We start from the raw sequence: 55,043 nt of genomic DNA, 5'->3' as shown, positions 1-55,043 counted from the left end.
TTTCGAGGTCGCTCGGCACATAGAAATAGGCGATCGCCTGGCTGAAGGCGAACATCACGAGGAAGGCTGCAAGCACCAGGAAGCCGACACCGCCGCCGATGATCGCCAGTCTTTTTTGTTTGCGCGTCATTGCGTTACTCCGTCGGTGGCAATCCCGAGCTCACGCGCCAGCGCCAGCAGCTGCTTGCCGCCGTCGCCATCGGCCGGGAAGGTTTTCAGGCCTTCCCTTAGCGCGGCCAGTGCCTTGTCTCGTTGATTAAGGACAACATGGGAGCGGATCAGACGCGCCCAGCCTTCGAGATTATCCGGATTTTCCTTCAGCCGGCTTTCGAGGCTGCCGACCATGCCCCGGATCATTTCCTGGCGATCGCCGGCGCTCATGCTTTCGGCGGCGGCCACGTCATCGGCACTTGGATTGCCGGGCGCTGCAGCGCTGGTGGCGCCGGCGCCCCCCAGTTCTGCCACGTGCTGCTTGACGAGCGGCAGCCAGGGCGCGTCGGCGGGTGATGTCGCGACCAGTCGGTTGAAGGCAGTCAGCGCTTCCGCGCTCTTGCCTTCCTGCTTGAGGCCGAGGGCAAGATAGAATTCCGAGCGCGGGTCATTGGGATCGAGCGTCAGCGCCTGCTTCAGCGCGTCCTGCGCCTTGCTCGTCACGACGCCGTCGGACTGCACGACCATCGCCTCGGCATAGCCGCCGAGACGTGCCGGCGTCGGGCCAAGCAGGCGGATCGCCCGGTCATAGGCATCGACCGCATCTTCGACACGGCCGTTGCGCATGTAGATCGGCGCAAGCAGGTCCCAGCCGGCGCCATCATTCGGGTTTACCGCCAGATGATTCTCAGCCTTGGCAATCAGGATGTTGATGTCGCCATTGGGATCGGCCAGGCGTGCGGCCAGCGGCTGCGCCGGCATGCCCGGGCTGCCCGTCAGCAAGTAAAGACAGAGGCCGACGGCCGGAAGACAGAGAAGCACGAAGGCCTGGGCCAGGCGGCTGACACCGCGGCGCGGCGCGGCAGCCGCAATCGCCTCACTGTCGCTCTCGCCAGCAGCCAGCAGCCGGCGCGCAACTTCGGCGCGCGCAAGCTCGGCGTCGTCGCCGCCGATCAGGCCGCTATCCTGGTCCCGCTTCAACTCTTCGAGCTGGTCGCGATAGACCTCGACATCATGGCTGTGGGGAGACGACGGGGCTTCCCCCGCCCGCAGCAGCGGAAGGATGAGCACGACAGCGACAGCCGCCGTCAGAGTGGCGACGAGGATCCAGAACAACATGGAAGCTCAATACTATGGCCCCCATGCCATTCCAACTCGAAAACCCCTTATGACGGAGATTTGAGGCGTTTCGCCGCAACGGCGGCTCGATCCGCCTGAGCACATCCGGGAGAGCCCGGCCGGCTACGCCTTAGGTCAGCGGTGTCCAGCTGCCGTCCGGGTTGCGGCAGGCAGCACCCCGCGCCGTCTTCGGCTGTCCCTTGACGGTAACCGTGTGGCTATACTGGCGGCAGTTCTGCGACCCGACCTGATAGGGAGCGGCTGCAACGACCGAACCGTTGACGCCGCGCCCGTCCCAGGTCACCGGCTGCCCACCGGGGGCCGCTTCAAGTGCGCGGTACTCCGCTTCCAGAGCACGCTGACGGTCGGATGTCCCGATGTCGAGATCGGTGAGACGCGCGATCACCCCACCCTGGAGTGCCGCGATGTAATTGGTCGAGGTCGCACCACGCGTTGCCGTCGAGCCGAGGCCGGCGGCCGCGCCCTTGCTGCCCGTCGTGCCGCATCCGGCAAGCGCGACGGCCGAGGCGATCACAACGATCCTGCCGCCGACGACAATAGCCCGTGTCATTTCTGCCTGGTTCCTCATGATCCGCGACACTCAATCATCCTATCCGAAGCCGCATTCTTAAGCTCGTTCCATTCGAGCACGATGACGACTAGTCCTTGATTTTCTTTTGGCATTCCCCGCGTGCCGAGGCAACGGCGAGCCCTGCGGGTGTGACATTTTCAAGCACGGGTGTGACCCCTAAATCACGATGGATTCGCAAGCGAGCGACGCCGGACCCGCGCATTTCCTCATCACCCTCTAAACGGCCGCCGGCAAAACCAGTTCCGCACGCAACCCTCCCTCGTCCCGTCGCGACAGGGTGATGGTGCCCTGATACTCCCGGACGATCTCGCTGACGATCGAAAGACCGAGCCCGGTTCCGGGCTTGCTTTCGTCGAGCCGCTTGCCGCGCTTCATCGCCACTGCGATCTGGTCGGGATTGAGCCCCGGCCCGTCGTCGTCGATGTCGAGAACGATCCACTGCCGGCCGGGCTCCTTGGCATGAACCTCGCTCGGTGCCGGCCTGACATTCAGCCACACCTCGCCACGGGCGTGGCGGGCGGCATTTTCGAGCAGGTTGCCAACGGTCTCCTCGACGTCCTGCAGCTCCATGGCAAGAACCAGTCCCGGCGGGTTGATCGACAGATGGACCTGCTTTTCCGGATTGAGCTTGCGCATGACGCGCACGAGGCGTTCGAGCGCCGGCTGCGCTTCGGTCCGCGCCAGCACGGACTCGCGCTGCGCCGCAATCCGGGCGCGGCTCAGATAGGATTGAACCTGGGTCTGCATTGCATCGACCTGAGTGCGCACCAACTCGCCATGCGATGCCTCGAGCACCCGGGCCTCGTTGAGCAGGACCGCGATCGGTGTCTTCAGCGAATGGGCAAGATTGCCGACCTGCATGCGGGCGCGCTCGACGATGCGGCGGTTGCTGTCTATCAGGGCATTGACCTCGTTGGCGAGCGGCTGGATCTCACGCGGGAAAGCGCCGTCCAACCGTTCGCTTTCGCCGGCACGGATCTTTTCCATCGAGCGCCGGACCTCATCGAGCGGCCTCAGGCCGAAGAGAATGGTGAGCGCGTTCACGCCGAGCCCGCCCAGACCGAAGATGGAGAGCGCGATCGTCAGGTTGCGAGTGAAGCGGTTGATATCGGCCTCGAGCACGTCGCGGTTGCCCGCCACGCGAAAGCGCGCCGTATGGCCCTGGATGTCGAGAACGACCTCGGTCTCGGAGACCTCGACCTCGTTCCCGAAGGGATCCTTGGTGGTGTAGAAGCGGACATAGCCGGTATCGAACGGCACCTCGTCGACGCTGGCGATCGGTAGCTTGCCGTTGCCGAGCGAGGTCGAGATCAGGGGCGGCGTATCGAACTCACCGATCGGATCGACGATCCAGTACCAGCCGGTCTGCGGCTGCGAAAACCGGAGGTCGCCAAGTTGCGGGCTGCCCGACAGCACCGTCCTCTCGTTGACGGAGATCGAGTTGACGACGTTGAAGAGCTGGGCGCGCAGCAGGTCTTTGAAACCGCGCTCGGAGCCCTGGCGATAAAGCTCGGAAATCACCACGCCGATCACGACGAGAGCCACCACCGCCCAGACGGTGGAGACCACCAGAACGCGTGCGGTGAGCGATCTAATTGCCATTGCCCGGCGCTTGCATTCGGTATCCGAGACCGCGCACCGTTTCGATCAGATCGTTGCCGATCTTCTTGCGCAGCCGGCCGATGAACACTTCGATCGTATTGGAATCGCGATCGAAATCCTGATCGTACATATGCTCGACCAATTCTGTGCGCGAAACGACCTGGCCCATGTGGTGCATGAGATAGGAGAGCAGCCGGAACTCGTGCGACGTCAGCTTCAATGCGACGCCATCGACCGTTGCCTTGGAACCCTTGGTGTCGAGGCGGACCGGGCCGCAGACGATCTCCGAGCTCGCATGGCCGGCGGCGCGCCGGATCAGGGCGCGGATGCGGGCAAGAACTTCTTCGACGTGGAAGGGCTTGGCAACATAGTCGTCGGCGCCGGCATCGATGCCGGCCACCTTGTCGCTCCAGCGATCACGCGCAGTCAGGATCAGAACCGGCATGGTCTTGCCGTCGCCGCGCCATTTCTCAAGGACCGTGATGCCGTCCATTTCCGGCAGGCCGATGTCGAGGATCACGGCATCATAGGGCTCGGCGTCGCCGAGATAGTGCCCCTCCTCGCCATCATAGGCCTGGTCAACGACGTAGCCGGCCTCCTTCAGCACCTCGGCGAGCTGCCGGTTCAGGTTGGCGTCGTCCTCGACAATCAGAATGCGCATCCGTCTTTACTTCCTCTCGCGGCCATCCTGCTGCATGCTTCGCCAAATCTGGCTGATTTAAGGATAAGAACATGCAGCCATTCAAAGTGCTACAGCGACCTTCGTACGCCTGATACGGCACGCGGCGCTGCAGGGATAGCCTACATCGGCACCTTGACGGTGACCTTCTTCGGCCTACCGCCATTGCCAGGAACAAGCACGGTGATCACGCACTGGCCATCGGACGTCGGCTGTGCCGACAGCAACTCGCCACCAGTGTCGGCAACGACCTGCGCTGCAGCCGCGCTGCAATCGCCGGACACACGAACGACAATATCCGACGGCACGCTGATCGCAGGCGGGCTGAAGCCGGCGAGGCCTGCAGCAAGCGCGGCTATGATCACTGGTGAAGACATGAACGCACTTTCGACTTGGGAAGCATCATGGCAGAAGCAATAACCGAACGAGGCTGAATGGCAAATGAATGTCGGCCATTTGGACCGGCAGGCACTACCGAGAAACGCATTACCTTCCCCGAAATCCGACCTTAGATTGCGGCGATTCTTCCCTGGTGGAAACCCGCATTGCTCATTCCCTTGCCAAGCCATAGCCGCTTCCTGCGACAGTTTTAGCGACGCAATCACGCGAGGAACACGGCCCGGAACCCAAGGCCACCAGACGACGCCAGCCAACGGTCAGCTTTCGTTAAGCATGTTTCGCTAGCATCTCTTCGCCGGCATGCGCTAACGCGAAAGAACCCGTTCCCGATCAAGCGCGGCATGGCTGCGCACGCATTTTCTCGATTCTTTTGAATCCTTTGGCGGCTGTCGCTCGCAGCGTGAATCAAACATCTCAGAAACTGATTCAGGTCCGTCGGCGCCGCTCCCGAACAAGGCTCAGCCATCGTGTCCTTCGAACCAGTCGACGCAATCCGTCATGACGGCACCGATCACGTCGCAGCACCGTTTCTCTCTTAATAGGGAGCCGCGAAACGGCTGGCCCTTTGCCGCAATCTATGCGCGCAAATTACTTCAAAAATACCTGCAACTTAAACCTGTTGACGTCCGGGCGCGATGCGTGCTGTGTATAAACGAAAAATTAATCGATTTAAAGATTTTTCAATCGTTTAAATGATTTAAGCCACTGATTTACAAAGCCTTTGCGATGTGAAATTGTCCGCCACACCTTACACCATGAAACCGTCACAGAACCCGGGAGGATCGCATGCAGACGCTCGCAAACAACCAGCCCGCATCTCAGCAGTCCAAAGTACCGCAATCGTTGCTCGACCGTTTCGAGAGCGAATGGCGTGAGATGCGCGCCGCGAGCGAGGCAACGCCGAAGCCGGTCGCACCGGCCGAATGAGGCACGCCTGAGTGGCGCGCCTAGGCGTCACCGGCCCTTCACCTCCATATCCATAGATTGTCGTCGGACAGCGCCTGTTTAAGGCGTCTTTCGACATTCCGTAGCGAACCGGCGGTGAGCCTACCACCGCCGGTCGCGGCGTTTCCGGCCCTATGCCGCGGGTGATCGACCACTGACCGTAAAGGCCATAAAGGCAGCCCGATCAGGCTCCGCCAGCGCCCTTCTCGAGCCCGCGCTTCAAGGACACCCCTTGTAATTTTTGTAGTGATTTTCAGCCTTTTTGCCATTCGGCAAAAGCATGTTAATCTTTCTTCATGCTGACGGAAGAGATCGAAAGACTCGCGCTGAGCCTGCCTGGAACGGAGGAAAATGCGCATTTCGGAACGCGAGATTTCCGCGTTGGGAAGCGTATTTTCATGAGCCTGCCGGAAGCCGGGCGCGCTGTTTTCAAGTTCACACCGGATCAGCAGCGCATGCTTCTGGAGATGGAACCCGGCGTCTGCGCCGCGGTGCCCGGCGGCTGGGGCGACCGTGGCTGGACCTCGCTCTATTTCGTCCAGGCCGACGAGGATCTCGTGCGGCAGTCGATGGAGACGGCGTGGCGCAACGTTGCGCCGAAGAGCCTCGTCAAGAAGAACGGCGGCAGCCATTAGAGGCGTCGCGGTCGACACACTGCCAAAACGATTCCGCCGCCTCGACTAACCCCTTGTCACTCCACGTTTTCCTGCCCCACTTCCAGCGGCCAGGTGACGAGATAATCCTCATAGTCGTCGACGTCGATGCCGTCTTCCGCAACGGTGCGGCCGCGGACGGAAATGCCCGCGGCGTGAACCGTTTCCGGATCGGCCGAAATCAACGGATGCCACCAGTAGAGATCGCGCCCTTCAGCCACCAACCGGTAGCCGCAGGTCGGCGGCAGCCAGGTGATCTCGCGCACGGCCTTCGGCGTCAACTGGATGCAGTCGGGCACCGTCGCCTGGCGGTTGGGATAGTCCTTGCAGCGACAGCTCTCGCCATCGAGAAGCGTGCAGCGGATCGAGGTCCAGGCGATCTCGCCGGTGTCCCAATCCTCGAGCTTGTTGAGACAACAGAGGCCGCAGCCGTCACAGAGGCTTTCCCACTCGGTATCGGTCATGTCTTCAAGGCTTTTCGCCTTCCAGAAAGGCATTTCGCCCATCGTCATCACACTTTCGTCAAATCGCTCGCGATACAGAAATTTCGCAGAAAATTGCCGGTTTTTTAAGGCCGGCGGCGCGATATGCAAGTAGATTGGAATTTGACGCCGTGCAAATATTACATGGCGCCGGCATGATGCCGTAGAGCCTTCAGGTGGTTGAGACCGTGCGGGAACCGAGGAAAGACGATAATCGGCCGAAGAAACGGCACATCTTTCTCAGGATCGACTCCTGGATCGATTCCTCAGTCTGGAATGCCGGTTTCAAGCTGGGGCAATGGTGGGAAGACACTACCATCTTCTTCCGCCGCTTCCGCGTGACGGGCTGGAAAAAAGCCGTCTTCGAGGTGCTCGGCGAAGGCATGAACTGGGGCACTGTCGGTTCGGTGCTGATGCTGGCGCTCGCCCTTCCGGCCTTCGAAGAAACCAAGGGCAACTGGCGTGCCCAGAGCGATTTCGCCGTCACCTTCCTCGATCGTTACGGCAACGAGATCGGCCATCGTGGCATCATCCACGAAGATTCCGTACCGATCGACGAGCTGCCCGATCATCTGATCAAGGCGGTGCTGGCGACCGAAGACCGGCGCTTCTTCGACCATTGGGGCATCGACTTCCTCGGCCTTGCCCGCGCCATGACCGAAAATGCACGCGCCGGTGGAGTCGTCCAGGGCGGTTCGACACTGACGCAGCAGCTCGCCAAGAACCTCTTTCTGTCGAACGAGCGGACGATCGAGCGCAAGATCAAGGAAGCTTTCCTCGCCGTCTGGCTCGAATGCAACCTGTCGAAGAAGGAAATCCTCCGGCTCTATCTCGACCGCGCCTATATGGGCGGCGGCACCTTCGGTGCGGCAGCCGCGGCGCAGTTCTATTTCGGCAAGTCGATCACCGACGTGAGCCTTGCCGAGTCGGCGATGCTTGCCGGCCTCTTCAAGGCGCCAGCCCGCTACGCCCCGCACGTCAACCTGCCGGCCGCACGCGGACGCGCCAACGAGGTTCTGACCAACCTCGTCCAGGGCGGCCTGATGACCGAAGGCCAGGTGATCGCCGCACGCCTCAACCCGGCGACGGTCATCGACCGCGCCCAGGTGAAGGCGCCCGACTTCTTCCTCGACTGGGCTTTCGACGAAGTCCAGCGCATCGCCCGCCCCTTCGCGCAGCACTCGCTGATCGTGCGCACCACGATCGATATGGGCCTGCAGAATGCCGCTGAAGATTCAGTGGAATCGAGCCTGCGCCAATATGGCGAGAGCTTCCGCGTGAAGCAGGGTGCGCTGGTGATGGTCGAAAACGGCGGCGCCGTGCGGGCCATGGTCGGCGGCCGCGATTATGGCGAGAGCCAGTTCAACCGTGCGACACGAGCTCTGCGTCAACCGGGCTCTTCCTTCAAGGTCTATACCTACGCGGCAGCGATGGAAAAGGGCATGACGCCGGAAACGGTTGTCGTCGACGCGCCGATCACCTGGCGCGGATGGTCGCCACAGAATTATGGCCGCAGCTATGCCGGCCGCATCACCATCCTGACGGCCATCGCCAAGTCGATCAACACCATTCCCGTGCGCCTCGCCAAGGACAAGCTCGGCACTGACTTGATCGCCCAGACGGCCAAGGACATGGGCATCGAGACGCCGATCCGCACCGACAAGACCATGCCGCTCGGCACCTCGGAAGTAACCGTGCTCGACCAGGCGACGGCGTACGCGGTCTTCCCGGCCGGTGGCATGCAGTCACGCCGGCACGGGATCAGCCAGGTCCTCAACTATGACGGCGACATTCTCTACGATTTCGGACGCGACGAGCCGCCGGCGCGGCGCATCCTCTCCGAAACCGCCAATACGTCGATGAACTCCATGCTGACGCAGATCCCGGTCATCGGTACGGCGCGCAAGGCTGCGCTCGATAACGGCATCGTCGTCGGCGGCAAAACCGGCACAACACAGGCCTATCGCGACGCCTGGTTCGTGGGCTTCACCGGCGACTATACGACCGCGGTCTGGTTCGGCAACGACGACTACACCTCGACCAACAACATGACCGGCGGCTCGTTGCCGGCGATGACCTTCAAGCGGCTGATGGACTACGCCGAACAGGGCATCGAACACCGGACGATCCCGGGGATCACCGCGCCGACGGCGCCGGCGAAGCAGCCGCCGCAGGTGGCAACCGCGAAGCCGGACGAAAACGCATTGCCGCCGCTGGTGCGGCCACGCTCGCTTTCGACCGATGTCACCCGGCTGCTGCGCAGCATCGGCGAGACCTTCGAAAAGGCCCCCGCACTGAAGGCGCCCGAGAAGGCCGGCGGCAAGCTTGCCTCTCTCGGCGCGGATGAAGAACCACGGTCCGCACAGGCGCAGCCCGATGCCGCCAGCAACTGACGTTTCGGGCATGTCCACTCTTCTTCCGCTTCGCGGTTGCGGTGTCGGGTTCGGGACCGGCGATGCGGTCGCCGTTGCGCCGGGCGCGGATTTCGGCGACATAGGGTGTCAACGCGGCGGTGCTGAGCCGCAGGACCATATCCGGTAGAGTCGCCCTTGTTTCGAATCCCCTTCCTCGTCGCGCTTACCCTTGCCATCACCTTCGGCGGCGGCATCGCCTCGGCGGTATGGGCGTTGAAAGCGACCGTCGGCTTCGGCTCGATCGCGATCGGCCCCTGGGTCGCCTTTCCCGAGGCGCAGACGGCCAATGCCGACCCGTATGCCAAGGCACATCGGGCGCGCGCCGGCGAGTTGCTCTATGGCGGCGCCGAAGGGCTGATGTTCAGTGCTCAGGTCGATAGCAAGGGCGAGAAGCTTCAGGCGGCCTGCTCCTATGATGTTGCGGGGCTGACGCCGCAGGCCCGCTTCTGGACGCTTTACGCCGCAAATGCCGAAGGCCTGCCACTGAGGCCGGGTTCCGACCTCCCCTCGGCGCTCAATTCCTGGAGCGTTCTGCGCGGCGAAAACAGTAACTTCAGCATCCATGTGTCGCCGAATGCGAGGCCCGACAACTGGCTGGCCGTGCGCCACTCGGGCACGTTCCGGCTGGTGCTGACGCTGCTCGATACGCCGACGGCCGGCTCGTCCGGCCTGATCGATCTCGCCATGCCGGTTATCACCAAGACGGGTTGCGGCGATGCGTAGCGTGCTCTTCGCCACAGTTCTCGGCCTGGTCGGCGCCGCCCTGCTGCACATCGTCATCGTCCTGGCGCTGCCGCAGTTCACCGGCCGCGATGCCTATACCCGCATCCTCGGGCTTTTGGAGATGGACAGTTTCTTTGCGCTGACCAGCACACCAGGGCCGACTGGCCTTGCCAATGACGATCCTTATCTGAGAACCGCGGTCTGCAGCTTCTCGATCTCGGATGGACCGGCGCGTTTCCTCGCCAGCGGCAACGTGCCGTTCTGGTCGCTCGCCGTCTTCGACGGCAATTCGAACGAGGTCTTCAGCATGAACGACCACACGGCGGTCAACGGCAAACTGGACCTTGTCGTCGCAACGCCAATCCAGTTGGTCGAGTTGCGAAAATCTCCGCCACAGGCGCTTGCACAATCGATCATGGTCGAGATGAAGGAACAGGATGGCTTTGCCGTGCTGAGAGCGATGGCGCCGGTCGACAGCTTCGAAGAGCAGGTCCGGAACTTCCTTGCGGAATCGACCTGCGAACCGTTCCGTCGCTAGAGCATCCGCTGTGGTCGTCGAGCAACAGGGGCAAGCTAGGAAAATCCACGCCGAGATGTGCGGCGATGATTCGATGCCGCGTCGGGCGCAGCAGTGCATGGGGATGAGCCCGCAGAACCGGGCAAGGACAGTGTCTTGAACGCGACCGTTTGTGTCGCCTAATACGCAGGAGTGCCGCGGCTCACTGCTTCTTGATGCGGCGTCCGTCCGGCGCTGTCGGCTGCGGGTCGCGATCGAGGCGCTCGTAGCGGATGCCGGTGAACAGCAGCACTTTCGCTCCACCCGAAATGGCCGGAGGCCGGTGCGGCGGTATACGAACCTTGCGGTCCTGAATTCTGATAACGTCTGCCATGCTCGTCTCCACAAATCTTGAGACGGATGAACTACCGTACAGATTTCACCCTGCCCTTCTCGGGCCAGCGCATTTTCCCAGATCTTTCCTGGACAGGCGCGCCTTTCTCGTTTGCTCCTTCTTCCGGTCGCCCGGATGTTGCTGTTCTGGTTCACGACGCGACCCGATGATACCGGGTCCGCTTCGATTGAGCCACAGGTTGGTTAACAGATTACTAATAAACGATCTGCAACCCCAACCTGCGTTCAGTATGTCTGTCGAACGGTCCCGGCGATGTATCCAAGGTAACAACGGCAATCCGGGCGAAGACCCGCCTCACCCGCTAGCGCCGGGACATCAAACCGAACAGGAAGGACACGCCCGCAACGGCAACCAGGGTCGACAGAGGCTCTTCGCGCACACGCTCGCGCACGCGCTCAGCCAGAAGATCCGCCTCGCCCTGCACAACCGCTTTCGTGCTCGTTCCGATCGCCGTGACCGCTTCCGTCAGGCGGGCGATTTCCGCGCGCAGCTCGGCGATCTGTGCGTCAACCTCGGCGCGGGCGTCCGATTCGGCTTCACTCACGGCAACTTTTTCCACCGCTTGCAGTTTCTTTTCGACCATTACAACGCTCCCTTGTCTGCGCGGGCTCAACGCGCCGGCTGGCGTTTGGTTCCGCCAAAAACCGTTGAAAGCAGGTTCGCGAAACGCAAAACGGGCGACCAGGGCCGCCCGTTTTTTCCCATCAGACAAGGCGCGCCGACGCGCCGTGTGCGGATCAGTTCTCGCAGTAGGGATCGTCGATCTGGCAGCGAACCATCGGAGCCGGACGGGCGCGCTCATAGACGGTGCCGTCGTCCTGCCGCACGCGCACGCCGTCGTCGCGGCGTTCCCAATCACGCCGATCCTCGCGTTCTGTCCGCTGACGGCGCCATTCGTCGTCGCGCCACTTGTCCTCGTCGCGCTGCCGGCGCTCCCAGTCGCGCTGATTACTGCGCCGCTCACGCTCCCAGTCACGGCGCTCGCGCTCGCGCTGCCGCTCCCAATCGCGGCGATCACGCCGGTCATCGACCCAATCCGGTCCGCGGCGCCAGCGATCGCGTTCACGATAGAAATCGCGGCCGCGGTAGTTGCGGTCCCAATAGTTGTCGAACTGGAAGACAACCGTCGGAATGCCGAGCGGGCGATAATAACGCGGTTCGACATAGACGCGGTTGCGTCGATAGTCGGCCTGGACATAACGGCCGGCAACCCAGCCACGGCCGCCGTAGAACGACACGTCGCACCACGGCAGATCCGCAAGGCAGCCATGGATTTCGACTGATTCGCCCACCGGGATCATCGACACCGCCGGGTAGCGCGTGCTCGGACCGGAGCGCATGTTGACGTTGGCGGTAGCAAAACCCTCGGCAGCCTGCGCAATCGCCGGAGCCACAAGGAGCGCGCAGACCGCCGCTGCGCGCAGAATAAATTTCTTCACAGTTCCATATCTCCCATGGAGAGGCCCCTCTTCACACGGCCCCAAACGTCGGCGGGCGTCCGGGCCCTTCACCGTCGCCGCGATAACTCATGACAGCATGTGGATTTTTTATGGCTACGGCCGCGGATGTCCCCGAGATTTGCGGTGCCGGCGCGGCGATCCGTAGGCGCTCCGCCCGCCCTGGGTGTGCCGCAAGCCTGAATAAAGCTCCAACATCCATAGTTAACAGTACGCTAACGCTTTTCTTCTAATTTTTGCGACGTGTGCCGTTCCGGATCGCCGGCAATGGCGATCATGTTTTGCGTGCAGGGAATTATCGTGACGGATCGCTTTCGTGAGTTGGAAAGGCCACAGACTGGCCGCTTGAAGGACGTCGTCCTGATGGCGACCGTCACCGGTTTCGAAAGCCTGCGTTTTCCCCGCAAGTCCGACATGAAGCAATTTGCCGAGCTGTTCGAGCCGCTCTTCCTTGGTTCCAGCAACGAAGCCCGCCGGCAGGCTGCAGCCGCCCTTTCGCAATGCCAGCAAATTCCAGAGACAGTCGCAGCGCTGATCGGCGGTATGCCGATCGCCATCGCGGCAATTTTCCTGACCCGTTCCAAGGCGATCGCGGACCGTACGCTGATAACGATCATCCGTGAGCGCGGGCCGGAACATGCCGCCGCCATTGGCCGCCGCCCGAACCTCTCTCCGCTCGTCGTCGATGCGCTCGTCGAACATCACAACCCGCCGGGACTGGCAGCGCGCAGCAGCGCCGTGAAAGCGGCAGCAGCAGAGCAAGCGAGCCAGGAAGACGAAGCCGCTTCATTGCGTACAGCGCGCGAAGAGGCGCTTCGCCGCGAGATCAAGGCGCTCGCTGGCGCCCGTCCGCAAAATATTCCACAGACGCCGTCGTCCGCGACGATGACAGACGTACATGCCGCTCTGCTCGTGCGTTTTGCGAGGAGCGGCGAGATTATCCTGTTCTCGCGTGTCCTCGGTCAGGCGCTCGGCACCAGGGATGCGCAGGTCGAGCGCATCCTGCTCGATATTTCCGGACAACTGCTGGCAACGAGCCTGGTCGCACTCGACGTCGATGTGGCCGATGCCGGCTTCGTGCTTCAGGCCCTCTATCCACATCTTCGCGAGCCCTTTGGCGAAACCAGCCATGCCGCCGCCTTGATTGGCGCCATGGACCGCACCGCCTGTCGCGCGCAGCTCGATGCCTGGCTCGAGGCGGAAGCCGAAAACGCGGCGCCCGCGGCAAGGCACGAAGCCTATTTTGCCGAAAATACTGCAAACGACACGCGCCACGTTGGCCCGCGCAAAGTTGCAGCAACGTCCGTCAACGGCCAGCCGCAGCGACTATTTGGCCGCCGCCGCGGCTGACACATGCTGCCGTTCATGCGGGCATGTCTCGCAACTTCGGCGATCGAGCCGACCTCCCCGCCCTAGAAAAGCTGCTTCATCGCGTCGATGATCCAGCTCCACTCACGACCGGTCGGAGCCTGCGGCGCCTGTCCCCGCAACACCGCCATCAATTCCTGGTAACGCGCCGAACGGGCGTGGTGCTTGCGGTACTGTTCGAGCTGCCAATCCAGGAAAACCTGATCCGGAGCCCGCTTCATCGCCCTTGCCGACTGCGCCAGCCAATCGGCAGCGATCTCTCTGCCGACGGCTGATTGTGGAGCAAGGTTGTTTTCGATCGCCGCCCTCACCCGCGCAAAGGTGGCTTCGGCGGCTTGAGCGTAGGCGGCGGGATCGAACTCTTCGGTCCACAGATCCGACATGTGGGCGCGCATCTCGGCGGCATAGGCCTTGTCCGACAGCATCTCCATCAGTTCCGCCCAGGCGTCGACCTGTTCGGCTGTCGGGTCGTCCGGCAGGTCCGGCGTACCGGCATCCATCATTTTCGTCTTCCACGGCGCATCCATCGGCGCGCCGCCGGCGACGTCATCATAGAAACGCTCGAGCGCGGCACGAAATTCCGTCTTTGAAATCCTGGTCACAGTCCACAATCTCCTGAGATCCGTTGGGGAGGGTTCATGGATCCTCAAAGCCATTCTCAAGGCCGTGGCGATCCGGCGTTTTGACCGGATTTCCGTTTCGAGCGTTCGAAGCCGCAAAGCCAGAACGTCGGTAAACGAGGTTCGGTTGGCCAGGATCTTGCTGATGTCCGCGAGGCTCACGCCCGCTTCACGCAGGGCAAGAACAAGGTCCAGCCGCGCCAGGTCGGCCCCGGAATACATACGGTAACCGCTCTCCGTCCGTGTGGACGGTGGCAGCAACCCCTTGTCCGAGTAAAACCGAAGCCGCCGGACCGGTACGCCGCTCAGCTTCGAAACTTCGCCTATCGAAAAGATTTGATCGCCCATAAACGCGTCCTACGGCCTCCACCAAGTGGAGAGTCAAGCAGGTCGGCGCATTCGGCAAGACGGCGTCAGGGCTGGCCTTTTCCATCTTCGGCAACGACCTCGAACAGATCGCCGCGGTCGTCCAGCTCGATCTCCACGATCCAGCAATCCGGATCGAAGCGGATCTCGCTTACAAGCGCCGCGTCGACCTGCTCGGCGTCGCTGTCGCTGAGCCGCACTTCGAACTTGCGGCCGAGATCAATCTCGTCGGCGAAGAAATTCTGCGGCGCCGGGGCAAAGAGCGTCTCGGTGCCCAAACGCGTCCGCTGGCGAATGAAGATCGCGCCGGCGTCCTCTGCTCCCTTGCGCAGCACCGCGGCATAGCCGCCAAGCGAAAACGCACGACGCAGCAGGGACGAGACGAAGATGTGGGACTTCAGGCGCATGGGAGGCTGATACACGCGCGGAGCGAAGGAGGCAAACCGCAGCTGAGCGACGACAGGCGCGGGGCGTGCATTAAATGCGTCAGAGCGCGCCGATTTCCTTGAGCTTCTTCAGCACCTGGGGATTGGGTTCGCCGGTCTGTGGCAGGCGGTAGTGCTTTTCGAAGTGGCGAATGGCTGCCCGCGTCTGTTCTCCGGCAACACCGTCGACCGCCACGTCCGCATAGGCGAGGTTGCTGAGACCCTTCTGGATGTTCAGCACCAGTTCGCTCGATACCGGAATTTCCGCGCGCGGAACGAAGGTGCTTTCCTTCTCGGCCGAGCGGATGGCCGCAGCGACCGGATCGATTTCCACGCCCCCGCCCTTCGTTTCGAAAAGCGGCCGCCCAGCCGGAACCGCGGCGGCCTTTTCAGCCGGTGCAGACTTCAAGGCCTGCAGCAGCTCGACGCTCGCCGCGCCGGTTCCCGTGCGACCCGCCCGCTCCTCGAACCTCAGGATCGCGGCTGCCGTGCGCGGACCGCTCCGTCCGTCCGGCGCGCCGTCATAAAGGCCGATCCGGCCCAATTCCTTCTGGATCTCGGAGACAAGCTTCGACTGCGCCGGATCCGGCACGCTCGCGACCCGTTCGGGCGACGGCTTTTCCGACGCCGCGTCCGCAGAGGCAGACGCGATCACATCCTCGACGTTTTCAGCCTTTGCCTCACCCTCGCGCTCGATAACGAAGGTGGTCACCTTTCGCGGCTCGATCTCCTCGCCCTTGGCGATGGCGATTCGCTGCGCCGTTTCGGCGCTGACTAGCGGGACGCGGGTGCGCAACAGCGGCGACGGGTGCGTGCCGTGCTGATACCACATGGCATTGGCCGCAACGAAGGAGAACACGACGAGGAAGGCGGCCGAGCCACCGGACACCAACGGATGGCGCGCCATCAGACGACCGGCAAGCCCAGCACCCCGTCCGGCAAGGACCAGCCCGCGCACGGCCAGGCCGGGCGTTTGCCGCGCAGCCTTTTTCCGGTCAGGCTGTTTTCGCTTGCGCGGTGCCATATCCCCGTTCCTCGTTCAAGCTTTTCCCCTCGAACCGCCCCCCTTCGGCGGCCGGGGCGACATCACAATCCTTCAGGCGCGGTGGAAATTCCACCGTCACCGGCGTACGCGCTTCTTCCTGCTCCGCGCAGGCGATACCGGAGCCATCACGCGGCAGCGTGACGACGATGACGGTACCCTCGCCTTCGCGGCTACGGATGGAAAGCTCTCCGCCGTGCAACGCAACCAGACCCTTGACCAGCGAGAGGCCAAGGCCGGTGCCTTCGTAGCGACGAGTATAATCGTTCTGGATCTGGACAAAAGGTTGACCAAGCAGCGCCAGCTTGTCGGCCGCAATCCCGATGCCGGTATCGCTGACGGAAAGCTTCAGCATCGCGCCGTCGGCCTCCGCATCGATCGTGACGACGCCGCCCTGATCGGTGAACTTGATGGCATTGCCGACCAGATTGATGAGGATCTGCTGGAAGGCGCGCTGGTCTGCGTTGATCTCGCCGATGCCGCGGGTGATGCGGCTTGCAAGCTTCACGCCCTTTTCCGTGGCCTGGTGCGACAACATCGCCTCGCAGGCGGAAACGGCTTCGGCCACACCGAAGGGCTCGGGCATCAACTCGTAGCGACCGGCTTCGATCTTGCTCATGTCGAGCATGGTGTTGACGACGGAAAGCAGGTGCTCGCCGGACTTATGGATCAGGCCCACATATTCGCGCTGGCGATCGTTCTCGAGCTTGCCGAAATACTCGCCGGCAAGCACGTCGGAAAAGCCGAGAATGGCATTGAGCGGCGTGCGCAGTTCATGGCTGACGGCGGCAAGGAAGCGCGTCTTGGCATCGTTTGCCGATACCGCCTCGGCTGTTCTGGCCGCAGCTTCGGCGCGCAGGCCCGCTTCTTGCGAGACATCACGCGACTGAGCGAGGATCGCGACCAGCCGGCCATTGTCGTCGCGCAGCGGCGCCAGCTCACAGGACATATAGACAAACTGTTCGCCTTCGATCGGCAGCGTGCGCCGCTCGATGCGGATGTCGACCGTCGCCCGGTCGCCGCCCTGGCGAAGAATGTCGATCGCGCTCAGGAAGGTGATGCGATCGGATATGTGGATCTGCTCGATGAAACCCCGGCCCGCTGGATCGCGCATCAGGGTCAGATGCTCGACCGCGTCGCGGCCGTGCACGGAAAGCACGTTGCCGCGCAGATCATGCACAGTCACCAGACCCGCAAAGAGGTCATAGGCGGCAGACAGATCCGGAACGACCGGCTCCAATGGCGGTGCCACATCTTCCGGCGCGCGGCCGCGAACAATCGCGCCGGCAGCCGCAAGCAGCGAGGCCGAGGCCCAAAGAGCGGTGCCCAAAGGAAGAGCCGAAGACACGGGCATGGCGAGCGACAGGGCAAGCGGCACCACCGGCAGGGCCGTCAGGGAAACCGCTGCCAGCGTGCGCAAACGCTTCGCATGGCGGAGATCGGCCGGCGAAGACGCCTCACGACGGGGAAGCCACAGGGCCGCGACCTCGTCCACACGGGACGTCCATCTGCCAGCCATGTTACGCAATACGCTCACGCTTTACCCTGCTACATTTGTTGTTCTTGCGAGGCCGACGCTCTCTGTTTTCACGACCCTTTGGATCGAGACTCAAGCCGCCTCGTGACATGTCGGAATCTCGCATCCCCGGCTTAATGAAAGAATAAACGCGGCCGTGCCGGAACCGTGCGAAACGGTCGAAAAATCCCGTTTTGAGCCAAATCGGGCGACCTTCATTTCTTGTGGTTAATGGGGCGTAAGCAACGGATTTCTGTGCATTTTCTGCACTGTGTTAACGATTGTGGCGCGGCTTTTGGCGTGCGATTGCCGCTGCGTTCGGGGTTGCCGCGCCCGGCTCTGCCACGAACCTTAACGGCGAACGCTAAAATGCGACACAAATGCCCTGCAAATCGCCGGACACCGGCATTTCATTAAAATTTGAAGCAAATGCCGCTCGATTTCGAAAAGCCGTCTTGTGATTCCCGCCGTAATGTCGATCTCAACAAGGGGCCGGGCACCAAGAGAACGCCGGCAGGCTCCAAGGATTAGAAGGTGGCGTGAACGGGTATCAGGGGATACCACGGCGCTGCGGGATGTCGAAGGTGCAAAAGCCAGCTACAAGACTGGTGGGCCGCGGCAGCCGAACGAAGGATGGGCAGAACATGTGGTTTCTCATCAAGGCGACATTCTGGTTTTCGCTGGTACTGGTGTTGCTGCCGTTCCTCGACCCTTCGAGCGCGCAGAAACTCGAACACGCCCCGAAAGTAGAACTCGGCGACACCTTCTCTGCTGCCAATGAGGCGTTCCAATACATCAGCGCCATCTGCATCCAGAAGCCGGATGTCTGCCAGAAGGGTGCCGAAACCTTCGTTGCCCTCGGCCACCGAGCCCGCGAAGGCGCCCGCATCGCCTACGAATTCCTCGACACACAGTTTGCCGAAACCGATGCCACGACGCCGGATGCCAAGGTGACGACCGGTACGGTCACGCCGGCTGCCGACGTGGCAGCTCCGGCGACCGAGGTCAGCACCCTCGACGCCGAACCGGTCTTCAAGCGCACCCCGGTTCCGGAAAAGCGCCTCGACCCCAAGGCTGCCGTTATCCAGTGACCGCGCCGCATCCTGCACATTCCTGACTTACTGCCTGACTTGCCGTCCCGTTGCGGCCGCCGCGAGGATCCCATCCCCTCGCGGCGTTTTCTTTTTTGCACCCGCAACCGCTGATTTTCTCGCCGCACAGCCACACGCAAGCCCTGCCTGCTTAGGTCCGCCGCACCGACGGCTGGAGGCAGACAATGCAGATTTATGGGCTTTTCTCGAACGCCAGCGTGACACGCCCGGCGGCGTCCGGCGCCGCCCCCGGCGCAGTTGGCGAAAGCAAGAGCCCTGCCTCGACCGCCCTGCTTCTTGGCCGCGATGACGAAAGTGCTGCGAACCGCGCCGCTGCCGCTAAAAAGAAGCTCGACGAAGTCAAGGAGCAGCTCCGCATGCTCCGGTTCTTCGCATCGGACCCGGAAACGCTTGCAAGGCTCGCCAAGCAGCTTGCACAACAGCTCGGCACGGCCGCCCAACAGCTGGCCGGCGCCGGCGGCGGGGGAGCGGCAAGCGGCGTCGCATCCGCCTCGGCCGCAGCCGTGCTTGCCGATGCCGGCACCGTGCAGGCAGATGCGTCCAGCGCGCAAACCGATGCCCCCGTGGCCGGCGGTGAGGCTGAGCCCTCTTCGGAACGGACAAGCTTTGCCGAGCGTGCCTATCGCGAATTCGGCGGGGATGACGGCGGCTCCGATCCCCTGGCGGAGGTGGCAGCCGAACTCAAATCCGTTGCCGAACAAGTGAAGCAACTGCTGCGCAAGGCGGAGCAGGAATTACGCGCCAAGGGATCCGGCCGCGATGCGGATGAGGCCCGGACCGCCGGCCAGTCGCTTTCGGCCGCCACCGGCAATATCGAGGGCGCTGGCGGCAACGTGACCTTTTCAATCAGTATCCCGACAAGCATCTCGGTCTGACCAAGAGATAGGTGCTCCGCATCCGTCGTATATTTGCCGGTTCTCAATGGCTCTGCCATCGCCTATATGAAGGCTGAAAGCTCGAGCGCGTGAAAGCGGCGGGCAAGAACAGTAATGAAAGTGTTCGCGGCAAGGACCGGCGAGCCTATAATCTCCCGACGAATGGACCGGACCATGACGACGCTCGACCAGATCATCGACGATTTCGCCTTTCTTGAAGAATGGGAGGATCGCTATCGCTATGTGATCGAGCTCGGCAAAGCGCTGCCGGAAATGCCCGAGGCCAAGCGCACGCAGGAAAACAAGGTTCAGGGTTGTGCCAGCCAAGTCTGGCTCGTCACCAATGCGGCCGGCAATCCCGAGGATCCCGTCCTTAATTTCGAGGGCGAGTCCGACGCCCATATCGTGCGCGGGCTCGTCGCCATCGTGCTTGCCATCTACTCCGGCAAACATGCCTCCGACATCGCCCGGATCGATGCGATCGACACCTTCGGCAAGATCGGCCTGATCGAGCATCTGTCGACCCAGCGCGCCAACGGTCTGCGCTCGATGATCCGCCGCATCAAGAACGAGGCGGAGCTTCGCCTGGCGGCTTGAACAGCGCGGGGCCGGACGCACGACCTTCTCCATTGCCATCGAAACACAAAGGCCGGACACTCTGGTCCGGCCTTTGTGAACATGCCCATATCCGTCATGCGCGGGGCAATTGGGCCCGCGGGACGACCAGTCTTACTTGCCGCGACGCTTGCGGCGCTGGCCGAGACCCATTTCCTTGGCGAGGCGCGAACGTGCTTCCGCATAGGCGGGCGCGACCATCGGGTAATCGGTCGGCAGGTCCCACTTCTCGCGGTATTCTTCCGGCGACAGATTGTGGTGGGTCATCAGGTGGCGCTTCAGCGACTTGAAGGTGCCGCCGCATTCGAGGCAGGTGATCTGGTCGTCCTGAACGGACTTGCGGACCGATACGGCCGGCTTCGGCTTTTCGACGGGGATGACGACCGGCGCGGGAGCCGCCGTGTTGTTCAGCGCCGAATGCACATCTGCGATCAGCGTGGAAAGCTCGGCGACCGGAACCACATGATTGCTGACGTAAGCGGCAACGATTTCCGCCGTCAGCTCAACCAGAAGTTCATGGCTCGCGCCAAGCGCTGTTTCAGTCATTTCTTTCTCCTATCGGACTTAAGCACAACCCGAAACGGCGTTTCGGGGGAGGAACGCTTGCAAGAGCCGTCAGGAAGCCTTGGCTGCCTTGGGATGGACCATCAACGCGGCAAGGAGAAACACCGGCCGCGATATCAAGAGCTGGAATTTGATTACAAAACCTGCTGCCGAGTCACCGGTGACGACCGAACTCTCAAAGCAACAATCAGCATTCACAACTCAAGCTGGAATTTCAGATCAAAGTATTTTCCACGACGACACTTTACATTTACTCGATTAACATCGATGCGCGAAAAATCCAAACATAAATTTAGCGACACTTAGCAAGTTTATCTCCAAATTGCTAAAATGGCCACACTCGATCGTAATGTTCTGAAATACAGTTTCAGAACTGTCGTCGATCAGTCGCGACGCGGCTCTTCCTTTTGCGGAAGCTGATCTATGACAGACAGCTTTGTCAGCCTGTAACCTACCTGATGTGCGGCTTTTGCCAGGAGATGAGCCGAGATCGGCGCAGTCAGAACGAAGAAAAAGAAGCCTGCGAGCGCGCGAATCAAGATGGCTGGATCGAGAGAATGCACGCCTGCGGCCAGAAGCAACAGGCCCGATCCGATCGTGCCGGCCTTGGAGGCCGCATGCATGCGCGTATAGAGATCGGGGAAACGGATGATGCCGATCGCCGCCAGCAGCGAAAAGATCGCGCCGACAACCAACAGAACGGCGACCAGCAGGGTGACGGCAATCTCGAGGACCGGGCTCATCGGCGCGCCCCCTTGCGCTTGCGCTGCGTCGATTTGCCTCTCGTCGCCGACGCGCGTTTGACCTGCACTCCGCCCCCTTCGACAGCCGCCCTCTCCGGCGACAGGCCGCGCGCGAGGACGAAGCGGGCAAAGGCGACCGTTGCCAGGAAACCGACAAGGCCGAGCGCGATGGCTATGTCGATGTAAAGGTTGAAGCCGGTGCGGATGGCAACGACAGCGATGAGGCCGATGGCGATCGCCACCAGCATATCGAGGCCGAGCACCCGATCCGGCAATGTCGGGCCGCGGATGATGCGCCAGACCGTTATCAGAAGCGCTGCGGACAGGACGACAAACGCAAAGCCGGTGGCAAGGGCGAGAATCTGCGCCGACAGGGTCATTCGAAAGCCTCCTTGATCCGGCGCTCGAAGCCATTGGCGATATCGCGCCTGAGGCCACCCGGATCGGCGCAGTCGAGCGCATGAACATAGAGCGTGCGGCGGTCGTCGGAGACGTCGACCGACAGCGTTCCCGGCGTCAGCGTGATGAGATTGGCCAGCAGCGCGATTTCGAAGTCGCTCTTGACCGTCAGCGGATAGGCGAAGATGCCGGGCTTCAACACCATCTTCGGCTGAATGACCAGCAAGGCGACCTTGGTCGCCGAAATTGCCAGTTCCTTGAAGAACAGCGCCGTCAGCAGGAAAAGCTTGATCGGGCGCACAGGGTAGGCAACCGGCTGAAGCTCGCGCCGGATGAGAAAGAGCGACAGTGCTCCGACGGCAAAACCGAGGATCAGGTTGGCCGGCGAGAAGCTGGCGCTGATGGCGCCCCAGATCGCCGTGAACACGAGATTGATGGTCAGGAACTTGGTCACGGGGCACCTCCCGGGAAGACCGAGTCCAGGTAGGCCGACGGCTCGGAAAGGCCCGCCGCTGCACTCTGAACCATGGCAAGCAACGGCTCCGGATAAAGACCGATCGCGAGCGCCAGCACAGTCAAGGCTGCAAGCGGCAGAAGTGCCGTCGGCGCGATCGTCGCAGACGCAGCGCCGCCCTCACCAGAGGCCGCATCACGCCAATAGGCGAGCAGGAAGAAGCGGCCGGTGACGATGGTCGTCAGGAAGCCGGTCAGAAGCAGGACCGCCGCCAGCCACCAGGCGCCGATATCGAGCGCCGCCTTGACCAGCATCACCTTGGGCCAGAAGCCGGAGAACGGCGGCAGGCCGGAGACGGCGAAGGCAAGCATGAGCGTCAGCGCCGCGAAACCGGCATGGCGGCGATAGAGGCCCGCCAGAGAGACAAGCGAGAAGCTGCCGCCGAGCCTCGCCGCGACACCGGACGCGAGATAAAGCGCGGTCATGACGAGCATCGAATGCAGCGCGTAGAAGATCGCGCCGCCGATGCCGCCCGGGCCGCCGACAGCGACACCCGCAAGGATCGAGCCGATGCCGGAGACGACGAGATAGCCGAGCATGCGGCGGAAATCTGTCTGCGCCAACGCGCCCAGAACGCCGACGAGCATCGTCAGCGCGCCGGCAATGGCGATGACGAAGCTCAGTTCTTCGCGCTCGACCGGCAGCAGCATGACGGTAACGCGGATCAAGGCGTAGATCCCGACCTTGGTAAGCAGACCGGCAAAGAGCGCCGACACGACCACGCGCGGCGTATGATAGGACGCCGGCAGCCAGAAGTTCACCGGAAAGGCAGCAGCCTTCATGCCGAAGGCAAGCACGAACAGCGCCGTCAGCGTCATCAGCGGCGCCGTACCCGCGAGCCCCTCGGCCTTGCGGGCAATGTCGGCCATGTTGAGCGTGCCGAAGCTCGCATAGAGATAGCCGGTCGTGATCAGGAACAGGGTCGTCGCGACCAGGTTGAGGAAGCCGTATTTCACCGCTCCGTCGATCTGTTCGCGTTCGGAGCCGAGCACGATCAGGCCGAAGGACGAGATCAGCAACACCTCGAACCAGACATAGAGATTGAAGATATCGCCGGTCAGAAAGGCGCCGGAGACGCCGGCCATCAGCAGCATCAGGAACGGATAGAAGCCGTAGCGCCGGCCGCTGTCGTTGATGTCGGCGAGCGAATAGATGCCGCCGGCAAGCGCCACGACGGAGGCCGTCAAAGCAAAGAGCGCGCCGGTCAGGTCGACGGTGAAGGCGATGCCGAAAGGCGGCAGCCAGCGCCCCATGACCATCGTTACCGGTCCGCTTGCAAGGACATGGCGAAGAAGGAGCGCGTCGATGATGACGAGCCCGGCCAGGCCGGCGACCGCGATGTAGGGATGCCAATCAATTTTCCGGCGCAGCATCACGAGCAGCGCGCCGATTGCGAGGCACCAGGCAACTGGCAGGATGACCAGCCAGTCGGCAGACGCGACGGGCTCGAGCACGAGCGCGGCGGAGAGATCTGCGGGGGGAGAGGTTGTAGCGGCCATGGGTCGGTCAGTATCCAAGCGGCGCGGCCGGCTCGTCCTTCGGCTCGGCAACGCGCATCTCGTCGGTATTGTCGGTTTGCAGCTGCTCGTATGCCCGCCACGCAAGAACCAGCAGGAACGCGAAAAAGGAGAAGGAGATGACGATCGCCGTCAGGATCAGCGCCTGCGGCAGGGCGTTGGCGGCGGGGCCGACGAGCGCATCCTTTTGGCTGGGAACGACCGGCGGGATGCCACGCGTGAGCCTGCCACCGGTAAAGATCAGGAGGTTGACGGCATTTCCGAGGATGGCAACGCCAAGCAGCACCCGGATGACATACTTCGACAGGAGCAGATAGACGGCGACCGTGAAGAAGATGCCGACGAGCAGAGCGAACCAGGCTTCCATCATTCGCCTCCCCGCTCTTCGAGCGAAAGCGCAATCGAACTGATCGCGCCGACGACCACGAGATAAACGCCGCAATCAAACAGCATCACCGTCGAGAGCGGTACTTCCAGGCCGAGCACCGAGGGATAGACCCACAGGCCGGTCATGAAGGGAACGCGGGCGGCGATCGAGATCAGGCCGGCGACCGTCGCGGCCAGGAGGCCTGCCCCGGCAATCGCCATCGGGTGGAAATAGATCGCGCGGCGCACCGTCTCGACACCGCAGGCGATGCCGTAGATCGCCAGCGCAGACACCGCGATCAAGCCGCCGATGAAACCGCCGCCCGGCTCGTTGTGGCCGCGCAACAGGACGAAGATCGAAAACAGCACCATGAGGCTCGTCAGGAACGGCGCGACGGCGCGGAAAATCACCGACTTCATGCGCCTTCCTCCGCATCCGGATCGTTATCGGCGACGCGTCGAAGCGAACCCGCCCTCAAGCGAACCAAGGACAGGATCGCAAGACCCGTGACCATCACCACTGCGATCTCGCCCAGCGTGTCCGTGCCGCGGAAATCGACGATGATGACGTTCACCACATTGGCGCCGTGGGCGATCGACTTCGAGTAGAGATTGAAGAAGTCGGTGAGCGTCGCATCGAAGGGTACACCCGTCACCTTCAACAGCATCAGCCCGAAGCCGAGACCGCAGGCAAGGGCGATCGCGACATCCGGGATTTTTTGCGCAAGCGGACGATGGTCCGATGGCGACAACCGGAGCCGCGTCATCACAAGCGCAAGGACGACGACCGAAAGCGTCTCGATCATGAACTGGGTGAAGGCCAGATCCGGCGCGCCATAGAGCAGGAAGATGACCGCGACGGCAAAGCCCTGGATGCCGAGCGAAACGATGGCGGTCAACCGGTCGGCAGCAAGCACCACGGCGATGAGGCCGATGACCGCGATCGCCATGATCGCCAATTCATGCAGCGGCACGTCGGCGGCAAAGAACGGCGCGCGCGGGAACTCGCCATAGGCGATCGGCACGACCAAAAGCACGAAGGCAACGAGGATGAAGGTCGTGGTCATGTAGACTTCGAGGCGCCCGGATTGCAGCCGGCGGGTCAGTGTGACGGAGAAACGAACGAGCCCGCGGATGAACTGGTCGAAGCCGCGATCCGGACCCCAGCCGATATCGGCAAGGATCGTCACCATGAAGGCACGCACACGGTCTAGCTTCAGATAAAAGCCGATGCCGATGACTGCGGTCACGATCGACATGATCAAGGGCAAGCCGACGTGAGGAACGACCGAAATCGTGACCGCACGGGGTTCGCCCGCGATCGCCGACGCCATCGGCGTCGATACCAGTTCATGCGTCAGTCCGGAAAGCAGCGCCGCGGAAAGCCCCTTGGCGGCAAGCAGCGCCGGCCCGAGCCAGAGCAAGATCGGAGCCTCATGGGGCGCCTTCGGCGTCTCGACCTTTGCACCGACGAACGGCTTGAGCGCGACGGCAAAGGCCACCGCGAACATCAGTGCATTGCCGAGGATCGCAATCGCGGCAAAGACCAGGGAACGGCGATCGAAGCCTGAGAGTGCGTAGTAGATCTCCTCCTTGGCGATGAAGCCGAAGAAGGGAAACAGCCCGCCCATCGAGAATGCCGCGGCAAGCGCTATGACGAAGGTGAGCGGCATGGCGGAGCGAAGCCCCCCGAGCCTCGTCACGTCGCGCGTGCCGGTCTCGTGGTCGATGATGCCGGCGACCATGAACAGGGCGCCTTTGAACAGCGAATGGGCGACAAGATAGAGCACCGCCGCTTCGATCGCGTGGGGTGCGCCAAGCCCTGTCAGCATGACCAGCAGGCCGAGAGACGCCATCGTCGTGTAGGCGAGCATCAGCTTCAGGTCAGTCTGGCGGCAGGCGAGCGCCGCGCCGATGACGAGTGTGGCGCCGCCGAAGAGCGGCAAAAGGATCTGCCATTCGGGTGTGCCGCCGAGCACCGGGTTCAGCCGCATCAGGAGATAGACACCGGCCTTCACCATGGTCGCCGAATGCAGATAGGCCGAGACGGGCGTCGGGGCTTCCATCGCGTTCGGCAGCCAGAAATGGAAGGGGAACTGGGCCGACTTGGTAAAGGCGCCGCCAAGTACCAGGAGCAGCGCCGCCAGATAGAACGGGCTTTCGCGCATCTCCGGCCCGAAGGCAGACAGCAGCGAGAGCTGGGTGACGCCGCTGACGTTCCAGATGATCAGCAGTCCGGCAAGCAGGAACAGGCCCCCGCCTCCGGTTACGACCAGCGCCTGCAGGGCTGCGCGCCTTGCCGCCTCGCGCGAATGATCGAAGCCGATCAGCAGGAACGAGGTGATCGAGGTCAGTTCCCAGAACACAAAGAGCATCAGGAAGCTGTCGGAGACGACGACCCCGAGCATCGAGCCCATGAACATCAGGATGAAGGAAAAGAACCGCCCCTGCTGCGGGTGGCCCTTCAGATAGCCGCCGGAATAGAGCACGATCAGCGCGCCGATGCCGGCAATCAGCAGGACGAATGTGAGCGACAGGCCGTCGATCAGCCAGGAAAAGCTGACGTTGAACGAGGGTATCCAGGCATAGCCGCCCGTAACCACCTCGCCCTTGGCGACTTCCGGCCAGAAGCCGATAAAGTGCAGCACGATCGCCAAGGGAAACAGCGCAAGCACCCAGGCGGCGTTGTGCCCGAGAAGACGTGTCAGAAGCGGCGCGAGCAATGCCGCGACGAAAGGCAGTGCGAGGGCCAGAAATGTCAGGGCCGCAACATCCATCGTCCTGGCCTGCTCCTTTTATTTCATCGTATGATCGATCGGACTCCCGACATAAAAGAAGGGTGTTGGGGTCTCAAGCCTTATCCGGATAAAATCGGCGTTATATATCCGTCAGTTCGGCCGGACGAACCGAAGCGGAAGCCTTGCATTACCAGATTCGCGCGATTTACGCGGTGTCCGCCAACAACAATTAAAATGCTGTTAGCAAAATATTCATCGGGCGGCGGGGGATAGATCGAACATTCTGGAAACGGAACTGCAAGACGTGATAGTTGTATTTGCAGACTTTCTCAATTCAGAGCGAACCGACCACAAGCCTCCGCCAGCAGACCTTGCAACGGCTCAGAAGCGGTTGCCCGCTTCAGTATCGATAACGGCAGGCACGGAACAGAAGATCACTATCTCGAATAGGGCGGGACCCGCTTGGAACGATCTCGCATAGTCGTCATCGCCAGTATCCTGGCCGCCCTCGGCGCGATCCTGCCGATGCTTGCGGCCTACTATCTTTCCTGGTCGATCGCCGTGCGCGGCGAACAGGCCCGGCTCGCCCGCCTGGCCGACTATGCCATCATGCGCGCAGACGCCGCGCTCGGAGAAGCGTCCCGGGCGCTGAAGACGGCCGACCGGTTCGACATGCCGCCATGCATGGCCACGCATATCGCAGCCTTGCGCTCCCTCGTCGTCAACACGACCGCCATCGAGGATATCGGCTACTTCGAGAACGGGTTGCTCAGATGCACCTCGTGGGGTTACCCGCCGCGTCGGCTCACCCGCTCGCCGCCTGCCGATTTCTTTGCGAGCAACGGCGTCGAAGTCATCCCGCGGATGTATCCGACAATCAGCACCGGCGCGCCCATGACGGCGTTCCGGTATCGCTCCTACACGGTGCTGACCAACCCGGTCCGGTTCGTCGACGTGATCGCCGAGCCCGGCACCCGGCTTGCAGTCGCCACCAAAAACGGCGTGCTGGTCAGCACCCTCAACGATCCTGACCCGTCGCTGACGGAACGGCTCGCCGATCTTCCGAAGACCGGCAGCAACGCCGACGACCTTTTTGCAACATCACGGGACGCAAACTGGATCGCCGTTGCCACTGCGCCCAGCATCGCCATTCTAAGCGACATGGATCGGGAACGCCTGCTGCTCTTGCCAGGCGGGGCGCTGGTCGCGGCGCTGATGGTCGGGCTTGTCGTCTGGCTATCCCGGCGTCGTCTGTCGCCGCTTGGCGAGCTTTCGATTGCCGTGCAGCGGCGCGAGTTCATCGTCCACTACCAGCCGCTGATCGAGCTCAAGACCGGCATCTGCGTCGGTGCGGAGGCGTTGGTGCGATGGCGGCGACCGGATGGGCAGATGGTCCGGCCAGATCTCTTCATCCCTCTTGCGGAAGAAAACGGACTGATCGAGGAAATCACCGATCAGGTCCTCTATGCGACGGTCGCCGAATTGAAGAGCGTGCTCGTCGCCGACCGCTCGCTGCACATCGCGATCAATCTCGCCGCCGACGACCTGAAATCCGGACGCATCCTGCCGGTGATCGAGGCGGCGCTTCGAAACACCGGCGTGCTTACAGAACAGATCTGGCTGGAGGCAACCGAACGCGGCTTCATGGACGTCAAATCCGCCCGGGCGACGATCGAGGAGGCGCGCCGGCGTGGCCACTCCGTGGCCATCGACGACTTCGGCACCGGCTATTCGAGCCTGCAATACCTGCAGGAGCTACCGCTCGATGCGCTGAAGATCGACAAGTCGTTCATCGATACTGTCGGCACCGATTCGGCCACCAGCTCGATCACGCCGCATATCATCGACATCGCCAAATCGCTCGATCTCTACATCGTCGCCGAGGGGATCGAGCGGCAGGAACAGGCCGACTATCTCATCGAGCGCGGCGTGCAGTACGGCCAGGGCTGGCTGTTCTCCAAGGCGCTGCCGGCGGCCGAGTTCATCGCCTTCTACAATGACAGCAAACGCAGACTCGGGGCCGGGCCGGCGGTGATCCGCCGCGAAATCGCTTGAGGCCCCTTCACGCGGACGCGGCCTGGTGATGTTTGCGCGCGCGGTCCTGCATTCCTATATAGTCGCGGCAACGACAGGAGACGTTCATGACGACCGTAAAGACGCCGAAAGTGGTGAAAACCGATGCGGAATGGCGGGCACAGCTCTCGCCGGAGCAGTATCGCATCACGCGACAGCAGGGCACCGAGCGTCCGTTCACTGGTCCGTTCCTCAACAACAAACAGACGGGCACCTACGAATGCGTCTGTTGCGGCCGGGCGTTGTTCCGCTCCGACACCAAGTTCGATTCCGGGTGCGGTTGGCCGAGCTACTTCGCCGCGGTCGACGATCAGGCGATCCGCGAGATCGAGGACCGCTCCCACTTCATGGTGCGCACGGAAATCCGCTGCGCCGATTGCGATGCGCATCTCGGCCACGTCTTTCCCGACGGCCCGCCGCCGACGGGGCTCCGCTATTGCCTGAACGGCCATGCCATGACGTTTACCGAGGATTGACACCGGGGCGCGGAAGGAGTGGCATGGGTGCTGTTCCGCCGGGAACGGCACCATGGCGCAAACGGCGCTAGAAGCAATAGATCGAGCAAGCGAGAGGAGGTCCGCATGCTACGCATCCTGACTGCCCTCGCCTTGCTGCTCCCCTCCGCCCTGACGGCGGCGGCGGCCGAAGACTGGGTTCCCTACGCCAACGCACGCTTTGGCTACGTGCTCGACATTCCCCCCGGGTTCGAACTGCAGAGCCAGGGCGACAATGGCGATGGCGCGAGTTTTCACGCCAACGACAACGGCGCGACCCTTTCGGTCTTCGGCAGCACACTCATGGACGGTGACTTCGAGACCGACGTCAACGACCGCATGGGCTACGAGCGGGAGGGTGACTGGCGGATTTCCTATTCGCGTGTGACGGCCGCCTGGGCGAGTTTCTCGGGCGCGCGCGGTAACGAAGTATTCTACACCCGCGCGATCGCGCTCTGTGACGGCAGCGCCGCCTATTTCCGCCTGCAGTACCGCAAGACCCGGCTCACCAGCTTCGATGGCGTGATTTCGCGCATGGCAGAGGCGTTGAGACCTTCAGAAGGTTGCCAGCATCCACCGGTCGCCGCGGCCGCCGGCGAAGCGCCAAACTGATCGCCGCTCAGGACGCGGCGCTGAAACAGGTCAGCACGGCCGAATAGTGTACCGCCGCTCCGGTTACGACGAAGCCATGCCAGATGGCGTTCTGGAAGCGCAGCTTTTCCCACACATGGAAGATCACGCCGGCAGAATAGATGATGCCGCCGATCAGGATCAGCACAAGCGTCGTTGCCGTCAGCGCCGACAGCAGCGGGCCGACCGCGAGCACGCCGCTCCATCCCATGGCGAGATAGAGCAGGATCGCCAGCCGGTCGAAGCGGCCCGGGAAGAAGCACTTGATGGCGACGCCCAGGCCGGCGATCGCCCAGATGCCGATCAGCATCACGAACAGGAAGGGATCATCGAGGCCGCGCTGCAGGAAGGGCGTATAGGTCGCGGCGATCAAGACGAAGATCGAGGAATGGTCGAAGCGGCGCAGGAACCACTTGGTGCGTGAAACCGGGTAGAGGTTGTAAAGAAACGAGATCGAGAGTGTCGCGAGCAGTCCCGCGCCATAGACGGCGGCGGCGGCAAGCTGGCCGGTCGTGCTCCACAGCGTTGCGTAGAAGATCAGCGCGGTCACGCCAACCAAGGCAGCCGCCAGGCCGATGCCGTGAACGATGCCGTCAGCAATCAGTTCCGAACGGTCATAGTTCCATTTGACGCCTGCGAATTCCACGTCTTCCCTCTCCCCGAGCCTTTTCTTCTCCGGCGGCGCGCATGCCCCGTCGCACCGCAACGTTTCCACCATCCTGCCACAAGGCCGCGCCGCGGCAAAGAAGCAGGGACATGGCAAAAGCATCAACTTTTGCAACGCATTACAACAATCGCATGACCGGTCTGAGAAGTTTGACGGGAGACTTGCCGAAGGCCACGGCGATGACCACATGAACGGCCGAAGGATGCGATCGGGAGGATCATCATGTCAGTCTTGCGTAGCCCTCAGCCGGATCAGGCGGCCGCGCTCAGCGACCTCTGCGTGCGATCAAAGGCCGTTTGGGGTTATGACGCCGCCTTCCTTGAGGCATGCCGGGCGGCTTTGACGCTCACAGCCGACGACTGGATGGATTCGGAGCTTCAGGTCGCCATGGAAGGCGAGCGCATCCTCGGCCTGGCGCAGGTCCGCGGGAGCGGACAGGTGGTTGAACTGGACAAGCTGTTCATCGAGCCGGAAGCACGGGCGGCAGGCATTGGCCGGCAGCTTTTCGACTGGTGCGTCGCAGCCGCCCGCAAGCGCGGCGCAACGGTCATGACGATCGATGCAGATCCCGGCGCTGCCGACTTTTACCGCCGCATGGGCGCGGTCGATGACGGGGTCGTCGCGTCGAGCGTGATCCCCGGGCGGTTCCTTCCCCGACTGAAAGTGGATCTGGCGAGCGGTCCGACCGCCTGACGTCAACGCCCCCCGCGGGCGACCTCGGCCGCGCACTCCTGACAGAGTGGCGCATGAGGCACAGCCTGCAGGCGCGCCGCCGAAATCGGCAGGCCGCAGCGCACGCAGGTTCCGAAGGTGCCGGCGGCGATCCGATCGAGCGCGGCATCGATCGCGCGGATCTCCTCCTGACCCGCAAGGCCAAGGCCTTCGAGAACCTCGTCCCCTTCCCGCTCGGTCACCCGGTCCGGGACATCAGCGTTCATCGGCTCATCGAGATCGTGCTCGATCCTGACCAGACGCCCCTGCAGCTCCGCCTTGCGGCGTGTCAGGCGGTCGTGAAAGTCGTCAAGCCCATGTTTGTCCATCTGAAGACTCCTTGGCGGTGGCGGCGCGAAGGTCTCGCGCCGCATGCGCTCTTGTTGTTCGTGGCTTACCGGTCGACGAGAACGGCGCAGGGGCAATGGCTGACGACCCGGCTTGCCGTCGATCCGATGAAGTAGTCGATGAGACCCGGCCGATGGGACGCGATGATGACGAGATCGGCGTTTTCTTCGCTGGCAAGGGCGTTAATGGTGCCGGCGGCCCCGCCGGTGCGGATTTCGATGCGGCCCTTGATCCCATGCTTGGTTTTGAGCGCCTCGAGCGTCTTTAACGCCTGCTTTCGGGATTCCTCGACCATCTCCAGCGGGAAATCCACGATCATGTAGCCTTGCGCATAGGCGTTCAGATCCTCGACGACGTTGAGCAGGATAATCTCGCCCCCCTCATCGATCAGCTTTTCGGCAATGCCGAGCACGGACTCGCCGTGTTCGAGCTGATCCATGGCAATCGGGACGATGATCTTCTTGTACATGCTGTACTCCTTCTGTTGCCCACGCGGATCGCCAGGCTGTTGCCACAGGCCAATCCCTCGTCTCAAGATTGCGCCTCGACGGCATCTTCGGCTTTGATTGAAATCAAATCGAAAGCGCTGCGCGCGCACGGCCCCACTCGAAATGAGGTAGGGCGACGACAACCACTGTCAACGCGCGTCGAACACAACATCAAGTGACTGACAGGCTTCCGTGAACGAACGAGGCGGCCCATATTCCCAACAGTTTCGATGAAACTGAAACGGCGAACCGGCCGTAGCTTCGATGCCAAGGAGACAGACATGACCTCGCAGGAGACTTTCGACATGCCAACCGACCATGCGCTTGCCATGCCCGCGCATGTCGAGCATGCGCATCTGGTCGTCCAGGATCTGCCGGCCGTGTCCGCCTGGTATCAGAAGATCATGGGCCTGAGCCCGATCGAAGCGAGCAAGAGCGGCGAGACGCTGGGCGTCAATGGCCACCCGCTGCTGACGCTGACGACCGAAGGCAACGCCGCGCGGGCGCCACGCAACGCGCCTGGCCTCTTCCACAACGCCTTTCTTGTTCCGAGCCGCGAAGAACTCGGCCGCTGGCTCGCCCATATCGCGCACAACAATATCAGGCTGCAGGGCGCGTCCGACCACCTGGTCAGCGAGGCGATTTACCTCGCCGATCCGGAAGGCAACGGCATCGAAGTCTATCGCGACCGACCGCGGAGCGAATGGACGTTTAAGCCGGATGGGACCGTCGGCATGGATACGCTGCCGCTCGATCTGCAGGCGCTCTACGACGAAGCACCCAAGGACAATTGGGGCGGCATGGTGGACGGGACGGCCATCGGCCATATCCATCTGCAGGTGTCCGATATTCCTCAGGCCGATGCTTTCTTCCGCGACGTGCTGGGCCTGGGGCTGATGGCACGCTATCCCGGCGCGAGCTTCTTCGGCGCGGGCAAGTACCACCATCACGTCGCCGCCAATATCTGGAACTCGCGGGGTGCGCCGAAGCGCGAAGGCCACATGACCGGACTTTCGGATTATACGATCCAGTACAAGGAGCCGGGCGAGCTCACAGCGGCGCTCGCGAAGCTCGATACGCTGGAAATCGCTGTCAGCCGCAACGGCAATGGCCACAGCCTCGTCGACCCCTGGGGCATCGGCCTCAAGCTCGTCGCCTGATCCTCTCTCCCAGGCCACAGGCGCCTTTGCGCCAGTGGCAAACTTGCCGGCCGCAGCCGCCTCAGGCGCTGCGGTCGTATTTTTGCTGGGCTTGCAGCACAGCCTCGATGTTCTCCTCCGCCCAGCGCGTCAGCGCCGCGACCGTCGAGGTCAGCGTGCGACCGAGCGGAGTGATCGCATATTCCACGGTCACCGGCACCGTCGCAAAGACGCTGCGGCTGACGAGCCCGTCCCGCTCCAGCTTCTTCAGGGTCTGCGACAGCACCTTCTGCGAGATGCCGTCGATCTCGCGCTTCAACTGGTTGAAGCGCACCGGCTGTTCATCGAGCTTTCCAAGCACCAGCACGGCCCATTTGTCGGCAAGCCTGTCCAGCACCAGGCGGGTCGGACAGGTCTGGATATAGACGTCGTACTCCATCGGGCACCCCATCGCGGTTTCCGGGCGGAAACCATGTCACCAAAAACTGCCTCCTTTACAGCATTTTCCCGGACCAATATCCAGTATCCATCCGCAACATGGTTTCATTTGGATACTTAGGATAACGGTGATGGCAGGCAAGATTCTGGTTCTTGGATCGAACGGGACGATCGGCAGCAAGGTGGTACGGGCGCTGGTCGCGCGTGGCGAAACGGTCAGGGCTGCGTCCCGAAAGGCGACAGCCGTTGATGGCGCGGAAGCCGTCGCCTTCGACTACGAGGATGCCACGACCTTTGGCCCGGCGCTCGACGGCGTCGACCGCCTGTTCGTTCTGACACCGGCGGGATATCTCGACCCGGTCGGGCTGGTCGGACCGATCATGGCCGCCGCTGCCGCGCGCGGCATCAAGGTCGTGCTGATGACCGTCATCGGCGTCGATGCGGACGACAACATCCCCTATCGCCAACTTGAGCTGCAGCTCGAGAAAACCGGAACACCCTTCGTCATCCTCCGGCCAAACTGGTTCTCCGACAATTTCCAGAGCTACTGGATCGAGGGTATCCGCCACGGCGCGATCGCGGTTCCGGCGGCCGAAGGCAGGACGAGCTTCATCGATACACGCGACATTGCCGAAAGCATCGTGGCAGCGTTGACCAGCGAAGCCTTCAACGGCCGCGCCTTCAACCTCACCGGCCGGAAGCGCTGAGCTACGGCGAGGCGGCAGCGATCCTGTCACGCGTGACCGTTAAGCCCATCGCCTACACGCCTATCGATGACGAGACCTTCGTCGGCGTGCTGGTCGGCGCCGGGGTGCCCGAGGACTACGCCCGCTTCCTCGCGTCGATCTTCCATCCCGTGCGCGAAGGCTGGGTGGAAAACCCTACCGGCGACGTAAAGATATTGACAGGCCACGAGCCGCGTAGCCTGGAAACCTACGCCAAGGACAATGCCGAGGCTCTCAGGGCCTGACCTAACCCGGACGATGGCCGCTCGTTCCCGCGCGGGCGGCCTGCGTCAACACGCCGCTGGATAGTTCCCAGACAACCGATCAATAAACTTGAGTATTATACTCACATATTTTAACCGCATGCCCAATCGGCCTCGCCCAAGGTCGCATTCATGCGGAGTTAATAATATGAAAAATAAGAATTTTCTTGCGGCTGCCCTGGCGAGCAGCACCCTTCTTTCGAGCCCCGCGCTGGCGGTGGATTTTCGTCCGCAGGCGGAAATCGAAGGCGGCTTCTTCAGCGGCGGGTCAGCTGCCGGCGGCGGCTTTTTCCTCCCCTTCGTGCTCGATTCGGGCGATGCGATTTTCATCGATACACGCGGGGCCATTGCCAACGATTCCGTCCGCCAGGGCTCCGTCGGCGTGGGCTATCGTTTCCGCGCCAACGACCAATGGGTCATCGGCGGCTACGGCTACTACGACTATCTGAAGAGCGACCACGGCAACGCCTTCAGCCAGCTGTCCTTCGGCCTCGAGGCGCTCAGCGGTGACCTCGAAATGCGCAGCAACTTCTATCTGCCTTTGACCGGCGCCAAGACGCTGAGCGCCTTCAATGCCGCCTATGTGCGCGACCACGTGCTCGTCTTCCAGGAAGGCAAGGAACGGGCGCGACGCGGCATCGACGCCGAAATCGGCGGGCTCCTGCCTGTCTTTGCGGAAGACTCCAACGTTCAGCTGAAGGTTTTCGGCGGCAGCTACTGGTATGGCGGCCGCAACCTCGGCGACATGTTCGGCGCCAAGCTGCGTGCGGAACTGACCTTTGCCGACCTGCCGGGCCTTTCCGAGGGATCGACCGTCTCGCTCGACGTGACCGGCACCTATGACAACGAGGACAAGCTGAAGGGCGCCGTCATGGCACGGCTGCGCATCCCGTTCGGCGCGACCGGCTCGACCGCCGACGCCTTCGATCCGATGACCCAGCGTGTCGAGCGCGCCACCCGCATCCGCACCCATGCGGGCGCCACCGGCGATGTCGAGGCCGCGCAGCTTGCCGGCACCGGCCGTAACGCCGGCCGGGTGGTGACCGTTTCCTCGGCTTCCGGCAATGCCTCCGACATCAACGCCCTGATCGGGGCTGCCGGCGCCGACGCGCTGATCCTCGCGGACGGCAACCTCGGTCTCGACCGCACACTCGCGCTCGGCAACGACCAGACACTCCTTGGCGGCGGCGGCGCAATTGCCGTTAGCGGCGCGCGCAGCGGCGCGACCGCAACCTTCGTCAATCAGGGTGCGGCCACCACGATCACCGGCTACAACCCCGCCGAGGACGTGATTGCCATGGCGTCCGGCGGTACCATCTCGTCGCTTTCGGTCCGCGGCGGCCTAGCCGGCATTTCGGCCACGAACGCCGCAGATGTCACCGTCGACAAGGTCGACATTGCCGCCACCAACCACGACGGCATTCGCTTCACGCGCGTTAATGGCGCGCTGGTTCAGGACAGCCGCATCCACGACCTCTACATTTGCGAGAACAACACGACCTGCGAATTCTCGATCTACAACCCCAACAAGGCGCCCTATGCCGCCGTCAGCTCCGTCGGCAGCCGAAACGTGACGGTGCGCGACACTGTCATCGACAAGGTCACCTATGGGGTCTTTGCCGGCGGCGAGTTCAGGAAGGTCGGACGGACAGACTACGAACTGGTCACCGGCACGCAGAACGTCACGCTCGACAACGTGACGATCAGCAACTCCCGCCGCGAAGGCGTGCTGCTCGTCGCCGGCAAGGAAGTCAGGCTCAACCGTGTAACGGTCGACAATGCCAAGCAGGACCGGGACATGGATCTCGTTGTGCTGCAGGGCACCTCCAACGTCGCGATCAACGACATGCGGCTCTTTGGCGGCATCAACGGTCTGATGCTGGTCTCGAGCCCGAACCTCGATGCGACGACCACCAACGTCAACGTCAAGGGACTGACCGTCGACGGTACCCGCAACGCCGGCATCTTCTTCAATCCGGTCTCGGGGATTTCGCTCGAGGACGTCAAGGTAACGAATGCCGGCACCTATGGCGCCTTCATCTACGGCAACGAGTTCGAGTTCCTTGGAGGACCGGTGCGCGACGTCGTGCTGAAGAACATGACCGTCGACAAAGCCGGCAAGGCGGGCCTCTACTTCTCGGGCCCGACCGAAGACATCACCGGCAATGTCAGCGTGAGCAACACGCCGAAGGATTGCCTGCTCGACAACGGCTGGTCGGCCGGGACGATCACCCAGTCGCCGGGTTCGGTGCTGACCGTCAACGGCGTCAAGCTCGATCAGGGCAACGCCGCGGCCCGTTGCCGCTGATAGCCGAAGCCACGCCCGGGTGACCGGGCGTGGCTCTTTTGTCCGGTTTGCTTCGCCGCGCGATCTATACCGGGCGTCGGCATTCGAAGGTGACGACATGGTCACCGTCCCTTGGAGCACGGCCGAAGGTATAATCGCCGGAAATGACGATATCGGCGAAACCGGCTGCCTGCAGCGTCAGCAGCATTTCCTGAACGCCCCACCAGCGCATGGTGAAGAATTCAAGCTCGCTCGACGCCAGCCGTCCCTCCTGCCAGAGGTCGTAGCGCAGGTGCGAAACGGTCGTCTGGCCGAGGATGTCGGTCCTCACCCGCTGACTGGTCAGGGTCAAAAGGTCGCCCGCCTCCGTTTGCCAGCTGCGGATATTCGGCTGCAGGTCGGCGACCATGTCGCCCGGGTAAAGATCGAAGATCAATCGACCACCCGGCGCCAGGTGATCGTAAAAGCGCTTTAGCACGGCTGATGCCGCTGCATGGTCCGCGATCAGCTGCAACGAACCGGCGGGCACGACAATCGCATCGAAGCGCTTTGCATATGTGAAGGTCTCGAAGGTCTGGCGAGACAGGGCCGGCGCTAAGTCGCGGCCGGCGCATTGGGCGAGACAATAGTCGAGCATGTCCTGCGAGGCATCAAACCCGCAGACATCGAAACCGGCCTCCAGCAACGGGATCAGCGCTCGGCCGTTGCCGACGGCTGGTTCGAGGATCGGCCCACGATAGCCCTCGAGCCTCTGCCGATAATACTCGATGTCGCCGAAAGACTTTCCAATATATTTGTCTAAATTATAAACATGAGAGGCAAGTCTGCCATAGGTATTGTTCACGATACCTCTGCTCCCGATAAAACAAAGCAACGCTGTGCTTTATACGGGAGTATGCGACCAGGGCTGTTGTTTGCCAGCCACGCCGACGCTTTATCGTCACCGCCCAAACGTGTCAGAAGCGCGCCGGCCGGATGAACTTGCCGTAAACCCAGCCCTCCTGCCAGTTTCCACTGCGCTGCGGATCGTGCCAAATCTGGCACCAGGTGGCCCGCACGGCCTGGCGCTGGGCGGAAGCCGACCAGCGGGCGATGCGCTTGAGATCGACACCGTTCATGCAGCGGCCGGTCATCTGCAGTTTCGTGCCGTTGGGATAGCCGGCGCGGATCGCCGAGGAGGAGGATGGCCAGGCGCGCGCGTTGAGCACGTCGTTCCAGTCGACCCCGGACACTTCCCAGGCGACAAATGTGCTTGCGGTAGCGGGAAGTGCGGCGGAGAGCGCCCCGGCCAGAATGGCCGCCTGCACCAGCTTGTTCAACATGCCCATCTCCTTGCCCCTTGATCAGACCGCCAGTCGTTGCGGCAGAAAACAGAATGCGACCCCTCGGCTGAATTGCAACTGAATGGATTTCACGACGAGAGCGCCCCTTATCCCATGACGACGTGGGCACGCCGCCCGTCCCGGTTTTCCGGGACGGGGTCTTGTCAGCCCGGCAGGCGGCAGACGACGCCGACCAGCCGCGCGACCACGGGGCGGACCATGAGCACGCAGACGAAGGCGACGGGCATGGCGAGCGCGTATGAACCGAGCACGCGGGCCGGGTAGCCGGCGTCGATGCCGGTGTTGACGCCGACGATGACGCAGCACATCAGAAACGCCATGATCGCCGACATGAAGAAGGCGAAGGCAACGGGGGCCGCACGCGGCGGCAGCTTGCGGCTGCGCGCGAGCCGCGGCGCCGATAGGGTGTCTTCCATCAGAAGTCTCCTGGTTTGATCGAGGGGACCACCCCCTCGTTTCTGGCCGCACTATACGGATCGCGTCGCAGCCAAGTAGGCCATTGCAGCCTTGTTCAGAAACAGGCAAAACCATCGAATAGATGTTTCTATTCGATGGTTTGGGTTATGGACACTTTGCGCGGCGTCGAGAGTTTCGTCAGGAGCGTCGAGGAAGGCAGCATCGCCGCGGCGGCACGAAAGCTCGGGATTACACCCGCTTCCGCGAGCCAGAACATCGCCCGCCTGGAGCGAACGCTCGGCAGCCGGCTGCTCAGCCGCACCACGCGCCAGTTGGGCCTGACCGAGAGCGGGCGGATTTACTACGAGAGGGTGCGCGGCGTCGTACACGAGCTGGAGCTTGCAGCCGCCGCCGTTTCGGCACTCAGCACCGAGCCGCGCGGGCCGCTCAAGATCGCCTCATCCGTCGCCTTCGGTCGTCATGTGGTGGCGCCGCTCGTCCCCTCCTTCGCCGCCCGGTATCCGGATGTCTCGATCGAGCTCGTCGTCACCGACCGCGAGATCGATCATATCGGCGAAGGCATCGACATCAGCGTGCGCTTCGGCCTGCAGCTGGAACAGGGGCTGATTGCCCGCAAGCTGGCCTCGGTGCCGATGATCATCTGCGCAGCCCCCTCCTATCTGGAGCGACGCGGCCGCCCGCAGCAACCCGAAGATCTCGTGCACCACGATTGCCTCGTCTACCGCTATGCGGGGCATGGCCGGATCTTTCGCTGGGCGTTTACCCGCGACGGCCTGCGCTTCGAGCCGGAACTGAAGGCGACGATCGTCAGCAACGATATCGACACGCTCGCCGAGATGGCGATCGCCGGCGCCGGCATCACCCGGCTCGGCGCCTTCATCGCAGCGCCGCTGATCGAACGCGGGCTGGTGGTGCCGCTGTTCGGCGAACTGCCGCAGGAGGGATTGGCCAGCACCGACCACGAGCCCTTCGATTTCTATGCCTGCTTTGCCGACCGCCAGGCGCAAACGCCGAAGGTGCGCGCGTTCATCGAGCATGCGATGCAGAGCCTGAAGGGGCGCTGGTAGGTCTTACCCACCGGTGACCGGGACCGGAGCGGCAGCCGTTTCCTTGCGCACGACCTCGACGCCTCGCCGCTGCTTCAGCCGATAGCCGACCTCGACGATGGCATGGATGGCCGGGATGAACTCCGCGCCGAGCTCACTGAGGCTGTATTCCACGGAAGGCGGCGACGTCGGCATGATCCGCCGCTCGACAGCACCCTTCTCCTCAAGTTCCTTCAACCGAGTGCTCAGCACCTTTGCCGAAATACCGGGCACGTCGATCCTCAGTTCGCTGAAGCGGCGCGGCCCGGCGCTCAAGGACCAGAGGATGTTCGGCGTCCATGCGCCGCCGAGTAGCACCATGCACTCGCCGACCGGGCAGTTCGGCGGCAAGGCCGCGGCCCGATTTTTCCGAATTTTCAAGCTCATGCGCAAAACTTTCCAGTTACCGCGGGGAAACCGGAAAGGTAGGTAACATAAGGTTATCTGATATACAAAGGTTACCGCTTCCGCTTAGGTTCCGCCGTCCTCGACAAACGGACAATCATTTCAGAAGGAACCAGATGATGAAGCTCTATTACGCCCCCGGCGCCTGTTCGCTTTCCCCCCATATCAGCCTGCACGAGGCCGGTGCCGATTTCGAGATCGTCCGGGTCGATACCAAGACTCATCGCACCGAGACGGGTGCGGATTACAAGGCGGTCAACCCCAAGGGCTACGTACCGACGCTGGTGCTGGAAAGCGGCGAGGTCGTTACCGAAGGTGCTGCTGTGGTGCAGTACATCGCCGATCGCTTTCCGGCGGCGAAACTTGCGCCTGAAAACGGCACGCTGGCGCGCACCCGCCTTCAGGAACAGTTGAACTTCATCTCATCGGAACTGCACAAGGCCTTCTCGCCGCTGTTCGACCCGACCGCATCCCCCGATGCAAAGGAGGCAGCCACGCTGCAGGTGGCGAAACGCTTGACCCATGTCGAAAGCCTGCTCGCGGACGGGCGCCCTTACCTGCTCGGGGAGGTCTTCTCCGTCGCCGACGCCTATCTCTTCACGGTCGTCAACTGGAGCAGCGGCACCGGGATCGCGCTCATGCAATGGCCGCATCTCGCAGCCTACATGCAACGGATCGGCACACGTCCTGCCGTGCGCAGCGCAATGCAGGCGGAAGGCCTGGTCGCGGCATGAGCGCGTCACCGAAGGATCCGCAGTTCGCAGCCATCGTCGACGTCCTGCAACGCTACTTCGACGGGCTCTATCGCAGCGACACCGACATTCTCAGGCAAGTCTTCCACCCGAAGGCGCTCTATGCCACAGCAACGGACGGAACCCTGCTCGAACTCGACATGAACAGGTACTTTCCGATCGTCGAAAAACGTCCCTCGCCCGAAAGCCGAGACGAAGCGCGCATCGACCGTATTCTTTCCATCGAGTTCGCAGGCCCCGTAACCGCATTTGCCAAGGTGCAATGCGCCATCGGCGAGAAGGCCTTCACCGACTTTTTGTCCCTGGTCTTTCTTGACGGCCGCTGGCAGATCATCGCCAAGGTCTTCCATTACGACATCCCATCCGCGCAATAGGAGAAGCTTGTGCCCTACGTAAACATCAAGATCACCCGCGAGGGTGCAACCCCCGAGCAGAAAGCAACCCTGATCAAGGGCGTCACCGATCTCCTTCACACCGTGCTCAACAAGGATCCGGCCACCACCTTCGTTGTCATCGACGAAGTGGCGCTCGAAGACTGGGGCGTCGGTGGATCGCCGGTTGATGCGTACCGGCGAAAGGTCGGCGAAAAATCGTAGCAACACGCTGCCCCTACCCACCACGATGGAAGGGGCAGCCGCCCACCCGATGCCGCGGTGATCCGCGCGCAGCTCGATTGCGCTTGATCGCTTTCGACAGGGTCTCTATCTCATTGTCTCCCGCCGCATTGATCCCGGAGACGTATCTTGTCCGTATTCAGCAACCTCCCCAAAGCTCCCGTCGCCGCAAAGAAGCCGGTCAGCGACACGCGCCACGGCATTACCCGCACCGACGACTATGCCTGGCTGCGCGCGGACAATTGGCAGGCGATGTTCAAGGATCCCTCGATCCTCGATCCTGATATCCGCAAGCATCTGGAGGCCGAAAACGCTTACATGAACGCGGCGATGGATGACACCAAGGCTCTTCAGAAGACGCTGTTTGCCGAGATGCGCGGCCGGATCAAGGAGGACGACAGCTCGATCCCGGTCAAGGACGGTCCCTTCGCCTACGGCCATGCCTATGTCACCGGCGGCGAGCAGCCGCGTTACTTCCGCATTCCCCGTGACGGCGACCACAAGGACGAGGCGATCCGGCAATTGCTGCTCGACGGCGACAAGGAAGCCGAAGGCAAGGCCTATTTCCGCCTTGGCGGGCTCGACCATTCGACCGACCATAGCCTCGGCATCTGGGGCTATGACGACAAGGGTTCGGAGTATTTCACGCTTCGGGTGCGCGACCTCGCAACGGGCGAAGACCTGGCAGACGTGATCGAGAACACCGGCGGCGGCGGCGCCTGGGCGCCCGATGGCAAGAGCTTCTTCTACACAGTGCTCGACGACAACCACCGCCCGTCGAAGATCTTCCACCATATCCTCGGCACCGCCCAGACCGACGACCGGCTGGTCTTCGAGGAGACGGATCCCGGCTTCTTCATGTCGGTCGGGGGCTCGCTGCTCGACGATTTCATCTACATCGACATCCACGATCACGAGACGAGCGAATACCGGTTGCTCTCGACCAAGGATCTGACGGCTGAGCCGAAGCTCGTCGCCGAGCGCGTCACCGGGCTCGAATACGCGATGACCGAAGGCGGCGACGTCTTCTACATCCTCACCAATGCCGACGGCGCCAAGGACTTCAAGATCGTCGAAGCGCCGGTCACGGCACCGGGCAAGGAGAATTGGCGCGAGGTGGTGCCGCATAAGCCCGGCACACTGATCCTCAGCCACATGGCCTATGCCCGCCACCTCGTCTGGCTGCAGCGCCGCGAAGGCCTGCCGGAGATCGTCATCCGCGACCGCAAGACCGGCGAAGAGCACGCGATCGCCTTTGCCGAAGAGGCCTATTCGCTCGGCCTTTCCGGTGCTGCCGAATACGACACCGACGTCATCCGCTTCTCCTACTCGTCGATGACCACGCCGTCGCAGCTCTTCGACTACGACATGGCGACGCGCGCGCGCACGCTCTTGAAAACCCAGGAAGTGCCTTCGGGCCACAACCCGGACGACTATGTCACCCGCCGCGTCTTCGCGCCGTCCTGGGATGGCACCGAAGTGCCGGTGACGCTGCTTTACCGCAAGGACACGCCGCTCGACGGTTCGGCGCCCTGCCTGCTCTATGGCTATGGCGCCTACGGCATCACCATTCCGGCCGGCTTCAACACCAATTGCCTGTCGCTGGCCGATCGCGGCTTCGTCTATGCCATCGCCCATATCCGCGGCGGCAAGGATCGCGGCTTTGCCTGGTACGAAGACGGCAAGATGGCAAAGAAGACCAATACCTTCAAGGATTTCATAGCGGCCGCTGACTATCTGAATCAGCAGAAGTTCACGTCCTACGCGAAGATCGTCGCAGAAGGCGGCTCCGCCGGCGGCATGCTCATGGGCGCGATCGCCAATATGGCGCCGGAGAAGTTCACCGGCATTATCGCGGCCGTACCCTTCGTCGACGTGCTCAACACCATGCTCGACGACACCCTGCCGTTGACCCCGCCGGAATGGCCGGAATGGGGCAACCCGATCGAGAGCCGCGAGTTCTACGACATCATCGCCGGCTACTCGCCCTACGACAATGTCGAGGCGAAGTCCTATCCCGCGATCCTGGCGCTCGGCGGTCTCACCGATCCGCGCGTCACCTATTGGGAGCCGGCGAAGTGGGTCGCGCGGCTGCGCGAGAAGACGACGGGCAGCGCGCCGATCCTGTTGAAGACGAACATGGACGCCGGCCATGGCGGCGCTTCGGGTCGCTTCCAGCGGCTCGAGGAGATCGCCTTCGAATACGCCTTTGCCATCAAGGTCGCCGGCAAGATGTAAACGGATCGGGATGAGGAAACCTGTTTGCGGTTTTTCTCATCCCGTTGCTACCTGAGGTGAAAGGTCCCGCCATGCCCGTCCACGTCGCCCTGCTGCGAGCCGTCAACGTCGGTGGTACGGGATCGCTTCCAATGGCCGACCTCAAAACGATCTGCGAAGGGCTCGGCTTTGCCGACGTCAAGACCTACATCCAGAGCGGCAACGTGCTGTTCCGCTCCGATCTGCCGGCGGCAGACGCGGCGGCAATGCTGGACAGCGCACTTCAGGAAAAGCTCGGTAAGGCGCCAGGCGTGATGATCAGGACCGGCGCGCAATTGCAGGCGATCGCCGATCAGGCCCCCTTCCCGGACGCCAAGCCAAATCTGCTGCTTGTCGTTTTCCTGCGCGAGCCGGCACCATCAGACGCGCTCGACAAACTCGTGGCACCCGATGGCGAAGAAGCCCAGGTTGCCGGAGCTGAGATCTATATCCACTTCCCGAACGGCTCCGGCCGTTCGAAGTTCAAGCTGCCGGCCGCCAAGCCAGGCACCGCGCGCAACCTCAACACGGTGCGCAAGCTTGCTGCCTTGGCGCTTGAGATGGAAGGCTGACGCACCGCAAGGCGCCATTCCGGACGGAAAACCGCGTCACACTTTTCCTGGAATTGCTCAGGCTGCCGGCTGGAAAAGCAGCCGGACGAAGGATCGGAGTACGAGCAGCTGCTGCGGCAGGCTTTCAGGCTGCTTCAGCGCCTTCGACAGGATGATGCCGCCTTCAAGCACGGTCGAAACCATATCGGCCAGCTGGTCGACGTCGAGCGGCTCGCGTGGCCGGTAGACTTGCATGATCGCCTCGAACATCGTGCCGAAACGCCGACGCCACATCAGCGCCGCCTGCCGGTTGATCTCCTGGATCTCGCGATCGAAAGCACGCTCCTGCGTGCACATGACCGCGACCAGGCAGCCGGGATGGCCGTTCGGCAGGTCAGCGAGAATTTCCGACAGCATCTTCAGTCCCAGAAGAAAAGCCTGCAGCGGGTCGTCTGACAATTGATGGGCGCGGCCGAAGATCTCGTCGTAGATGCGCTCGTCGTTCTCGATGTAGCGCTCGAGCAGAGCCCGCGCGAGTTCGTTCTTGTCGCGGAAATGGTAGAAGAATCCGCTCTTGGTGATGCCGGTCTCGGCGATCAGCTCGTCGATCGAAGTCGCGCCGAAACCCTTGGCAAGCACCGCCGCCTCGGCGACGTCGAGGATTCTGGCGCGCGTTTCCTCACCCTTTCGCATTAGCTGCTCCCTACCATTGGTACGGTTTCCAGCAATTACTCGGCGGCCAGCTCCTAGCGCAGCGGCGGCTGCAAGCCAGTAAGTCACTGATTTTTCGACACTAATTTAGTATATTAGCAATAGTATACCGCAAGTCGTCTAGTTTAGAAGATGATCATAAGGCAGAAATTTACTTGGTTCTGCGGTGTTGGAGGCATCCGCGGGCCCTTCAGCCAAGACTGAACCGGTGGAGACCGATATGGCCAAATACAGACGCAGCCTGCCGCTCTTGAAGGGTGGACTGTTCCTGAGTGACGGTGGCATCGAAACGACGCTGATCTTTCATGAGGGCATCTCCCTCCCGCATTTTGCCGCCTTCGTGCTCATTTCGACGGCGGACGGGCGCCGGCGCTTGCTCGACTACTACAAGCGATATCTCGCAATTGCACAGCAGCACGGCACCGGTTTCGTGCTCGACACACCCACCTGGCGCGCCAGCGCCGATTGGGGCGTGAAGCTCGGCTATGACGCCGCGGCCCTGGCCGAGGTCAACCAGAACGCCATCTACATGCTGGCGGAACTGCGCGCCGAGTACGAACGTCCGCAAGCGCCGATCGTGCTTAGCGGCGCCATCGGGCCGCGCGGCGACGGCTATCGCCTGGGCCGCATGAGCGCGGATGAGGCCGAGGATTATCACGGACCACAGATCTCCGCCTTTGCCGCCAGTGACGCCGATATCGTCGGCGCCTATACGCTGACCAGCATCGACGAGGCGACCGGCATTGCCCGGGCGGCCCAGAGCCATGGCATGCCCTGCTCGATTGCCTTCACGGTGGAAACCGACGGCCGGCTCCCAGACGGCCGAACCCTTCGGGCCGCGATCGAGACCGTTGATGCGGCGACCGGCGGCTATCCGCACTACTACATGATCAACTGTGCCCACCCCGATCATTTCGAGACCAGCCTCGATACAGGGAGCGCCTGGGCGCAGCGCATTGCCGGTATTCGAGCCAACGCTTCCAGGATGAGCCATGCCGAGCTCGACAACAGCGAAATCCTGGATGCCGGGGATCCCCTCGACCTCGGCCAGCGTTATCGAACACTGACGACGCATTTGCCACGATTGCGCATTCTTGGCGGTTGCTGCGGCACCGACCATCGCCACATCGCGGCAATCTGCGAGGCCTGCCTTCCACCGACGGCGCTTAGCGCCTGAGGCGCGGGGCCTCGCCCTCCCGGCCCTCTCGCAAGCAATTGCGGGAGGGCGCCTTCTCGTCGACACCCTCGCGAAAGCCACAGTGTTTGTGTAGACTTGAACGGAAAGGACGGCAGCCGGACATCCCGGCAAAGGCCGTTGACCGCCCTGTCATGAATTACGTTCCCCCCTCGCCGACCGGAAATGCCGAAGCCTTTGCCTTCGACAACAGCTACGCGCGCCTGCCGCAGCAGTTCTTCGCGCGCGTCGCGCCCACTCCGGTGGCGGAGCCCTGGCTGATCAAGCTCAACAAGCCATTGGCCGAGGAGCTCGGTCTCGACGTGGCGACGCTCGAACGCGAGGGCGCCGAGATCTTTTCGGGCAACCGCCTTCCCGCCGGTGCCGATCCGCTTGCCATGGCTTATGCCGGCCACCAGTTCGGCACCTTCGTGCCGCAACTCGGTGATGGCCGGGCGATCCTCCTTGGCGAGGTGATCGACCGCAACGGGAAGCGGCGCGACATCCAGCTCAAAGGACCGGGCCAGACCCCCTTCTCACGGCGCGGCGACGGGCGCGCGGCACTCGGTCCAGTCTTGCGCGAGTACATCGTCAGCGAGGCGATGTACGCGCTCGGCATTCCGACGACACGGGCGCTTGCCGCCGTCGTCACCGGGCAACCGGTCTATCGCGAACAGATCCTGCCGGGCGCCATCGTAACGCGGGTCGCGGCAAGCCATATGCGCGTCGGCACGTTCCAATTTTTCGCAGCGCGCGGCGATATGGAGTCGGTGAAGGTGCTTGCCGACTACGCGATCGATCGCCACTACCCTGAGGTCAGGGACGCTGAACGGCCCTATCTTGCCTTCTACAAGGCGGTTACCGCGCGCCAGGCGGAGCTGATCGCGCGCTGGCTGCACGTCGGCTTCATTCATGGCGTGATGAACACCGACAACATGACGATCTCGGGCGAGACAATCGACTTCGGCCCTTGCGCCTTCCTCGATGCCTATGATCCCAAGAAGGTGTTTTCCTCGATCGATCAGATCGGTCGTTATGCCTATGCGAGCCAGCCGGCGATCGGGCAATGGAACCTGGCGCGCCTGGCAGAAACCCTGGTGCCGCTCTTCGACGACAACCAGGATACGGCGGTGGAACTGGCCAATGATGCGCTCGGCGAGTACGGCGCGATCTTCCAGCGCCACTGGCTGGATGGCATGCGGCGCAAGATCGGATTGGCCATGAGCGAAAAGGGAGACCTCGACCTGTTGCAGGCGCTGCTGACGGCCATGCATCAGGGGGAAGCGGATTTCACCCTCACCTTCCGGCGGCTGTGCGACAGCGCCCGCGACCCGGCCGCCGATGCCGCACTCGCCTCGACCTTTGCCTCTACCGGGGCAATCGGGCCGTGGCTGCAAGAGTGGCGTCAGCGTCTCAGCCGCGAGAAGGCGACGCCGGATGAACGCGCGACCGCGATGATGGCGGTCAACCCGGCCTTTATTCCGCGTAACCACCGGATCGAAGAGGCGATCGCGGCCGCGACCGAGGATGCGGACTTCTCGCTCTTTGAGGCCCTGGTCGAAGTTACCGCCAACCCCTATGCCGACCAGGCGCAGTTTGCCCGCTACCAGGCTCCGCCGAGCCCGGGAGAGGAAGTCCAGCGCACCTTCTGCGGCACATAGGCGTCTCAGGAATGCGGCATTCCAGTGCGCCGTATTTCCGCGGCCTTGCGCTTCTGCTGCCAGGCCGATTCATCAAATCGTTCTATGCCGCTGTTTTTACACGGTGACGGGCAACTGGCCGCCCTCAGCCAACGCGCCGCCAGCGGCGCTTGGTCGCCTTGGCCGCAACTTTATTGCGGGCCTGCGAATATTTCCGCGTTGCGGAATGTGGCTATTGAAAGGCAAAGACGGCGCGTTAGGTGCTAACAGGACAGGCGCTCTGCGCCTTCCCTGACCGGGCGGCCGCGACAAGGCTTGCGACCGCCGCTTCGAAGCCACCTGTCTCACGCGGTCCCGGCGACGGACCGCCGCAATGGAAAGAACCGTGCCACGGCACCGTTCTTCGATGCGGGAGTTCCCATCATGCTCGTTCTGACGGCCATCGTCTTTGCAATCATCGGCCTCGCGCTTGGCGGCGGCGGCGCCAAGCTGCTGATGCTTGGCGGCAGCCCCTATTACCTCGCAATCGGCATCGGCTTCCTGCTGACGGCGGTGCTGCTGTTCATGCGGAAATCGGCGGCGATCTGGCTCTATGCGTTCATGATCCTGGGCTCGCTCGGCTGGGCGGTGTCTGAGGTCGGTTTCGACTGGTGGCAGCTTGGCCCGCGTGGCGGCGTCATCGTCCTTCTGGGGCTCTGGCTGCTGTTGCCGGCCGTGCGCCGGCCGCTCGGCTTCGAAAGCCCGACGGGCGAGCGTTATGCCGTGAGTGGCTGGCCGCTGGCATTTGCGGTGCTGGTATCGGTTGGTGTCGCGGGCTACGCAATCATGCAGGACCCGCACGACATACGCGGCGATCTGCCGAGCGATGTCGTCGCTGAAAATCCACCGCTCGGCGGCTCGGTACCGCCGGACGAATGGCACCAGTACGGGCGCACCGCCTTCGGCCAGCGCTACTCGCCGCTCGATCAGATCACGCCTGAGAATGTCGGGGGGCTGAGGGTTGCCTGGCAATATCAGACCGGCGACATCAAGAGACCCGACGACGTGGGCGAGACGACCTATCAGGTGACGCCGCTCAAGATCAAAGACACGCTCTATGCCTGCACACCGCACAACTGGGCGATCGCGCTCGATGCGGCAACCGGCGAAGAGAAATGGAAATATGACAGCAACTCGGGCATGAACCCGGACCGCCAGCACCAGACCTGCCGCGGCGTTACCTATTGGGCCGACCCGGCTGCAGCCCCGGGCAGCCCCTGCGCCGAACGGGTGTACCTTCCGACCTCCGACGCGCGGTTGATCGCGCTCGACGCGGCGACGGGGTCCGTCTGCACCAGCTTTGCCGACAATGGCGTCCTGCATCTCGAAACGGGCATGAAATACAACCCGGCCGGTTACTATTATTCGACGTCGCCGCCGGTTGCCGTCGCCGGCAAGCTGATCATCGGCGGTGCGGTCAACGACAACTATTCCACCCAGGAACAGTCCGGCGTCATCCGCGCGTTCGACATCAACACCGGTGCGCTGATCTGGAACTGGGACAGCGGCAACCCTGATGTGACGGCACCGCTCCCAGAAGGCCAGACCTACACCACCAACTCGCCGAACAGCTGGTCGGTCTTCAGCTATGACGAGGGTCTCGGCCTCGTCTACATCCCCATGGGCAACCAGGTGCCCGACCAGCTCGGCATGGGCCGCAGCGAACACGTCGAGAAATATTCCTCCTCGACCGTCGCGCTCGACATCAATTCGGGCGCGGTGCGCTGGGTTCGCCAGACCGTACATCACGACCTCTGGGACATGGACGTGCCGGCGCAGCCGGCGCTGCTTGACATCACCAAGGAGGACGGCACCGTCGTGCCAGCTTTGGTCGGACCGACGAAACAGGGCGACATCTACGTGCTCGACCGCAGGAGCGGCGAACCGATCATCCCGGTCGAGGAGGTGCAGGCGCCGGGTGGCGCGATCCCCGAGGACTTCACCGCCCCGACCCAGCCGGTCTCCGGCCTCACCTTCATGCCTGCACCGCTACAGGAAAAGGACATGTGGGGCGTCACGCTGTTCGACCAGCTTGCCTGCCGCATCGCGTTCCGCTCGCTGAAATATGAGGGACGCTACACGCCGCCGTCGATCGAGGGCACGCTCGTCTATCCCGGCAACTTCGGCACCTTCAACTGGGGTTCCGTCGCGATCGATCCGGAGCGTCAGGTGATGTTCGGCATGCCGACCTATCTCGCCTTCACCTCGCGGCTCGTGCCCCGCGACCAGGTGCCGCCGAAGGGCCAGGACGAGAAGGGGTCGGAGCAAGGGCTCAATCGCAACGATGGAGCGCCCTATGGCGTCTTCATGGGCCCCTTCCTTGGACCGCTCGGCATTCCCTGCCAGGCGCCGCCGTGGGGTTACGTCGCTGGAGCCGATCTCAGGACCGGCAAGATCGCCTACAAGCACAAGAACGGCACCGTCGAGGACATGACGCCGTTGCCGCTGCCGTTCAAGGTCGGCGTACCGGGCATCGGCGGACCGATGATCACCAAGGGGGGCGTCGCCTTCCTGGGTGCCGCTGTCGACGATTATCTGCGCGCCTATGACCTCACGACCGGACGCCAGCTCTGGGAGGCGCGCCTTCCCGCCGGCGGCCAGTCGACGCCGATGAGCTATGCGGTCGGCGACAAGCAATATGTGCTGATCGTTGCCGGCGGCCACGGCTCGGTCGGCACCAGGCCCGGTGACTACATCATCGCCTACACTCTGCCTTGACGCGCGCGAAGCATCCCTAATTCTCGCTAGAAGGTTGCAAAAGTAAGCTCCGCGCAAGCCCGCGACAGCAGCTTCCCCCGGACGACAGATTCCGGGGGATTCCCATGAAGATCGACAACAGCATTTCGAACTACTACTTCTCCCAGCGCCGCCAGCAGGCGGGCACTATCGCGCCGATCGAGGAGAGCGGCGGTGACGCGCGCCCGCGCCAGGCCCCGACGATCGCGCCGCCTTCGACCTCGAACGCCCTTTCCAACGCGCTGTGGATGACGGCGGCGCGCGACGGCGAGAGCACGGCTTCGATTTCCGCCAAAGAAGGCCCTGCGGCCTCGGACGGTTCGGTCAGCGACGAGTTTCTGAAGGAAGCGAAGAAGAGCCTGGTTGAGAAAATCCGCGAACAGGTCCTCAAGGCGATGGGCCTGACCGAAGCGGATCTCAAGGAGATGCCCCCCGAGCAGCGGCAGGCCGCCGAGGAAGAGATCCGCAAGGCTGTCGAGCGCGCGATGGGTGTCGAGCAGCAGCGCGACGTGGCGACCGCCGATCTCGCCAACGGCGGCGACGACATCCCCTGAGAGGGCGGTTTGCGCCGATCGGCTTGTCTCGGTCGGACAATCGATGATATCCAGCGATCCTCCAAAGAGGACCAAGATCCATGCGCCTGATCCGTTAGCGACGTTCGCCGGCAGAAAACGACCGACGCCACAGCCGCCCTTCGGCGGTTTTTGGCATGGCTTTTTTTTCGGCCGCCTGAACGTCCTGACACGGACATGACCGTTCACCGGCCATCGCTAGGATCATCCTCATGACCACCAAAGACGGATTTGTCTCCGAAGCCGGCAGCCTTGGCGCCGGCCCCTTCGACCTCGGCTATAGGATCGAAGGCAGTGGCACGCCGCTGCTCGTCATCGGCAGCGCCGCCTACTACCCCCGCACCTTCTCCCAAGCGCTTCGCGAGAAGTTGCGGCTGATCTTCATCGACCACCGCGGCTTCGCACCGGCGCGGACCAACTATGCCGCTGGCGACATCGGCTTCGAGACGGTGCTCGATGATATCGAGCGAATGCGGGCGCATCTGGGGCTCGAACGCTTCGCCATTCTCGGACACTCCGGCCATGGCTATATGGCCCTCGAATATGCCAAGCGGCACCCGGAGCGCGTCAGCCACGCGATCATGGTCGGCACCGGTCCGAGCCATTCGGCTCGTCATATGGCGCTCGCCGACCGGATCTGGGAAGAAACGGTGTCGCCGGCCCGAAAAGCGATCTTCGCACGGGAGATGGCCAAGCTTGGCGACGACATCACGGCGCGGCCTGAGGAACGTTTCAAAGCCCTGCTGATCCGGCTCGGCGCGAAGAGCTGGCATCAGCCGGACTTCGACGCAACGCCTCTTTGGCGAGATGTCACTGTCAACAACGCGGTATTCGACCATCTCTGGGGCGAGGTCTTTCGCGATATCGATATCCGCAAGGGTTTGAACAGGCTGGCAGCGCCGGTGCTGCTTGCGCTCGGCCGCTCGGACTATCTCGTCGCCCCGGCCTTCAGCTGGGACGAGTACCGGGCGGACTTCACGGACCTGACGGTGCGGCTCTTCGAACAGAGCGGGCATACGCCGCAGCTGGAAGAAGGCGATCTCTTCGACGAAGCCCTGCTCTCGTTCCTCGAAAACGAGCGCGGCTAGGACAAGCCGCCCTCGCAGCGTCCAGCATTCGGAGGGGCCGAGACCGGCCCCTCCCCTTCCCAACCATTGACACTTGGTCGCGCCCAACTATCTATTGCTCCAGAAGCTATAGGTTTGAGGCGAACATGTATTCCATCGGCGATCTCTCCCGGCGCACCGGCGTCAAAATCCCGACGATCCGCTACTACGAGCAGATGGGACTGATCGCAGCGCCCGAGCGCTCCGAAGGCAATCAGCGGCGGTACGAGAAAAGCGAACTTGAGCGACTGGCCTTTATCCGCCATGCGCGCGACCTCGGCTTGTCGATCGATTCGATCAAGGATCTGCTCGCCCTCAGCCAGCATCCGGAGCGACCTTGCGGCGAAGCCGACCGCATCGCCAGCGAGCACCTGGCAACGGTGCGCGAGAAGATCGCGCGATTGAGGAAGCTGGAGCAGGAACTGGAACGCATCGTCGCCTGCGACGGCAATCACACCGTCGGCGACTGCTATGTGATCCGGGCGCTCGCCGACCATTCCATGTGCGAGAGCGAGCACTGAGGCGGCAGCTTAATTAGTCGCCTTGAAAAATCCCCGTTGACAAAATCACGAAAACAAACAATCTAGCGCCCATGATCAAGAACGCACCCATTTGCCGCGTGTATTTTTGGCTGTTCCGATAGGAGCGGCCTGCTGATCATATTCAACAAGGCCGCCATCAGGCGGCTTTTGTTTTTCCGGCTCCTGATGGCGAGAAAACCCGAGGAGCCCAGACATGCTACAGACCGCCATCCCCACCCTTCATGCGACACCGGCTACGCGCCCGCCGATGGTGACGATCCGTTGCGCCAAGCAGCGCGACCTGCCGGAACTGCGCGACATGATCGCCGAACTTTCGGCCCATCACGGCGACGCCGCCCCGATCACGCCCGAACAGCTGGAGCGTGACCTTTTCGGCCGTACGCCGTGGATTACGGCGCTCGTCGCCGAGGCCGGCAACCGGCTGATCGGCTACGCGATCCTCGTGCCGATCTACCGGGCCGCCGAAGGCGCACGCGGCATGGAGCTGCATCACCTCTTCGTTCGCCCGGAAAGCCGCGGCACAGGCATTGGCCGCCACCTGGTCGCCAAGGCGCGTGAGCAGGCGAAGATGGCCGGCTGCGACTTCCTTTCGGTCAGCGCCGCCACGGGCAACTTCCAGGCACACCATTTCTACGAATCCGAACGCTTCGTCCCTCGCCCGGTGACCGGCATGCGCTATATGCAGAAGCTGGGCTGAGGAGCTGCCGATGCGTCTTGCAATCGTCCTGTGCGAAGGCTTCGCCGATTGGGAATGTGCGCTGTTGATGGCGGCGGCGCGCACCCATCTCGGCGTCGATATCGAGGTTGCCACCGTCGACGGCGCGCGTGTCACCTCGATGGGCGGCCTCGACGTCTCGGCGCATCTCTCCATCGATGCCCTCGACCCGGCCGGCTTCGACGGGCTGGTGATCTGCGGCGGCGCAATCTGGGACACGAACGAGGCGCCCGATCTCTCCTCGACGATCCGTGCCTTCGATCGCAACAAGCGGGTGGTCGCAGCCATTTGCGGCGGCGTCCATGCCCTTGCAACATGCGGCCTTCTCGACCGCGTCGACCACACCGGCAACAGCGCCGAAAGCCTTGCGGCGCTGACCGGCTATCATGGTGCTTCGCACTATCGCGATCAGCCGCAGGCGATGCGCAGCGGCCACGTCGTCACCGCCGCCGGCACCGCGCCGATCAGCTTTTCCGGCGAGATCCTGCATGGCCTCGGTCTCGGCTCACCGGAGCTCGACGGATTTCTTGCACTCTACGGGCGGGAGCATCGGCCCGACGACAGCGGCAGCATCGGGTAAGCCGCCTTCCATTTCGGTGCAGAAAGCGGCCTCTCCACTTTTGGCAACAGGCCTAGAGCCAGTTCGAGATCTGATCGAGCGGCTTCTTCACCTTGCCGGCCACCGGCACGGTCGCATCCGGGGCTGGATAGCCGGCCACCAGAATCAGGAACGGCTTTTCACTGTCCGGCCGACCGCAAATCTCGTTGAGGAAGTTCATCGGCGCCGGCGTATGGGTCAGTGTCGCAACGCCCGCATGATGCAGCGCCGTGATCAGGATGCCGGTGGCAATGCCGACGCTTTCGTTGATGTAGTAGTTCTTTTTCAGATCGCCCGGATTGGGACCACCGCGCTTCTGCGAGAAGACGACGATCAGGTAGGGAGCGGTCTCAAGGAAGGGCTTGTCTTCGTCGGTGCCGAGCGGCGCCAGCGCGTCGAGCCACTCCTGCGGCGCCTTGTCCCGATAGAAGATACGCTCCTCCTCTTCCGCCGCGTGGCGCACCTCGGCCTTGATCCGGGGGCTCTCGATCACGGTGAAATGCCAGGGCTGATGGTTGGCGCCGCTCGGCGCCGTGCCCGCCGCCTTCAGACAGGTTTCGATGACCTCACGCGGCACCGGACGATCGCTGAAGTAACGCGTGGTGCGGCGGCGGTTGA

General features: G+C 62.8%; 61 protein-coding genes and 2 pseudogenes (2 of these 63 only partly in view). 30 read left to right on the top strand and 33 right to left on the bottom strand.

Features of this window, described 5'->3' with window-relative positions; all coding sequences use genetic code 11:
• The 6 genes from ccmE to IB263_RS05250 all read right to left on the bottom strand — a co-directional run.
• Positions 1–130, bottom strand: partial view of a cytochrome c maturation protein CcmE gene (ccmE, locus tag IB263_RS05275; RefSeq protein ID WP_034789366.1) — the beginning only. 323 nt of this gene lie to the left of the window's left edge; 130 of the gene's 453 nt are visible here — the first part of the coding sequence; it begins with the start codon at positions 128–130; its stop codon lies off the left edge, out of view.
• Positions 127–1,269 carry a c-type cytochrome biogenesis protein CcmI gene (gene ccmI, locus IB263_RS05270; RefSeq protein WP_192437837.1) on the bottom strand — a complete coding sequence of 381 codons (1,143 nt, stop codon included), beginning with the start codon at positions 1,267–1,269 and terminating at the stop codon, positions 127–129. The genes ccmE and ccmI overlap by 4 nt, the downstream gene beginning before the upstream one ends.
• A 130-nt stretch (positions 1,270–1,399) precedes the next feature.
• A complete protein-coding gene (locus tag IB263_RS05265; RefSeq protein WP_034789364.1) occupies positions 1,400–1,840 on the bottom strand; it encodes a membrane protein in 441 nt (146 codons plus the stop codon).
• 237 nt (positions 1,841–2,077) lie between these two features.
• Positions 2,078–3,463, bottom strand: a complete 1,386-nt coding sequence (locus tag IB263_RS05260) for a HAMP domain-containing sensor histidine kinase (protein ID WP_034789363.1) — start codon at positions 3,461–3,463, stop codon at positions 2,078–2,080.
• A complete protein-coding gene (gene feuP / locus IB263_RS05255; RefSeq protein WP_034789361.1) occupies positions 3,453–4,124 on the bottom strand; it encodes a two-component system response regulator FeuP in 672 nt (223 codons plus the stop codon). The genes IB263_RS05260 and feuP overlap by 11 nt, the downstream gene beginning before the upstream one ends.
• A 140-nt stretch (positions 4,125–4,264) precedes the next feature.
• Positions 4,265–4,519, bottom strand: a complete 255-nt coding sequence (locus IB263_RS05250; RefSeq protein WP_034789359.1) for a hypothetical protein — start codon at positions 4,517–4,519, stop codon at positions 4,265–4,267.
• A gap of 808 nt (positions 4,520–5,327) precedes the next feature.
• On the opposite strand from IB263_RS05250, the gene IB263_RS05245 reads away from it, so the two are divergent.
• Together IB263_RS05245 and IB263_RS05240 are read left to right on the top strand one after the other, a co-directional pair.
• Positions 5,328–5,468: a hypothetical protein gene (locus IB263_RS05245; RefSeq protein WP_164475066.1), complete on the top strand. Its 141-nt coding sequence runs from the start codon at positions 5,328–5,330 to the stop codon at positions 5,466–5,468.
• A gap of 314 nt (positions 5,469–5,782) precedes the next feature.
• On the top strand, positions 5,783–6,121 hold the full coding sequence (locus IB263_RS05240) for an MmcQ/YjbR family DNA-binding protein (RefSeq protein ID WP_034789357.1): 339 nt from the start codon (positions 5,783–5,785) through the stop codon (positions 6,119–6,121).
• 56 nt (positions 6,122–6,177) lie between these two features.
• Here IB263_RS05240 and IB263_RS05235 read toward each other — a convergent pair whose 3' ends face one another.
• A complete protein-coding gene (locus IB263_RS05235; RefSeq protein WP_034789489.1) occupies positions 6,178–6,645 on the bottom strand; it encodes a YcgN family cysteine cluster protein in 468 nt (155 codons plus the stop codon).
• A gap of 152 nt (positions 6,646–6,797) precedes the next feature.
• Between IB263_RS05235 and IB263_RS05230 the strand changes: the two genes are divergently transcribed.
• From IB263_RS05230 to IB263_RS05220, 3 genes are all read left to right on the top strand, one after another.
• Positions 6,798–9,014: a transglycosylase domain-containing protein gene (locus tag IB263_RS05230; protein ID WP_113188870.1), complete on the top strand. Its 2,217-nt coding sequence runs from the start codon at positions 6,798–6,800 to the stop codon at positions 9,012–9,014.
• Between the two features lie 156 nt (positions 9,015–9,170).
• Positions 9,171–9,758 carry a DUF1214 domain-containing protein gene (locus IB263_RS05225; RefSeq protein WP_192437834.1) on the top strand — a complete coding sequence of 196 codons (588 nt, stop codon included), beginning with the start codon at positions 9,171–9,173 and terminating at the stop codon, positions 9,756–9,758.
• Positions 9,751–10,296, top strand: a complete 546-nt coding sequence (locus IB263_RS05220) for a DUF1254 domain-containing protein (RefSeq protein ID WP_192437832.1) — start codon at positions 9,751–9,753, stop codon at positions 10,294–10,296. The genes IB263_RS05225 and IB263_RS05220 overlap by 8 nt, the downstream gene beginning before the upstream one ends.
• Before the next feature lie 181 nt (positions 10,297–10,477).
• Here the strand turns inward: IB263_RS05220 and IB263_RS05215 are convergent, their stop codons facing one another.
• The 3 genes from IB263_RS05215 to IB263_RS05205 all read right to left on the bottom strand — a co-directional run bounded on the left by IB263_RS05215 (position 10,478) and on the right by IB263_RS05205 (position 12,108).
• Positions 10,478–10,648: a hypothetical protein gene (locus IB263_RS05215; protein ID WP_164475067.1), complete on the bottom strand. Its 171-nt coding sequence runs from the start codon at positions 10,646–10,648 to the stop codon at positions 10,478–10,480.
• Positions 10,649–10,970: 322 nt separating this feature from the next.
• Positions 10,971–11,252 carry a hypothetical protein gene (locus IB263_RS05210; protein WP_060516210.1) on the bottom strand — a complete coding sequence of 94 codons (282 nt, stop codon included), beginning with the start codon at positions 11,250–11,252 and terminating at the stop codon, positions 10,971–10,973.
• 154 nt (positions 11,253–11,406) lie between these two features.
• Complete coding sequence (locus IB263_RS05205; protein ID WP_082566256.1) at positions 11,407–12,108, bottom strand: SH3 domain-containing protein; 702 nt, start codon at positions 12,106–12,108, stop codon at positions 11,407–11,409.
• A gap of 294 nt (positions 12,109–12,402) precedes the next feature.
• Between IB263_RS05205 and IB263_RS05200 the strand changes: the two genes are divergently transcribed.
• Positions 12,403–13,476 carry a DUF2336 domain-containing protein gene (locus IB263_RS05200; protein WP_192438022.1) on the top strand — a complete coding sequence of 358 codons (1,074 nt, stop codon included), beginning with the start codon at positions 12,403–12,405 and terminating at the stop codon, positions 13,474–13,476.
• A gap of 62 nt (positions 13,477–13,538) precedes the next feature.
• Here IB263_RS05200 and IB263_RS34650 read toward each other — a convergent pair whose 3' ends face one another.
• From IB263_RS34650 to IB263_RS05180, 5 genes and pseudogenes are all read right to left on the bottom strand, one after another.
• Positions 13,539–14,096 carry a hypothetical protein gene (locus tag IB263_RS34650; RefSeq protein ID WP_371814049.1) on the bottom strand — a complete coding sequence of 186 codons (558 nt, stop codon included), beginning with the start codon at positions 14,094–14,096 and terminating at the stop codon, positions 13,539–13,541.
• Positions 14,097–14,255: 159 nt separating this feature from the next.
• Positions 14,256–14,462 (bottom strand): annotated as a pseudogene (locus IB263_RS34645) (MerR family transcriptional regulator); the annotation flags it as partial.
• Positions 14,463–14,527: 65 nt separating this feature from the next.
• A complete protein-coding gene (locus tag IB263_RS05190) occupies positions 14,528–14,887 on the bottom strand; it encodes a DUF1491 family protein (RefSeq protein WP_192437827.1) in 360 nt (119 codons plus the stop codon).
• Between the two features lie 79 nt (positions 14,888–14,966).
• Positions 14,967–15,929 (bottom strand): peptidoglycan-binding domain-containing protein, encoded by a 963-nt coding sequence (locus IB263_RS05185; protein ID WP_060516213.1) that lies wholly within the window; start codon positions 15,927–15,929, stop codon positions 14,967–14,969.
• Positions 15,901–17,466 carry a HAMP domain-containing sensor histidine kinase gene (locus IB263_RS05180; RefSeq protein ID WP_192438021.1) on the bottom strand — a complete coding sequence of 522 codons (1,566 nt, stop codon included), beginning with the start codon at positions 17,464–17,466 and terminating at the stop codon, positions 15,901–15,903. Before IB263_RS05180 ends, IB263_RS05185 begins: the two co-directional genes overlap by 29 nt.
• A 641-nt stretch (positions 17,467–18,107) precedes the next feature.
• Between IB263_RS05180 and IB263_RS05175 the strand changes: the two genes are divergently transcribed.
• From IB263_RS05175 to IB263_RS05165, 3 genes are all read left to right on the top strand, one after another.
• Complete coding sequence (locus IB263_RS05175) at positions 18,108–18,554, top strand: DUF5330 domain-containing protein (RefSeq protein ID WP_060604068.1); 447 nt, start codon at positions 18,108–18,110, stop codon at positions 18,552–18,554.
• A 185-nt stretch (positions 18,555–18,739) separates the two neighbouring features.
• The gene (locus IB263_RS05170) at positions 18,740–19,450 is read left to right on the top strand and encodes a hypothetical protein (RefSeq protein ID WP_192437825.1); all 711 of its coding nucleotides are present in this window, start codon (positions 18,740–18,742) and stop codon (positions 19,448–19,450) included.
• Between the two features lie 174 nt (positions 19,451–19,624).
• Positions 19,625–20,047 carry a SufE family protein gene (locus IB263_RS05165; protein WP_034789482.1) on the top strand — a complete coding sequence of 141 codons (423 nt, stop codon included), beginning with the start codon at positions 19,625–19,627 and terminating at the stop codon, positions 20,045–20,047.
• Between the two features lie 132 nt (positions 20,048–20,179).
• Here IB263_RS05165 and mucR read toward each other — a convergent pair whose 3' ends face one another.
• The 8 genes from mucR to IB263_RS05125 all read right to left on the bottom strand — a co-directional run bounded on the left by mucR (position 20,180) and on the right by IB263_RS05125 (position 26,945).
• Entirely contained in the window at positions 20,180–20,611 is a 432-nt protein-coding gene (mucR, locus tag IB263_RS05160) for an exopolysaccharide biosynthesis transcriptional regulator MucR (RefSeq protein WP_034789336.1), read from the bottom strand.
• A gap of 401 nt (positions 20,612–21,012) precedes the next feature.
• Positions 21,013–21,372 carry a monovalent cation/H(+) antiporter subunit G gene (gene mnhG / locus IB263_RS05155; RefSeq protein ID WP_034789334.1) on the bottom strand — a complete coding sequence of 120 codons (360 nt, stop codon included), beginning with the start codon at positions 21,370–21,372 and terminating at the stop codon, positions 21,013–21,015.
• A complete protein-coding gene (locus IB263_RS05150; protein ID WP_034789332.1) occupies positions 21,369–21,752 on the bottom strand; it encodes a cation:proton antiporter in 384 nt (127 codons plus the stop codon). Before IB263_RS05150 ends, mnhG begins: the two co-directional genes overlap by 4 nt.
• The gene (locus tag IB263_RS05145) at positions 21,749–22,225 is read right to left on the bottom strand and encodes a Na+/H+ antiporter subunit E (protein WP_034789330.1); all 477 of its coding nucleotides are present in this window, start codon (positions 22,223–22,225) and stop codon (positions 21,749–21,751) included. Before IB263_RS05145 ends, IB263_RS05150 begins: the two co-directional genes overlap by 4 nt.
• The gene (locus tag IB263_RS05140) at positions 22,222–23,784 is read right to left on the bottom strand and encodes a Na+/H+ antiporter subunit D (RefSeq protein ID WP_034789329.1); all 1,563 of its coding nucleotides are present in this window, start codon (positions 23,782–23,784) and stop codon (positions 22,222–22,224) included. The genes IB263_RS05145 and IB263_RS05140 overlap by 4 nt, the downstream gene beginning before the upstream one ends.
• A 7-nt stretch (positions 23,785–23,791) precedes the next feature.
• Positions 23,792–24,169: a Na+/H+ antiporter subunit C gene (locus tag IB263_RS05135; RefSeq protein WP_034789327.1), complete on the bottom strand. Its 378-nt coding sequence runs from the start codon at positions 24,167–24,169 to the stop codon at positions 23,792–23,794.
• Positions 24,169–24,588, bottom strand: a complete 420-nt coding sequence (locus tag IB263_RS05130) for a Na(+)/H(+) antiporter subunit B (protein ID WP_034789325.1) — start codon at positions 24,586–24,588, stop codon at positions 24,169–24,171. Before IB263_RS05130 ends, IB263_RS05135 begins: the two co-directional genes overlap by 1 nt.
• Positions 24,585–26,945 carry a putative monovalent cation/H+ antiporter subunit A gene (locus tag IB263_RS05125; protein ID WP_192437823.1) on the bottom strand — a complete coding sequence of 787 codons (2,361 nt, stop codon included), beginning with the start codon at positions 26,943–26,945 and terminating at the stop codon, positions 24,585–24,587. Before IB263_RS05125 ends, IB263_RS05130 begins: the two co-directional genes overlap by 4 nt.
• A 423-nt stretch (positions 26,946–27,368) precedes the next feature.
• Between IB263_RS05125 and IB263_RS05120 the strand changes: the two genes are divergently transcribed.
• From IB263_RS05120 to IB263_RS05110, 3 genes are all read left to right on the top strand, one after another.
• Positions 27,369–28,961, top strand: coding sequence for an EAL domain-containing protein (locus tag IB263_RS05120; RefSeq protein WP_049811035.1), 1,593 nt, complete (start codon positions 27,369–27,371; stop codon positions 28,959–28,961).
• A gap of 86 nt (positions 28,962–29,047) precedes the next feature.
• Positions 29,048–29,455: a peptide-methionine (R)-S-oxide reductase MsrB gene (msrB, locus tag IB263_RS05115; RefSeq protein ID WP_034789321.1), complete on the top strand. Its 408-nt coding sequence runs from the start codon at positions 29,048–29,050 to the stop codon at positions 29,453–29,455.
• Between the two features lie 105 nt (positions 29,456–29,560).
• Positions 29,561–30,085: a hypothetical protein gene (locus tag IB263_RS05110; protein ID WP_049811034.1), complete on the top strand. Its 525-nt coding sequence runs from the start codon at positions 29,561–29,563 to the stop codon at positions 30,083–30,085.
• A gap of 7 nt (positions 30,086–30,092) precedes the next feature.
• On the opposite strand, the gene IB263_RS05105 is transcribed toward IB263_RS05110, so the two are convergent.
• On the bottom strand, positions 30,093–30,749 hold the full coding sequence (locus IB263_RS05105) for a hemolysin III family protein (protein ID WP_029742916.1): 657 nt from the start codon (positions 30,747–30,749) through the stop codon (positions 30,093–30,095).
• Between the two features lie 243 nt (positions 30,750–30,992).
• Here IB263_RS05105 and IB263_RS05100 point away from each other — a divergent pair, with 243 nt between their 5' ends.
• Positions 30,993–31,463, top strand: coding sequence for a GNAT family N-acetyltransferase (locus IB263_RS05100; RefSeq protein ID WP_029742915.1), 471 nt, complete (start codon positions 30,993–30,995; stop codon positions 31,461–31,463).
• A 2-nt stretch (positions 31,464–31,465) separates the two neighbouring features.
• On the opposite strand, the gene IB263_RS05095 is transcribed toward IB263_RS05100, so the two are convergent.
• A complete protein-coding gene (locus tag IB263_RS05095; protein WP_029742914.1) occupies positions 31,466–31,810 on the bottom strand; it encodes a TraR/DksA C4-type zinc finger protein in 345 nt (114 codons plus the stop codon).
• 65 nt (positions 31,811–31,875) lie between these two features.
• Complete coding sequence (locus IB263_RS05090; RefSeq protein ID WP_029742913.1) at positions 31,876–32,298, bottom strand: universal stress protein; 423 nt, start codon at positions 32,296–32,298, stop codon at positions 31,876–31,878.
• Positions 32,299–32,598: 300 nt separating this feature from the next.
• Between IB263_RS05090 and IB263_RS05085 the strand changes: the two genes are divergently transcribed.
• Positions 32,599–33,477 (top strand): VOC family protein, encoded by an 879-nt coding sequence (locus IB263_RS05085; protein ID WP_113293433.1) that lies wholly within the window; start codon positions 32,599–32,601, stop codon positions 33,475–33,477.
• A 61-nt stretch (positions 33,478–33,538) separates the two neighbouring features.
• Here IB263_RS05085 and IB263_RS05080 read toward each other — a convergent pair whose 3' ends face one another.
• Complete coding sequence (locus IB263_RS05080) at positions 33,539–33,907, bottom strand: helix-turn-helix domain-containing protein (protein ID WP_370689517.1); 369 nt, start codon at positions 33,905–33,907, stop codon at positions 33,539–33,541.
• A gap of 118 nt (positions 33,908–34,025) precedes the next feature.
• On the opposite strand from IB263_RS05080, the pseudogene IB263_RS05075 reads away from it, so the two are divergent.
• A pseudogene (locus IB263_RS05075) lies at positions 34,026–34,864 on the top strand (SDR family oxidoreductase).
• A 166-nt stretch (positions 34,865–35,030) separates the two neighbouring features.
• Positions 35,031–37,190 carry an inverse autotransporter beta domain-containing protein gene (locus IB263_RS05070; RefSeq protein ID WP_192437821.1) on the top strand — a complete coding sequence of 720 codons (2,160 nt, stop codon included), beginning with the start codon at positions 35,031–35,033 and terminating at the stop codon, positions 37,188–37,190.
• Between the two features lie 64 nt (positions 37,191–37,254).
• On the opposite strand, the gene IB263_RS05065 is transcribed toward IB263_RS05070, so the two are convergent.
• The 3 genes from IB263_RS05065 to IB263_RS05055 all read right to left on the bottom strand — a co-directional run bounded on the left by IB263_RS05065 (position 37,255) and on the right by IB263_RS05055 (position 38,928).
• Positions 37,255–38,013, bottom strand: coding sequence for a class I SAM-dependent methyltransferase (locus IB263_RS05065; protein WP_192437819.1), 759 nt, complete (start codon positions 38,011–38,013; stop codon positions 37,255–37,257).
• Positions 38,014–38,125: 112 nt separating this feature from the next.
• Positions 38,126–38,491 carry a hypothetical protein gene (locus tag IB263_RS05060; protein ID WP_051659157.1) on the bottom strand — a complete coding sequence of 122 codons (366 nt, stop codon included), beginning with the start codon at positions 38,489–38,491 and terminating at the stop codon, positions 38,126–38,128.
• A 164-nt stretch (positions 38,492–38,655) separates the two neighbouring features.
• The gene (locus IB263_RS05055) at positions 38,656–38,928 is read right to left on the bottom strand and encodes a DUF2798 domain-containing protein (protein WP_060516228.1); all 273 of its coding nucleotides are present in this window, start codon (positions 38,926–38,928) and stop codon (positions 38,656–38,658) included.
• 147 nt (positions 38,929–39,075) lie between these two features.
• Here IB263_RS05055 and IB263_RS05050 point away from each other — a divergent pair, with 147 nt between their 5' ends.
• The gene (locus tag IB263_RS05050; protein ID WP_192437817.1) at positions 39,076–39,996 is read left to right on the top strand and encodes a LysR family transcriptional regulator; all 921 of its coding nucleotides are present in this window, start codon (positions 39,076–39,078) and stop codon (positions 39,994–39,996) included.
• A 3-nt stretch (positions 39,997–39,999) separates the two neighbouring features.
• On the opposite strand, the gene IB263_RS05045 is transcribed toward IB263_RS05050, so the two are convergent.
• Complete coding sequence (locus IB263_RS05045; RefSeq protein ID WP_060584291.1) at positions 40,000–40,401, bottom strand: helix-turn-helix domain-containing protein; 402 nt, start codon at positions 40,399–40,401, stop codon at positions 40,000–40,002.
• Between the two features lie 134 nt (positions 40,402–40,535).
• Here IB263_RS05045 and gstA point away from each other — a divergent pair, with 134 nt between their 5' ends.
• From gstA to IB263_RS05020, 5 genes are all read left to right on the top strand, one after another.
• On the top strand, positions 40,536–41,153 hold the full coding sequence (gstA, locus tag IB263_RS05040; protein WP_371814039.1) for a glutathione transferase GstA: 618 nt from the start codon (positions 40,536–40,538) through the stop codon (positions 41,151–41,153).
• Positions 41,150–41,545: a nuclear transport factor 2 family protein gene (locus IB263_RS05035; protein WP_134886137.1), complete on the top strand. Its 396-nt coding sequence runs from the start codon at positions 41,150–41,152 to the stop codon at positions 41,543–41,545. The genes gstA and IB263_RS05035 overlap by 4 nt, the downstream gene beginning before the upstream one ends.
• Before the next feature lie 9 nt (positions 41,546–41,554).
• A complete protein-coding gene (locus tag IB263_RS05030) occupies positions 41,555–41,767 on the top strand; it encodes a 4-oxalocrotonate tautomerase family protein (RefSeq protein WP_192437815.1) in 213 nt (70 codons plus the stop codon).
• A 147-nt stretch (positions 41,768–41,914) separates the two neighbouring features.
• On the top strand, positions 41,915–44,023 hold the full coding sequence (locus tag IB263_RS05025) for a S9 family peptidase (RefSeq protein WP_192437813.1): 2,109 nt from the start codon (positions 41,915–41,917) through the stop codon (positions 44,021–44,023).
• A 71-nt stretch (positions 44,024–44,094) separates the two neighbouring features.
• Positions 44,095–44,613: a DUF1697 domain-containing protein gene (locus IB263_RS05020; RefSeq protein ID WP_134886139.1), complete on the top strand. Its 519-nt coding sequence runs from the start codon at positions 44,095–44,097 to the stop codon at positions 44,611–44,613.
• Positions 44,614–44,670: 57 nt separating this feature from the next.
• On the opposite strand, the gene IB263_RS05015 is transcribed toward IB263_RS05020, so the two are convergent.
• The gene (locus IB263_RS05015; RefSeq protein WP_034789290.1) at positions 44,671–45,285 is read right to left on the bottom strand and encodes a TetR/AcrR family transcriptional regulator; all 615 of its coding nucleotides are present in this window, start codon (positions 45,283–45,285) and stop codon (positions 44,671–44,673) included.
• A 238-nt stretch (positions 45,286–45,523) separates the two neighbouring features.
• On the opposite strand from IB263_RS05015, the gene IB263_RS05010 reads away from it, so the two are divergent.
• From IB263_RS05010 to IB263_RS04975, 8 genes are all read left to right on the top strand, one after another.
• On the top strand, positions 45,524–46,480 hold the full coding sequence (locus IB263_RS05010) for a homocysteine S-methyltransferase family protein (protein ID WP_034789288.1): 957 nt from the start codon (positions 45,524–45,526) through the stop codon (positions 46,478–46,480).
• A 152-nt stretch (positions 46,481–46,632) separates the two neighbouring features.
• A complete protein-coding gene (locus IB263_RS05005) occupies positions 46,633–48,138 on the top strand; it encodes a YdiU family protein (protein ID WP_192437810.1) in 1,506 nt (501 codons plus the stop codon).
• Between the two features lie 402 nt (positions 48,139–48,540).
• Positions 48,541–50,874 (top strand): glucose/quinate/shikimate family membrane-bound PQQ-dependent dehydrogenase, encoded by a 2,334-nt coding sequence (locus IB263_RS05000; RefSeq protein ID WP_210338202.1) that lies wholly within the window; start codon positions 48,541–48,543, stop codon positions 50,872–50,874.
• A 104-nt stretch (positions 50,875–50,978) separates the two neighbouring features.
• Positions 50,979–51,446 carry a hypothetical protein gene (locus IB263_RS04995; RefSeq protein WP_089043858.1) on the top strand — a complete coding sequence of 156 codons (468 nt, stop codon included), beginning with the start codon at positions 50,979–50,981 and terminating at the stop codon, positions 51,444–51,446.
• A gap of 230 nt (positions 51,447–51,676) precedes the next feature.
• Positions 51,677–52,552, top strand: coding sequence for an alpha/beta fold hydrolase (locus IB263_RS04990; protein WP_192437808.1), 876 nt, complete (start codon positions 51,677–51,679; stop codon positions 52,550–52,552).
• A 125-nt stretch (positions 52,553–52,677) separates the two neighbouring features.
• Positions 52,678–53,091 carry a helix-turn-helix domain-containing protein gene (locus IB263_RS04985; protein WP_060604026.1) on the top strand — a complete coding sequence of 138 codons (414 nt, stop codon included), beginning with the start codon at positions 52,678–52,680 and terminating at the stop codon, positions 53,089–53,091.
• A 214-nt stretch (positions 53,092–53,305) separates the two neighbouring features.
• A complete protein-coding gene (locus IB263_RS04980) occupies positions 53,306–53,809 on the top strand; it encodes a GNAT family N-acetyltransferase (protein ID WP_034789278.1) in 504 nt (167 codons plus the stop codon).
• Between the two features lie 10 nt (positions 53,810–53,819).
• Positions 53,820–54,407 carry a DJ-1/PfpI family protein gene (locus IB263_RS04975; protein WP_192437806.1) on the top strand — a complete coding sequence of 196 codons (588 nt, stop codon included), beginning with the start codon at positions 53,820–53,822 and terminating at the stop codon, positions 54,405–54,407.
• Between the two features lie 52 nt (positions 54,408–54,459).
• On the opposite strand, the gene IB263_RS04970 is transcribed toward IB263_RS04975, so the two are convergent.
• Positions 54,460–55,043, bottom strand: the 3' portion of a protein-coding gene (locus IB263_RS04970) for a nitroreductase family protein (RefSeq protein ID WP_034789276.1). 91 nt of this gene lie beyond the right edge of the window; the window shows 584 of its 675 coding nt (coding positions 92–675); its start codon lies off the right edge, out of view; the stop codon is at positions 54,460–54,462.

Source organism: Ensifer sp. ENS03 (assembly GCF_014852035.1).
Taxonomy (GTDB): domain Bacteria; phylum Pseudomonadota; class Alphaproteobacteria; order Rhizobiales; family Rhizobiaceae; genus Ensifer; species Ensifer adhaerens.
This window is presented reverse-complemented; position numbering and strand designations above follow the sequence as displayed.

Coding starts and splice junctions, on each gene's coding strand:
- IB263_RS05250 (WP_034789359.1), bottom strand. CDS start 4,519: ATGTCTTCACCAGTGATCATAGCCGCGCTTGCTGCAGGCCTCGCCGGC.
- IB263_RS05165 (WP_034789482.1), top strand. CDS start 19,625: ATGACGACGCTCGACCAGATCATCGACGATTTCGCCTTTCTTGAAGAA.
- IB263_RS04990 (WP_192437808.1), top strand. CDS start 51,677: ATGACCACCAAAGACGGATTTGTCTCCGAAGCCGGCAGCCTTGGCGCC.
- IB263_RS05240 (WP_034789357.1), top strand. CDS start 5,783: ATGCTGACGGAAGAGATCGAAAGACTCGCGCTGAGCCTGCCTGGAACG.
- IB263_RS04985 (WP_060604026.1), top strand. CDS start 52,678: ATGTATTCCATCGGCGATCTCTCCCGGCGCACCGGCGTCAAAATCCCG.
- IB263_RS05260 (WP_034789363.1), bottom strand. CDS start 3,463: ATGGCAATTAGATCGCTCACCGCACGCGTTCTGGTGGTCTCCACCGTC.
- IB263_RS05045 (WP_060584291.1), bottom strand. CDS start 40,401: ATGAGCTTGAAAATTCGGAAAAATCGGGCCGCGGCCTTGCCGCCGAAC.
- IB263_RS05095 (WP_029742914.1), bottom strand. CDS start 31,810: ATGGACAAACATGGGCTTGACGACTTTCACGACCGCCTGACACGCCGC.
- IB263_RS05185 (WP_060516213.1), bottom strand. CDS start 15,929: ATGGCACCGCGCAAGCGAAAACAGCCTGACCGGAAAAAGGCTGCGCGG.
- IB263_RS05200 (WP_192438022.1), top strand. CDS start 12,403: ATGTTTTGCGTGCAGGGAATTATCGTGACGGATCGCTTTCGTGAGTTG.
- IB263_RS05170 (WP_192437825.1), top strand. CDS start 18,740: ATGCAGATTTATGGGCTTTTCTCGAACGCCAGCGTGACACGCCCGGCG.
- IB263_RS05110 (WP_049811034.1), top strand. CDS start 29,561: ATGCTACGCATCCTGACTGCCCTCGCCTTGCTGCTCCCCTCCGCCCTG.
- IB263_RS05080 (WP_370689517.1), bottom strand. CDS start 33,907: ATGGGGTGCCCGATGGAGTACGACGTCTATATCCAGACCTGTCCGACC.
- IB263_RS05235 (WP_034789489.1), bottom strand. CDS start 6,645: ATGGGCGAAATGCCTTTCTGGAAGGCGAAAAGCCTTGAAGACATGACC.
- IB263_RS05085 (WP_113293433.1), top strand. CDS start 32,599: ATGACCTCGCAGGAGACTTTCGACATGCCAACCGACCATGCGCTTGCC.
- feuP (WP_034789361.1), bottom strand. CDS start 4,124: ATGCGCATTCTGATTGTCGAGGACGACGCCAACCTGAACCGGCAGCTC.
- IB263_RS05150 (WP_034789332.1), bottom strand. CDS start 21,752: ATGACCCTGTCGGCGCAGATTCTCGCCCTTGCCACCGGCTTTGCGTTT.
- IB263_RS05050 (WP_192437817.1), top strand. CDS start 39,076: ATGGACACTTTGCGCGGCGTCGAGAGTTTCGTCAGGAGCGTCGAGGAA.
- IB263_RS05010 (WP_034789288.1), top strand. CDS start 45,524: ATGGCCAAATACAGACGCAGCCTGCCGCTCTTGAAGGGTGGACTGTTC.
- mucR (WP_034789336.1), bottom strand. CDS start 20,611: ATGACTGAAACAGCGCTTGGCGCGAGCCATGAACTTCTGGTTGAGCTG.
- msrB (WP_034789321.1), top strand. CDS start 29,048: ATGACGACCGTAAAGACGCCGAAAGTGGTGAAAACCGATGCGGAATGG.
- IB263_RS05070 (WP_192437821.1), top strand. CDS start 35,031: ATGAAAAATAAGAATTTTCTTGCGGCTGCCCTGGCGAGCAGCACCCTT.
- IB263_RS05000 (WP_210338202.1), top strand. CDS start 48,541: ATGCTCGTTCTGACGGCCATCGTCTTTGCAATCATCGGCCTCGCGCTT.
- IB263_RS05060 (WP_051659157.1), bottom strand. CDS start 38,491: ATGTTGAACAAGCTGGTGCAGGCGGCCATTCTGGCCGGGGCGCTCTCC.
- ccmI (WP_192437837.1), bottom strand. CDS start 1,269: ATGTTGTTCTGGATCCTCGTCGCCACTCTGACGGCGGCTGTCGCTGTC.
- IB263_RS05190 (WP_192437827.1), bottom strand. CDS start 14,887: ATGCGCCTGAAGTCCCACATCTTCGTCTCGTCCCTGCTGCGTCGTGCG.
- mnhG (WP_034789334.1), bottom strand. CDS start 21,372: ATGAGCCCGGTCCTCGAGATTGCCGTCACCCTGCTGGTCGCCGTTCTG.
- IB263_RS05090 (WP_029742913.1), bottom strand. CDS start 32,298: ATGTACAAGAAGATCATCGTCCCGATTGCCATGGATCAGCTCGAACAC.
- IB263_RS04980 (WP_034789278.1), top strand. CDS start 53,306: ATGCTACAGACCGCCATCCCCACCCTTCATGCGACACCGGCTACGCGC.
- IB263_RS05125 (WP_192437823.1), bottom strand. CDS start 26,945: ATGGATGTTGCGGCCCTGACATTTCTGGCCCTCGCACTGCCTTTCGTC.
- IB263_RS05140 (WP_034789329.1), bottom strand. CDS start 23,784: ATGGCCGCTACAACCTCTCCCCCCGCAGATCTCTCCGCCGCGCTCGTG.
- IB263_RS05020 (WP_134886139.1), top strand. CDS start 44,095: ATGCCCGTCCACGTCGCCCTGCTGCGAGCCGTCAACGTCGGTGGTACG.
- IB263_RS05130 (WP_034789325.1), bottom strand. CDS start 24,588: ATGAAGTCGGTGATTTTCCGCGCCGTCGCGCCGTTCCTGACGAGCCTC.
- IB263_RS05100 (WP_029742915.1), top strand. CDS start 30,993: ATGTCAGTCTTGCGTAGCCCTCAGCCGGATCAGGCGGCCGCGCTCAGC.
- IB263_RS05175 (WP_060604068.1), top strand. CDS start 18,108: ATGTGGTTTCTCATCAAGGCGACATTCTGGTTTTCGCTGGTACTGGTG.
- IB263_RS05215 (WP_164475067.1), bottom strand. CDS start 10,648: ATGGCAGACGTTATCAGAATTCAGGACCGCAAGGTTCGTATACCGCCG.
- gstA (WP_371814039.1), top strand. CDS start 40,536: ATGATGAAGCTCTATTACGCCCCCGGCGCCTGTTCGCTTTCCCCCCAT.
- IB263_RS05180 (WP_192438021.1), bottom strand. CDS start 17,466: ATGGCTGGCAGATGGACGTCCCGTGTGGACGAGGTCGCGGCCCTGTGG.
- IB263_RS05210 (WP_060516210.1), bottom strand. CDS start 11,252: ATGGTCGAAAAGAAACTGCAAGCGGTGGAAAAAGTTGCCGTGAGTGAA.
- IB263_RS05245 (WP_164475066.1), top strand. CDS start 5,328: ATGCAGACGCTCGCAAACAACCAGCCCGCATCTCAGCAGTCCAAAGTA.
- IB263_RS05055 (WP_060516228.1), bottom strand. CDS start 38,928: ATGGAAGACACCCTATCGGCGCCGCGGCTCGCGCGCAGCCGCAAGCTG.
- IB263_RS04995 (WP_089043858.1), top strand. CDS start 50,979: ATGAAGATCGACAACAGCATTTCGAACTACTACTTCTCCCAGCGCCGC.
- IB263_RS05035 (WP_134886137.1), top strand. CDS start 41,150: ATGAGCGCGTCACCGAAGGATCCGCAGTTCGCAGCCATCGTCGACGTC.
- IB263_RS05220 (WP_192437832.1), top strand. CDS start 9,751: ATGCGTAGCGTGCTCTTCGCCACAGTTCTCGGCCTGGTCGGCGCCGCC.
- IB263_RS05005 (WP_192437810.1), top strand. CDS start 46,633: ATGAATTACGTTCCCCCCTCGCCGACCGGAAATGCCGAAGCCTTTGCC.
- IB263_RS05265 (WP_034789364.1), bottom strand. CDS start 1,840: ATGACACGGGCTATTGTCGTCGGCGGCAGGATCGTTGTGATCGCCTCG.
- IB263_RS05135 (WP_034789327.1), bottom strand. CDS start 24,169: ATGGAAGCCTGGTTCGCTCTGCTCGTCGGCATCTTCTTCACGGTCGCC.
- IB263_RS04975 (WP_192437806.1), top strand. CDS start 53,820: ATGCGTCTTGCAATCGTCCTGTGCGAAGGCTTCGCCGATTGGGAATGT.
- IB263_RS05015 (WP_034789290.1), bottom strand. CDS start 45,285: ATGCGAAAGGGTGAGGAAACGCGCGCCAGAATCCTCGACGTCGCCGAG.